A 57,333-nucleotide genomic window follows, 5' to 3' on the forward strand; every position below is an offset into this window, starting at 1 on the left:
AACTTCCTTCGGAAGTATCCTACCAATCCCGAACATCGCTTATTCAAAGGTTGATGGCTAATCAATGTGAATGGTGTAAGGCTGAAGAAGGCTCAATGGAAGTTCATCATGTTCGAAAGTTAAAGAACCTTAAAGGGAAAAAGAAATGGGAAAGACAGATGATAGCAAGGAACCGTAAAACAATGATACTTTGTCGAAAGTGTCATCGTGACCTGCATAACGGGAAGCTAGACTGAAGAGACGGAGAGCCGTATACCTTGAGAGGGGTACGTACGGTTCGGGGGGGAGTTCTCGGAAACCTAAGACCGAGAGGTCTTAAGGCGCTGGGTTCTTACCCTACATCATCTATAAGGAAAAAGATAATTTTTATAACGTTGTTGTATATTATAACGGTGAATTCGTTGAAGTAAATGTAAAACGTATTACTTTAGAAGTAGCAGCGAAGGAGTTATATCCAGAAGGATACGATTTAAATACACTATTTGTTGATTATAAAGAAAGAAAAATGCAACACGATATTGAGCGCGGATCGAAAAAAGCACTACGTAAAATTCAAAAAGAAATAAGAAAGAATAGAGGATAAGTTAAAATGGTAACGATTAGACAAGAACAAAAAAATGATTATAGAAAAACAGAAGAAGTCATAAAAGAAGCATTTTTAAAGGAAGAATTTAGTGATAAAACAGAACATGAACTTGTAAAACGTATTAGAGAATGTGACGCGTTTGTTCCAGAGTTATCAATTGTTGCGGTAGATGAAGATATAGTTGGTCACATTATGTTATCGAAAATTACAATAGAACAAGATGGAACTTCTGTAGAATCGTTAGCACTTGCACCAGTTTCAGTTGCTAGGGGTCATCAGAAAAAAGGAATTGGTGGAAAACTGATTGTAGCTGCATTAGAAAAAGCGAAAGAACGTGGATACGGATCAGTTGTAGTATTGGGACATCCAGAGTACTACCCGAAATTTGGTTTTAAGAAAGCAAGTGAGTGGAATATAAAAGCACCGTTTGAAGTGCCTGAAGAGGTATTTATGATAATGGAATTAACAGAAAATTCTCTTCGAGGTGTAGAAGGAATTGTACAATATTCGAGTGCTTTTGCTGAGTAGGAGTAACGGTTAAGAAATGTAATCATAAAAGATGCTATCTTTTTGTATGGATATACAGAAAGATAGCTTTTTTTATTAAGCGGATCTACTGACGTATATTTTGCTCAATGAATAATTGAGGTGGTAAAATTGATATAGAAACGTAAAGGGAGAGAATGAAATGAATAAGCGAGAAACAGATAGCAATGAGAATGCAGTTACGTTATATGTTACAAGACACGGTAAAACAATATTAAATACGAATCATCGCGCGCAAGGTTGGGCTGATTCTCCATTAGTAGAAAAAGGTGTTGAAGTTGCCACAAATTTAGGAACAGGATTAAAAGATATTCATTTTATGAATGCGTATAGTAGTGATAGCGGCCGAGCGATTGAAACTGCTAATTTAGTATTAAAATATAGTGAGCAATCAAAATTAAAACTTGAGCAAAGAAAAGATTTGCGAGAATTAAATTTCGGTATTTTTGAAGGTGAAAAACTTGAGAATATGTGGGAGGTGGTTGGAAAAGCTGCAGGCGTTGCATCACCAGAAGAACTTATGAAGTTTTCTATTCAAGAAGTGATTAATCTTATTAGAGTAGCAGATCCTACAAAACAGGCGGAAGATTGGGAATTATTTTCTACTCGTATAAAAGCTGAGATAGATAAAATTAGTGAAGAAGCTGCTGGAAATGGTGGCGGTAACGTTTTAGTTGTCGTTCATGGGCTTTTGATTACTACCTTAATAGAAATGTTAGACAGTAGCAAAACAAAACTTGGGGTGGAAAATGCTAGTGTGACGAAGATTGTATATCAAGATGGAACATATACAGTCGAGTCGGTTGGAGATATGAGTTATGTTGCAAAAGGGAAAGAAAGTGTGGAAATATAATTAAATCTCAAATAGAAATAAGAAAAGGAAGGTAGAGAAATCTAGCTTCCTTTTCATTTTGTGAATTATGGGATTAATAAAATCTTCCCTGTGCTTTTACGACTCTCTAATAATTCATGAGCAAGAGCACCGTCTTGTAAAGAGAATGTAGTAGGATTTGAAATGTTTAATTTTCCAGTTGCGATCCAATCGAATAATTGAGTAGATCGTTTTTTACGTTCTTCATAAGTGGTAAGAACGTTCCAAAGGTCTCCGCCAGTTAAAGTTTTTGAAGTATCCATAAGCATACGTGGATCAACTGGAGCAGGATTACCACCAGCCATTCCGTAAAATACGACAGTACCGCCAATTTTAGTAGCGTTAAAACTTTCCTCTAATGTAGAACCTACTGATTCATATACAAGATTTACTCCAGTTCCATTAGTCATTTCAAGTACTTTCGTATGCCATTCTTCGTTATATAAAAATACGTGATCGGCACCAGCTAATGTAGCTATCTTTGCTTTTTCTTTTGATGATGTAAGACCAATTACTGTTCCGCCCTGTAGTTTAATCATTTGAATAAGAAGTTGACCGACGCCACCAGCTGCAGCGTGTACTAAAGCTATATCACCTTGTTTTAGTTGATAGCTATCGTGCGTTAAATAATGTGCAGTTAATCCTTGTAATAAGACAGAAGCGGCTGTTTCAAAAGAAATAGAATCTGGTAGTGGGATTACTTTTTCAGATGGAACGGCAACTAGTTCTGCATTTGCAAATGGGACGTCCGCAAATGCAATACGGTCTCCTAGGTTGATAGTAGTAACGTCAGCTCCTACTTTTTCAACAATTCCAGCTCCTTCATAACCTAATACATAAGGCGGATTGCCAGCAAGATGATAATCGCCGCGGCGTCTATAAATATCAGCGAAGTTTAATCCGATTGCTTTCGTGCGGACAAGAATTTCATTTGGACTTATGATTGGATCGTGTATTTCTTTATAGTGTAGAACATTAGCGTCTCCGAATGTTTCGAAACAAAGTGCTTTCATATGGAATACCTCCATTTATATTGTTTATAGATGTTCTTTATCATACAATACAAATATCAATAGACAAAGAGGATTATTTCGATGGAATCAATCGAAAATATCGATTGAAAAGAGGGATGATAAATGGAAATAAAACAGTTAATTACATTTAAAGTAGCGGCACATACTTTGAACTTTACACAAACTGCGAAGAAATTAAACTTTGCCCAATCGAGCGTTACAGCACAAATTAAAACATTAGAGGCTGAGCTCGGTACACCACTATTTGAGAGATTAGGGAAACGTCTTTTCTTAACTGAAGCAGGTAGGAAGTTTCAACTATATGCCGACAAGATGATTGCACTCAGTAACGAAGCGAAAATGGCTGTGAAAGATGATGAAGAAATAGCAGGTACGTTAATAATTGGTGCACAAGAAAGTCAATGTACATACAGACTGCCTTCTATATTAAAGAAGTTTAAAGCACAATTTCCTCAAATAAAACTTATATTTAAACCAGCACACTCCAATAAAGATGCGAAGGAACAATTGATGGAGGGGAAAGTAGATCTTGCATTTATTTTGGACGAATGTAAAACAGAAGATGTTTTACATGTGGAACCACTTATGAAAGAAGAATTAAAAGTAGTAGCTGCTCCTACGCATCGTTTACTTGAACAACCTTCAGTTTCTATAAAAGATTTAGAGAGTGAAACACTTTTACTAACAGAATTAGGCTGCTCGTATCGGACTTTATTTGAAGAGCTATTTCGCTGGGAAGATGTATATCCAGCAAATAAAATTGAATTTGTTAGTGTTGAAGCAATTAAACAATGTGTTATTGCAGATTTAGGTATAGCCGTTTTACCAGCGATAGTAGTAGAAAAAGATATACGGGAAGGGACGTTAAAGGAGTTGATGTTAAACGAAACAATCTCTCCGATTTATACGCAAATCGCTTGGCATAAAGACAAATGGATGACAGTGCCACTGCGACAATTTATTGATGTAACGAGGGAGTTTTTTACAACAGATTAAGTGGAGAAATATTTATTTTATATAAAAGAAAAAATAGCAATTTTGTATAAAGAACCGATGCTTGAATATAACAAGTATCGGTTCTTTTATGTTTTAAATATAGAATGCTATAAAATGTGTATTTCTCAACTTTTTTTCTTACAAGGATAAGTAAAATTCTTCGTATATTCCAATAATCATAAGGGAATTTACAACGTTTATTCGTTTCTGTAAGATGCCTCTAGGAAGTGTGAAAGGAGGACTTACATAGCGGTATAGCTTGTCTTTAGTATACGTACTTATTGTGAGGAGGAATTTAAAATGTTTAAAAAGTTAATGAAAGTATGCGTGTTAAGTGCGGCAAGTATAGGTGTATTATTTAGTTTTCAAGGAAGTACATTTGCAGCTACTGATTTAAGTAGTTATTATGACGGGAAAAATCCAGCAACAACGAAAGTATACGGGGGAAGTACGACGTGTGATGCAGATGGATTTAATGCAAAATCTACAGCTGTATATGAAGGTAGTAAAAAAGTAGGGACAGTGTATTTACGTTACAGTAATAAATGTCATGCAGCATGGGCTAAGTTTGTTTTAGATCAACCAGCACCAGCTGTTTCGGGAGGAGTGTACGCGTACGCTGTTGTGAATAAATACAAAAATGGTGTATTCCAAAAATCAGTTACTTCTAATCAGGGGAACGGCACAATAAAAACAGGTCAAACGAGCACTTATACAGGAATGGTATTTGATTTAACTGCTGATTTCGGATACACAGCAGATGCTGAAGCAGTTACGTTTAATAACGGTTACGGGAAAACAGCACGTTATTAATAAAGGAGTGAAATGATATGAAACTTTTAAAAAAGACGAGTGCATATTTATTGCTATCTTTACTCGTTGTAACTAGTATGTTTAGCACGACTAATAGCGATAAAGCATACGCAGAAGACCATTCATATGATGGGAAAAGTCCTTATTATAACAGCTGTGATCAATCTGCAGTAACGAAAGAAAAGAAGTGGATCGATTCAAATTCTTATGTGGAATTAAAATTTAGCACGACGTGTAAGACAGCGTGGGCAAAAGTTACTGTAACTCGCCTGGCAGTTTATAATAACGAAGCTGATGCAAGGATTGTTAGAAAAACAGATGGAAAGGCATACACTTGTGGAAGTGCTGGAGGAAATGGTGTTGTAAATAAAGGGCAAACATCATGCTATACGCCAATGGTATATGACTTAGATCCAAGAAAGGCGCAAGCACAGGGGAAGCATGCCATTCCGAATAGTGATGCATATAATTATGCGGAGACTATTTGGTATTGATACGATTATACATGTTTTAAGAGCTGTTATTTGATATAAAAAAAGAAAGAGCCTTACTGCATTTTATTGTGGTAAGGTTCTTTAAAATTGTTTAATAGATTAAGTGCATCCATTTACAAAGGTCTGTCTATATAATCGCTTTTAAGTATGGCCATAATAATTTCATCTGAGTATGTATCGTTATAAAATAAAGATTGACGTAAGGTTCCTTCTTTTACAAAACCAACTTTTTCATAAGCTTTAATTCCGCGTAAATTATGGCTAAATACTTCTAACTGTAAACGATTTAATGATAGTTGTTCAAAAGCAAAACTTAAAACTATTTTAATAGCTTCAGTTCCATAGTCTTGTCCTGTTAATGCTATTGAAATCATTGATATTCTGAATCCTGCTCTTTTGTTCTCCTCATCGATATCTAAAATCGACAACTCTCCAAACATCTCGTCAGTACTTTGTAAACAAATAGCGAAATCATAGCGACTTGAATCATTATTTATATGATCTATATGTTTCGTAATTTGCCCCAATGAAAAAGTGGACTTAGTTCCAGTCATATATCTTATTTCATCATCCATTGTACTTTCTAATATAATAGGAGCATCTAGCTGACAAAGAGGCCTTAAATAAATTCTTTCGCTCTCTAATCTCATTATAATTTTCTCCTTTAGTTAGTAATTGAATGTATAAATACTTAAACTTTCTTCAATGAGTTACATAAAAAATATGAATCTTAATTCGATGTTACATGAATTTTATAATGGCATGGTATACCTAAAACAAATAATAAATGTTTTATACACAACAAAATGTATCAACGAGTTTTTAATAGATATTTTAAGCAGAAAAATAAGCATGTATCACTAAACTGCATCGTAGTTCAACAAAAATTAAATTATTTTATCGTTACTTTAAAAGCGCATGTTTTGATCGCTTTTCAAAACAAGCCCTTTCTTTTTATTTATTTATCCCCCCTTAACGGATAGTAAGATTCCACATTCGAATTGCGAATGAAACAAAGTAGGTAGGTGGAAGTGGGCTCACTCATAAAAGCCTGATTTAGTATGGATGATCCTTTAATGTTTTTGGGATAATTTAACATTAAATATTTTCTTTTATCCAAATTTATGCTGTAATTAAAACAAAGGAGGCAAATAAATGGGGAATGAGATTAAACGATATGTAATATGTACTTTAATATTTACATGGACACTTTGGGGGTTATTAATTAGCTTGATAAGATTAAACATTACGACATTTGGTACACCGCTAGCGATGATACTATTTATTTTCGGTGGGATTATGCCGGCAATCATTGCGATTAGTCTAAAGAAAAAATATGGATCACAAGAGGAGTTTAGAAGTTTTATTAAAAATATTGTAAATCCTAAACATCACTTTGCATGGTATATTCTAATCATTATTCTAGCTTTTATTAGCTGTTATCTTCCGACAATATTTGGTGGAGCAAAGATGCAAACACCATTATACGTGGCATTACTTAGTTTTCCAATAATGATCGTTGGTGGTGGTCTTGAAGAAATTGGATGGAGAGGATTCTTACAACCTGCCCTTCAGAAAAGGTTTTCGGTATTTTTAAGTACGGTTATTGTGAGTGGTATATGGGCTATTTGGCACTGGCCGTTATGGTTTATTCCAGGCACGAATCAAACTCAAAGGGATTTTATAGCCTTTATAATTACGACATTTGCCGTATCTTTCTTATTAACTACAATTATCAACGCAACTAAAAGTATTTTTATGTGTCTAATTTTTCATGCGCTTCTTAATTCTTTTTGGAGTGTGTACGTGCCAAATGATAAAGTGTTACCAGCGTTTTCAACTTGTATTTTCGGAATTTTCGTGTTTATTTTGTATACATTCATAATAAAAAGAAAGAACCTCTTATTGATTAGGTAACTGAAATAATAAAAGGAAACATATTAATATATTATTTATGGATATGAAACTAGTTAATAAGAACACGACACAAACATAATTAAAATATATTACAAGTTTGTGCCGCAAAAAAATTGCAAGACTATAAACAACATCAAAAAGAATGAAGAGCCTTTCCATATATATAAACACTGCTAACGATAGTTATAGGAGTTCATTTGTTTGAACAATTGAATTAACTAAGGTCTGTATCAGGAGGAGTATATCCAAGGTGCCTAGCCATAGATACAATTTGTCCTTTATGGTGAAATTCATGCGTCTCCGTATGAGTTAAAAGCCATAGCGGAGTTGTGCTCCAAGGTTCTTTTTGCCATTTCACTTCATTTGCTATATTTTCGAGCCAACGGTCATTGTATTCATCTAAAAAACGTTGTACAGTTTCGTCTACTAACTTAAATCTAGCACGGACTTTTTCCACATCTGCATGCTCAATTTCGTAATCGCTAGCAAATGAAAAATCTGCTCTTTTTTGCTTGAATGCGAATGATCCAAGCCAGTATTGATAGCAATCGGCTACATGAATATGAGTCTTTATAATGCTACCGCTTCCGAAATTAGGAACTGTGCTATGTAATTTTTCTACTGGGATTTCTTCCAAAAACGAAAATAGAGTTTTTCTTGTAGAGCTAATAAGATTATATTGTTGTTTTAAAATATGTAACATGCAAGTACACTCCTCTTTTATTTACATAGTAAGTAATTCTATATTTACGAGGAGTGAACCTTTTTATTATTTTTAATAAGCATATTAGATGTATTTCTTATTTGTTTCTGATAGATTAAACAAGGTGAAACTTTAATAAGTTGAACATTATTAGTTCATAATAAATTGTACATCAAGAAGGGGAACGATAAAATGAATAGACTAGTGGGTTTAAAACAATTTGAAATAACGCGCGGGGCGTTACTTAAATTTATGGAAACGTTAGATGATAAAACTGCGGATACGCAGCCAGAGGGTTTTAACAATACAATTCGTTGGCATATCGGTCACGTGTTAACAGCAGCAGAAGTTTTCATGTTTGGAAAAGAATTCAAACAATTACCAACTGAATATCCAGGTATGTTTGGGTATGGATCACGACCATCTAAATGGAAAACAGAAGGACCATCGTTAGAAGTGTTAACGGCTCAATTAAAAGAACAAGCAAAACGTATTAACGAAATTCCAGCAGAAGCATTTGAAAATAAACTGCCAGAGCCATTCCTAGGATTGGAAACAGTAGGGGAGCTTTACGGTATGATGCTTTATCATGAAGCTGATCATATTGGGCAAATGAAAGCGATGGAACGTATTATTAAAGCTCTCTAGTCTTAATTGCATATAACAAGGGATACAGTTGTAATGTTAAATAATATATACAAAAAAGGTAGATAAATTATTATCTACCTTTTTTGTATAACTTCTTGAAGGATTAGGGATTATCATCGTGGTGCTGATGAAGAAGGATAAGAGAATTTTATAATTTTTATGGTGTGATTATTAATTGTAGTATTCCTAAATATGGAATATATGTATAATGATAGAGAAGAACTAGGAATAGGGGTGAATACTATGATTACATTAGAGCAAAAGTTGGAGCAATATAAACATACATATGTACAGTTAAAGGGAGAACTAAAATGGAAAACGAGTGATTCTCGAACAGGAATGATGATTGCTGCTATGTATGCAGGTAGTGATAAATTGTTTGATCTCGGACGTTTTTTAGAAATTAGTAGTTATATTAAGAATCAGGTAGGGATGTTTTCATACTTAAAGTCTTATCATCGTTTTGTAGTGGCCGCAACATTAGATATTCACTTTACAGATTACAAGGAAGCTTTTCGGACGTTTTTAGATTTATATGAACAATTGGTCACTGGTGGCTTTAGCCGGAGTATATTTACTTATCTCGCAGCAGCTGTGCTTTTAACAGAAGAAAATGAACAGCATGGCACACATATTCAGCGTTCGATGCAAGTATATAAACGCATGAAAAAGGATCACCTCTTTCTTACAAGTACAAATGATTATCCACTCGCAGTTTTATTAGCAGGACAATCAGAGCATGTAGAAACACTTATGGACCGAGTGGAACGTCTTTATCAGAAACTAGCGACAGCTGGTTTGCGTAAAGGGAATGATCTTCAATTTTTGAGTCATATTCTTTCACTAAAGAAGGATGTCAGGGAAGAACTATTAGTTGCAAAATGTACAAATATATGGAATTTGTTAAAGCAAGAAAAGGTAAAAGTAAAACAGATGCATTACCCAGCTATCGGGCTACTAGCGTTACTCGAGGACGGAGAAAAAGAGATTCATTCTATTCGAGCATTTATTGAAAAATTGCAGGGGGATAAATTGTTCCGTTGGCATACAGATACAACTATTCTTATTGCTATTCAACTGTTCGTAAGTCAGAAAGGTGAGGAAAGTAAAGCTACTAACACAGGTTTACAAACAATGATAGAAGTCCTCATACAAGCACAACAGGCAGCCATGATGGCAACGATTGCCGCTTCATCTGTAGCAACATCTTCTGCTAGTAGCAGTTCATAATGTGTAATTGCTTATACTCTTGTAAATTATAACTCCCTTGATAAGGACGGTTTAAAAAATATTACTAAAAACAGTTAGCTCATCACTCTCTAATGAGTGATGGGCTAACTGTTTTTACATAATCAGCATTATCTTTTTGATTCCTTCAAATGTTTGAGCTGCGTGACAATCATAATGCTAATAACAACGAGTAAAAACCATGAACTAATTTTGCTTAAGTGAACGAGACTCCATGCTTCCCGTTGATTTGGATATTGCCATGCTCCGAAAAATGTTGCGATGTTCTCTGCAATCCAAATGAAAAATCCGATAAGGAAAAAGGAGAGAACGAGTGGCATTTTATATGTAACGCCTTGTAATGAAAACTGTACAAATGTGCAAGAGAAAACAATGAATAGTAGTAAAGTTAATATCCATCTAAAATCGTATGTAAAGTGGTGTGTGAAAAAATTGAAGTAAATCATAGCTCCTAACGGCACGGCAAAAATAGCTTTCGGCCAATGATGCATTTTTAAATGCAACCTTCTCCACGCTTGACATATGTAACTCGCGACACTCGCATACATAAAACCGCTGTAAAGCGGAACTCCAAAAACCTTCGAATATGCCTCTTCGGGATAACTCCATGAACCGAAATGTACTTTATATATTTCTAGTAAAAGGCCGATGAGGTGGAAGATGGTAATTACTTTTAGTTCGTCTTTTGTTTCAAGACCCGTCTTGTACATAATCCACTGCATAAGAAGGCATACGATGAGTATGAAATCATAGCGGTATAACCCTGGGATTGAAACAATTTTTGAAAGGGCTAGTGTTAAGAAAATAATGACTGGGAATAAGCAAGATAATGCTTGTTCGTAAGTGAAATGTAGTAGTTGTTTTATATAGAACATTGTGTCACCTTCGATGTTTTTATTGGGAAAATCAAAATAATCAATAAGTATACTACAATTTTAAAAATAATCCAGTAGTCTATTTTGCATGTATTTGTAAGTTTTAGAAGGGAATTGTAATGAGTATTTTAATATTGTAGAAAAGTGAAAAAATAGTTTGCTATTTAAAAAAAGTGGGGATATAATATCTAAATGAAAATGATAATTATTATCAATAATAATTATAAATAAAAAATAATTACAAAAAACAACTGAATATAAAGGATGAAATGAAACATGTTACATAAGTCTACTGTACATGCTGGTAATAACCGCTGGATACATATTAAGTTCATATGTTTCATGAGCTTAACAATTTTATGTTTAATTGGATCTATATTTTTAGCCATTTCATTTGGTGCAAAGGATATTCATTTACAAACGGTGTGGACTGCGGTTTTGGATTACAATCCGAAATTAACGCAGCACCAAATTATTTATGAATTAAGGCTCCCGAGAGTAATTGGAGCAGCAGTTGTAGGGGCAGCTTTTGCGGTCGCTGGAGCGGTTATGCAAGGAGTAACACGAAATCCTTTAGCTGATGCAGGTGTACTTGGCATAAATGCCGGAGCGATGTTTGTAGTAGCACTTAGTTTTGCTTTTTTTCCGCATATGCCGTATTCCTATTTAATGATTGTTTCCTTTATTGGAGCAGTCTTAAGTACAGTACTTATTTTTGTTATTGGATCAGCAACATCAGGTGGGTTAACACCAATGAAGTTAACGATTGCTGGAGCTGTTATGGCAGCGCTTTTACATTCATTAAGTTCAGGTGTTGCGATTTATTATGATTTAAGCCAAGATTTAGCGTTTTGGTATGCTGGTGGTGTTGCAGGGGTTAAGTGGGAACACTTGAAATTTTTAGTCCCTATTATTCTTATAACGATTATTTTTGCAATAGTGTTAGGGAGATCTATTTCACTCATATCAATGGGGGATGATGTTGCTACAAATTTAGGAGTGAAAACGAACCGAACGAGAATACTAGGGATGATTATAGTAGTTATTCTAGCAGGTGTTTCTGTTTCAGCTGTTGGTTCTATTGGATTTGTAGGACTAGTTATCCCGCACATTGCTAGAAAATTAGTTGGTGTGAATTATAGACTCATTATTCCTATGTCAGCATTATTAGGAGCTATGTTATTAGTTGTAGCTGACCTAGGAGCTAGAACAGTAAATCCTCCTAAGGAACTTGCGATAGGGATTATGGTAGCTCTTGTTGGAGTTCCGTTCTTCCTCTATATAGCACGTAAAGTTGGGAGGGAGTTATAAGTGAAAGATCTTTTTAACACGGATAAAAAGAGAGCTATTACTGTAACTACAATATTCGGATGTGTAAGTATCGCTGTAATTTTAATCAGTCTAAATACAGGGACACTGAGTATAGAGCCACTTAAAGTAATTGAAACACTTTTTGGTTATGGTGATTTTGAGAGCGCAACCGTGTTATATGATTATCGTATGCCAAGAATTATAATCACAATGTTAGCCGGTATTGGCCTTGGGATTTCCGGTGCGATTTTGCAAGGATTATCCCGTAATGCACTTGCAGACCCTGGTATTCTTGGACTGCATTCAGGTGCATCTTTCGGGCTAATTATATTCGTTACATTCTTTCATTCTATTAATGAAAGTGCATCTATTTTAATACCGTTATTTACATTTGGCGGAGGAGTATTAGCTGCATTTCTTATTATTTTACTTGCGAGTGATCGGTCAAATGGTTTACTTCCCATTAGACTTATTCTCGTTGGTATTGCAGTTTCAGCTGGTTTTAGTGCAATTTCGTTATTTTTCTCTCTCAAGTTAAATGATGAGACGTATACATTCGCTTCTAGATGGCTAGTTGGTAACGTGTGGGGAAGGGATTGGATTCATGTCCTTGCATTATTACCTTGGATTTTCATACTAACCCCTTATGCGTGGCTAAAATCTAAAACGTTAAATGCATTGTCACTAGGTGATAGTATAGCGGCAGGACTTGGTGTTTCTGTTCAAAAAGAACGGTTATTACTTTTAGCTACAGCGGTTGGATTATCTTGCGCAAGTGTATCGATGGCAGGAGGGATTGGTTTTATCGGTTTAGTTGCTCCGCATATCGCAAGGAAGTTAGTAGGTACTACATATCAACACTTTCTTCCTTTAGCTGGCATTATCGGAATGATTATTTTAGTGCTAGCAGATACGATAGGTCGTTCTATATTTGAGCCAAACTCTATTCCAGCTGGTGTAGTAGTGGCGGCATTAGGAGCACCGTATTTTCTTTATTTACTTACAAAAACAAAATAAATACTTCAAAGAGGAGAACATATGAAAAAGAAACTTACTATTTTATTTAGCATGATGTGTATTTTAGTATTAGCAGCATGTGGTCAAACGAAAGCTAATGAAGAGGCAACGAAAAAAACGGAAAAAAGTAATGATCTAAAAATCGCCTCTATGTCCATTCATTTAACAAATAATTTACTTGCATTAGGAATTACACCAGTAGGTTCTGTTATTGGCGGAGATTTAAAAGATTTCTTACCGCACGCAAAAGAGCAGTTGAAAGATACGAAGAAACTTGGTGTTGTAACAGATCCGAATATGGAAGCGTTACTTCAATTGAAGCCAACTGACATTTATGTGGATGAAAAATACGCGGGCAAAGATTTAGCGAAATACGAAAAAATTGCAAAAACACATTCTTTCAACTTAGATGAAGGCACGTGGAGAGATCAGTTAAAACAAGTTGGTAAACTTGTAAACCGTGAGAAAGAAGCGGATAAATATATTCAAGATTACGAAGAGCAATCAAAACGAGTAAAAAGTTTAATAGATAAAGAATTAGGTAATAACGAAAAAGTAATGGCAATTCGTGTTACTGCAAAAGAATTACGAGTATTTAGTACGAAAAGACCGATGGGACCAATTTTATTCCAAGACTTAGGATTACAACCTGCAAATGGTGTAGAGAAAATTGATGGAAACCGTCCTTTCGAAGTCATTTCACAAGAAGTATTACCTGACTTTGATGCAGATGCTATTTTCGTTGTCGTTAACAGAGATGATAAAGCGAAAGCTGCATTTAAACAACTTCAAGAAACACCAATTTGGAAAGACTTAAAAGCTGTTAAAGGTAAGCACGTATACATTATTAATGACCAACCATGGCTTGACTATTCTGCTTTAGGTAACAAAATGGCAATGGATGAAGCGGAGAAAATGTTTACGAAATAATATAGTTTCGCTATTAGGAAAGGTCCTCTAAATTTGGAGGGCTTTTTATTATTGTTTGAATAAACGAAAAATTATACAATGAAGTTAATTTCGTGTAGAGGAGATGTGCCAATGTCAGCGCTTATTGTAAGTATCCCGTGTATAAAGCAGTTTATAGAATAAGGGGATAAATAGGCTAATAATTATCCCTGTTATTAAAAAAGGGGGAGTTTGAAATGACAATGAATCTTTTTCAAAATAAAACGATTAAATTATCAGCTATTAGAGAAGCAGATGCTGAAGTAATGGCTATGTGGCAAGAAGATAGTGAGTATTTAAGGAATGTAGATACAGATGTAGCATTCCCGCAATCGATACAAGAAATAGCAAGTGATGGGCTATTAAAGGGACGGAGATCGAATAGTGTTTCTTTCATGTTAAGGACAGTTCAAGATGATCGCTTAATTGCTTTTGTTGCAATTCATGGCATAGAGTGGAATAACAGAACGGGTTTATTAGCTATTGGTATAGGAGATGCGAATGATAGGGGGAAGGGATATGGAAGAGAAGCGATCTATCTTATCTTAAAATATGCTTTTTATGAATTGAATTTACACCGCGTCGGTCTTGATGTTATTTCTTATAATAAAGCTGCTATTGAGTTGTATAAAAAGATGGGTTTTCGGATGGAAGGCTGTATGAGAGAAGCGGTTCAAAGAGATGGGAAGTATTTTGATCGTATCATTATGGGGATATTGCGGGATGAATGGATAGAGCTGCAAGATTAGCGAATACATTCAATATTATATATGTAGTATGCAGGAGATATAATGATAATTGGCGAAAATTTACAATGAACTGATTGAATTTATAAGGAGTTATGTAAAATGAATTTAGAAAAAGCAAAACCAGTAAATGAAGAGGTCGCTGAATTAAAGGAACTAATTAAAGAGTTACACGGAAGTGTACATCAACTGCAAAGCGAAGTGCAGCAACTAAGGCACGAAAGACCAGTTGTTGAAGTGAGAAAAGGTGTTCAATTATCACCAACAATTGTCGGACAAATTGGTGGTATGATTTTAGGTGGGTTAGCAATTATAGGTATATTTTGGTGATGAAAAAAGGTTTGCAGCACGATGCTGCAAACCTTTTGGATTTGACGATATAATTTCATGCAATACAACTTTTACATTAAATAACGTAAATATATATAAGCATGTGATAACAAGAGTGCAACAATAGTTAATGGTAAACCAATTTTTAAGAAGTCCATATAAGAGAAAGCATGTCCTTCACGTTTTGCAATACCAGCAACGACTACGTTTGCAGATGCTCCGATTAGCGTTCCATTTCCTCCTAAGCAAGCTCCAAGAGATAACGCCCACCATAGTACTTCGATTTGCGGAGAATCGACAGATAGTCCGAGTCCTGTAGCTAAGTCTTGAATAAGAGGAATCATCGTAGCGACAAATGGGATGTTGTCGATTGTCGCAGATGCGATGCCAGATACCCATAAAATAAGTATAGCTGCGAATCCGATGTCACCGTTTGTTACGCCGATTACTTCTTTTGCAAGTGAAGAGATAAGTCCGATATCAATTAACCCGCCAACGAGAACAAATAGTCCGGCGAAGAAGAAAATGGTTACCCATTCAACGTGGGCAAATACATCTTCAATATCATGTTCTTTCACGCCGATTAACATAAGAAGTGTAGCGCCTGTCATCGCGATAACAGCAGCGTCTACATGAATAATCGAATGAAGTACGAAGCCTAAAATAGTTAGTCCTAAAATCGAAATAGATTTTAAAAGGAGGCTTTGATCTTTAATGTAATCTTTTTCGTTTAATGCCATTAGTTTTTCGATTTGTTCAGGTGTTGTTTTTAGTTTGTTACGATACATAAAGTAAATAATGCCAAGTGTCACGATAGAAATAATAATTACGATTGGAGCTAAGTTAAGTAAAAAGGCGTTAAAGTCTAAATGCTTGTTTGCTGATCCAATCATAATATTAGGTGGATCACCGATTAATGTTGCTGTTCCGCCTATATTTGAAAACAGCACTTCTGAAATCAAATAAGGCACAGGATTTACTTTTAAAATACGTGTAATGGATAATGTAACAGGAACGATTAATAAAACAGTCGTTACATTGTCCAAAAATGCTGATCCGACAGCAGTTAATAGGGATAGTAATAATAAAATGCGAATCGGTTTTCCGCCAGCTGCTTTTGCCGCTTTAATGGCCACAAATTCAAAGACGCCTGATTGACTCGTAATATGTACGAGAATCATCATCCCAATTAAAAGGGTAATCGTTTCCCATTGAATATGTGATGTGAAAGCAGTATGTAAATCTACAACTCCAAAAATAATCATAATAGCAGCACCGAATAGTGCGATTACAGCACGATTCAATTTCTCAGAAATAATAAATCCGTACGTGATTAAAAATACGGCAATTGCAAAATAATATTGCCAATTTGCTACTTCATGTGCTGATTGTTCCAATCATGTCACCTTCTTTAAATTATGTATTCAATTGTCGAAATGTATCTCGCTGCAATAATGCGGGATAAAATATATTGTAGCAAATTCAAAAAAGAAAGAAAACTATTTAACAAAGTGAAGGAAAAAATGTATTTTTTACATATCATATAAAAAATATAAAAAACACAGTGCAAATTATTAGGAAAAGTGAGCGTTGTCCTCTAATATAGAGATAGCAATTTACATTATTTTTGCGTAAAATGGTTTAAAGAGGTGAATTCCGATGGAAATAGTAAAAGATAGTTCTCTTATTCAAAATGAAATTGAACGTTTTGTAAATAAAGATGTATATATTCATTTAGAAACGACAAACGGAGCGTATGCATCACACATAAATGAAAAGATGATGACAGTTGGTGCTTTCATTCGAAATGCAATTATCCGTTTTGAACGCGGGAAGATAACTGGAACAAATCCATACCGAGTTGGTCTAAAAATGGATCATGGTTGGGTATATGCTGAAGGTATTACGCACTGGGAAGTAGATGGTCAAGAGCGTTTATTACTAGCTGGACATGATAATTTAGGTCGTCTAGCAGTTGCACTTGAGTTAAGCTTAACACCATTTAAGTAAGAAGGAGGGAAACTTATGGAGAGACATGTACTTGTTGTATTTCCGCATCCAGATGATGAAGCATATGCTGCGGGAGGAACAATTCGCTTATTAACAGATCAAGGAGTACCTGTAACATATGCATGTGGTACTCTAGGACAAATGGGACGTAACATGGGTAAGAACGTATTTGCTAACCGTGAAACGATCCCAAATATCCGTGAGAAAGAATTGAAAGATGCTTGTGAAGCGATGGGCATTAAAGATTTAAGAATGCTTGGCTTCCATGATAAAACGTTAGAATTTGAAGATGTTGATTTCGTTGCTGACAAAATTGAAGCAATCATTCAAGAAGTAAATCCATCTCGAATTATTACATTTTATCCAGAGCACGGTGTACATCCAGATCATAATGCATTTGGCCGCGCTGTCGTTCGCGCTGTATCACGTATGCCAAAAGAAGAGCGCCCAGTTATCCATGCTGTTGCGATTACGAAAAATCGTGAAGCAGTATTAGGAGAACCGGATGTTGTAAATAACATTAGTGAAGTATTTGATCATAAATTAACTGCATTAGGTGCGCACCGTTCACAAACAGAAGCAATGCTTGAAGACACGCATGCAAAAATAAAAAACAAAGATGCAGCAACATTAAAATGGCTGCAACTTGAACAGTTTTGGACTTATAAATGGGAGTAGGCTAGAAGGATACCTTCTAGTTGCTCTTACATAGAAAAAGCGCCGTCACTTGTGATGGTGCTTTTTCTTGTTGAAGACTATATATTTCTTAGGGTGCTTCAAAAATTTTAAATTAACGTGCAGTATAGCCTCCATCAACAAGAAGTGTTGTACCGTTAACAAAACTAGCATCATCACTTGCTAAAAACAAGACAGCTTTAGCGACTTCTTCTGGTGTTCCAAGTCTGCCTTGTGGATGAAGTGAAGCTAAATATTCTTTTTGTTGAGGATTAACACTACCTAGTAAAGGGGTGTCAATATAACCAGGGCACACCGCATTAATACGTATTCCATATTTAGCGTAGGCAGTACATAAATTTTGAGTTAATAGTTTCACACCACCTTTTGCAGAGGAGTATGCTGTTGGGGTAGGTAATGAAACAAAACTATGAATCGAACCAGCGTTAACGATGACACCACCTGTACCTTGTTTAAGAAATTGTTCAATCGAATATTTATCAGAAAGGAATACCCCAGACAAATTAATATCAATAGTTCTTTTCCACTTTTCATAGGATAATTCGTTTGCCGGTGCATCATCAGCAACGCCGGCATTTGCATACATAATATCTAATTTACCGTATGTACTTACTGTCTCATGAATGAGCTGTTTAATATCTGCCTCATTTGTTACATCGGTTTTAATAAATAACGTATTGTATCCATGTGCATTCAATTCATCTGATAGTTCTTTTCCACGTTCAGAAAAATCAGCAATAACTACTTTTGCACCTTCTTCGATAAAAAGACGAACAGTAGATTCGCCAATTCCACTTGCACCACCAGTTATGATTGCTACTTTGTCTTTTAATTTCATATAAACCTCTCCATTCATCAATGAATTTAAGTCGAATTTTTAAATCAGGTTATATCATTATTAACCTTAAATAGTAAGTAGATAGAAGAAACAGTTTGCGTTTACTTAATTGTGAGAGTGCTATTTTTTTATTGTAATTTTTTATACAGTGATGGAAGAAAATATTAATTAGGTCAATTTTATCATCAGATTGAATATTCAGTAAAGTATTCTTGAATAGAGTGAGTGCTGAAGTTAAACTACTAATCTACATAGATAGAACGAGAGAGACTACATATAGTTGCTCTTTTTATTTTATTAATTAACAAATTTTCAAACTTGCTGATGATGTAGTGGACTTAAATAAGTCACTTGTTTTTAAATTGAATCAAAAATAAAAAACAGTAAAAATAAAACGCTTAATAATAATTATTTATTGGAAAACAATAAATAAAATGATATTATCAAATTGAAAATTAGTAAGAGAGGTGCTTTTTATAAAATGTAAAACGAATGTTATGTATTAAAAAGAAATTGATGTAAATTAGAGAAAATATATATTAATAGAGAAATAAGAAAAGGGAGTTAGAGCATGATTAATAAAACAGTAAAGAAAGTTATCTTGATTGCAGGTGGTTTGTATATTACATATTTAGTAGGTGTAGTTATTTTAGCGGAATCTATACCGTATCCTACATCTCAACAACTTAAAGAAGCCGAAAGAGTAGTTGAACGCTATGTAGGTGAAAATAATGGAGTAAAAATGATAAATACATCTAGCAGCTTCACGGCTGAGATGTTCAATCATACAATTCATATTGAAGGAAATTCAAAAGAAAATCCGGAACAATTATATCGAATGAATTTAGATCAAGTTTCTAATGAAAGTGAAAAAATAACCGAAAAATCGATAAATACAGTTTGTAAATCAAATGATGGAGGAAAGAATTTTACGTGTGCTGATACTGAATAGCTAAAAGTAGGATCCGTAGCAGCATAGTAACAGTTGATAACCATTACTCTAGTTAAATAGGAAAAAGCCTCGCAGGGGGGTGAGGCTTTAAACAGGGTATTAAAAATTATCGATTCATTAAGAATAACTTCTTTTGAATAAGCTAATTTTAGCATGATAACTCATCTATATGTGTTACGAATTTATGCACAAAAAATCAATGATAAAAATACAGAAAAGACAATAATTTATTTGGAATCTGTATCATTACATAAAGTTTGAGTGAAAAAGAAAGTATACTTTTGTATTGAGGAATAAAGATATAGTCTGCCAACGGAAATAGGCAGGCTATTTTTTTATAAAGAAAAGACAACTTGAGGTAGAGTCCGTGTTAAGAAATAAGATCGTTCAAAAGATAAAGATATTGTATTGAAACACGTCATTATTAGTGGAATAAGTTATATTTTTGATAAAAAATCTTTAAAAAGCATTATAATCCCTAGAAGAGATAAGACTTCAATTGAAAACCAAAATACACTTTTTTGAGGTTTTTTAAACTCCATTAGTATGGAGAAAAATAAAAAGATAGCAATGAGAAATATAATTAAGAGACGAAGTATATCAAACATAAATAGCACTCCTAATAGTTAATTTGTTTTACTATATAGTTATTTCCAATATTACAGAATGTAAGAAGCGACTTATCAATATTAAAGCAAAAAGTTCTCAGAAGCTATGAATTAAAAATAAAAATTTTTTTGAATCACTGAGCACAGGGGGATTATCTATTAATTAGCTTGGTGATTGAAAGAGTAATTTTTTAATCTCTTAAATGTCCGATTGGTTTAACTAAATAATCAGCGGGGAATGGACAAACCACCTACTGATTAGAATTTCACTTTATTTGTTTTCTTTTTTATCTAAATCCTTAGAATTGATATTTAGTAGTGATTTATAAGAAACATATATTTTGAATTATTTAATAGAATAATATATATTTATATTGATTTAGTGATTTTAGTTTGTTAAAAATGGGGAAATCGATATGAAAGTTAAATTTGCCGTAATAAAAGATGAGAATTTTGATTGTAGTATATTGGAAACAAAATTATTGAAAACTTTTAAAGAAGTAGATTGTGAAGCAGATATTGTAAAGGTTGAGGATGAAATTTTTGAAAACAATGATATACAAACGCATTTATCAGAAATAACCATTCATGTTACTGGAAAAAATATTGGATATAGATCCGTTTCAGCCAGTATATTTATTGTTCTAGAGAGTTTATCAATACAGCTATTTCGTATTCATATTAGTATACTTTAAGCAGTTCAAAAAGTGGATTCTTCAGAAAATCATACTGATTATATTGAGTTGTAAATATGAAAACAATAGAAATTATCGTAGGTGCTCCCGAATGTTGGATTGCACCTTGTTTGTTGTTAAATAAACAAGGGATTCCTTTTTAAATTTTAATCTATCTTAACGCTAATTTATAAATAGAAGAATGGAAACATGTGAGTAATTCAATTAGATTGTACAAATAATTTGGTACGCGGATATACGCAATGTATTCACAGGTAAGAGGGTTGTCTCATAATATATATAGATTTTTCTATTAAGATGAACAGAGGGTGTGAATATATGGAAGATGTTTACGCTAAAATTGACAGTCTCAAGGCGGAGCAAAAAGAAATGATGAGAGACATTCGAAATTTAGAAACGCGTACTACTATTAATGAGAAAGACATAGCAACAATCAATAAGCAATTAGAAAAAATAAGTACAAACACTACTTGGATTTTGCGAATTATTATTAGCGCGATAATAATGTCAGTTTTAGGATTGATATTAAAAGGGATGATTTAAAAGAAAGAGGGGAGCTCCCTCTTTCTTTTATGTAAATGAGAAACTATAAATTTTCCGTTTCCTTTTCGTCTGCATACTTATCCTCTAAGGAAATTAATAGAGGGATTGATATAGTTACAAGAATGATTAAAGTGGTGATAAAAGATTTAGAAAGAGAAAAAGAACCTTGAATTAAAGGTGATAAAAACTTGAATGAAAGTATACTTGTTATGAAGGAAATTACTAAAAAGCTCAAAAGAGATATATTTTTATTCTTTATAGATGTCTCTATAAAGTCTTTAACACAGGTTATTACGACAAATATAGTTAATATGATAAGAGAAACAAAATAATGTGTTAAATTCGTCATATTAATAGTAGGATCGTCTATTATGTAAGCAAGTAACTTAGATACTAATATTCCTCCAAACAATAAAATAATAAAAGAAAGTAATCCTTCCAATATATAAGTGCTGAAATTGTCTTTCTTGTTAAAGAGTTTATAGTTTAGAGTAGATTGGGTTATTTGAATTAGGAATAGGGTAATAATCCATACATAATATACAAATGGTAATTCTCCTGAGAATAGAGAAATTAGAAAGTTTACTACTGTCCTTAAAATTTCAATCATTACGAAAGTCCTCCTACTTGTTCAGCTTTATGACATTAGTAATATATGAGTATATCATTTTATAATTAGGTTTATAGATTCAAACTATTTCTAATTATTCCATAATAAGGTGGTTATATCAAGTAGTTATCTTCTATGGCGTGTATTAGTTGTTCACTAATATAAAAAGAACATTTGAACGTTAATACTAGAAAAATAAAAGTAATATGTAATATAATTGAAAAAGTATATTTAAAAATCGATGTTAATATTACCCTCCTATAAGTATTAACATACGTAATTGAGGTGTTTTCTTTGTTGTTTTATGACCGGATTTCTATAATGGCCCCTCCTGTTCCGTAGCTAAGGAAAGTCTTTTTATTTCTGGGATTTTCAAAGTTATAGGAGGGTATGAAAAATGAAAAAAGTCTCAGTACCATCACTTTTGTTAATGATTGTTCTTGTCGCATTTCCGCAAATTAGTGAAACGATTTACACACCGTCTTTACCTGATATTTCAAAGGCGTTACATGTAAGTAATAATGAGGTGCAGTTAACGCTTAGTGTGTATTTTGCTGGATTTGCTTTAGGTGTATTTTTTATTGGATGGCTATCAGATATAATTGGCCGTCGCCCAGCAATGTTATTTGGAATTGTAATATATGGCGCTGGGAGTTTCTTATGCTATATTGCAAATTCCATTGAATTTTTATTGGTAAGTCGTTTTATTCAAGCGTTTGGAGCAAGTGCAGGATCAGTTGTGACCCAAACGATTCTTCGTGAAAGTGTAGAAGGGCATAAGAGGCATGTTATGTTTGCTCAAATCTCGGCAGTCATTGCTTTTACACCAGCGATAGGACCGTTAATTGGTGGCTTTCTTGATCAAATGTTTGGATTTAAAATAGTATTTTTAAGTTTAGTAGTTATGAGTATCGGTATTTTTCTGTATACGTTTGTTTCTCTTCCTGAAACAAAAACGGGCTCAGTAACGAATAAAATAAATGTGTTTTCAGTCTTGAAGAGGCTAATTACAAATCCGAAAGTAGTAACATATGGGCTATTAATTGGAGGAGCAAATGGTGTTTTATTTAGCTATTATGCAGAAGCGCCGTTTATCTTTATTGAATACTTTCAATTATCGCCTAGTATGTATGGATTTCTAGGAATTGTTGTAGCGTCTGCTTCTATTGTTGGAGCGAAAGTTTCGAAACGTTTACTTGCTACTTATAAACCAGAGAAAATTATATATATCGGTTGTCTCGTAATGACAGGAGGAGCTATCCTTTTATCTGTTATTACGTTTGTTGGATCAAATTCAAACATAATATATATGATTGGATTTTTAGTAGCGATGTTTATATTGCTATTAGGAATTGGAGTAGCGTTGCCTAACTGTTTAAGTTTAGCATTAGTAGATTTTCAAGATGTTATTGGTACAGCAGGTGCATTGTTTAGCTTAGGGTACTATGTAATTGTAACGATGACAATTTGGGGAATGAGTCAACTGCATACGGGCTCGTTACTAGTGATGCCACTTTATTTTCTAGTTATTGTAGTTATAATGGCAGTGTTTACTAGGGTGTTTATCTTTGGTAAGCAAACTTTGAAATCGGTTTAAATATGAAATCGTAAAAGAGTCTCATTTTTAAATGAGGCTCTTTTATATTTTGGCTGGGGTAAAGAAGTTAGTAGTTTATTAATATATTAAATTTCTCATTGGTATATAAATCGAATGTGTGGGAAATTACGTTATCAACTATAAAGGTTGAAGTATTTGACATATGAAACCGAGAAAGAAATGCTCTCCTCTGTTATTTATATTGTAATAATATACATGCCGGAATCATATTGAATAGATGTATTTTATTGTTAATTTAGTTAAAAATTAATCAGACTTATGTATAATAATTTATTGAAAAAATAATTGAATTTTTCAGATTAATGAATTAATATAAGGTAAGTAATTTTAAGATTTATAGAATATTGGAAGATGAAAGGTTTTGAGAATTTTATTAGGAGCACAAAACGATTTTAGGATAGCTTTAAAGCTAGTGTAAAATGACGTTTGCTTCATCATTTTCAGGGCCGAAAGGAATTAGGGGAAAGCATCTTGTGTTAAAATGCGGTTATGAATCATCTAAGAGGGGGAAGTGAAGTGGCAAACAAAGAATTGAAAAGAGGTTTAGAAGCACGTCATATTCAAATGATTGCTTTAGGCGGAACGATTGGTGTTGGTTTGTTTATGGGGTCAGCCAGCACAATTAAATGGACAGGTCCGTCAGTAATGCTTGCTTATGCAATTGCAGGTATTTTCATCTTCTTCATCATGCGTGCCATGGGAGAAATGTTGTATATGGAGCCAAGTACAGGCTCATTTGCGACATTCGGTCATAAGTATATTCATCCACTAGCTGGTTATATGACAGCGTGGAGTAACTGGTTCCAGTGGGTTATCGTTGGGATGTCAGAAATTATCGCGGTTGGAGCGTATATGCAATATTGGTTCCCGGATTTACCAGCTTGGATACCAGGTATAATTGCAATGGTTATTCTTGGTGCAGCTAACTTAATTTCTGTTAAGTCATTTGGTGAATTTGAATTTTGGTTTGCGATGATTAAAATCGTTACGATTCTATTAATGATTATTGCAGGATTTGGCCTTATTTTCTTCGGAATTGGTAACGGCGGAGAAGCGATTGGCATATCTAATCTTTGGTCAAATGGCGGTTTCTTTACAGGTGGTTTTTCAGGATTCTTCTTTGCATTATCACTTGTAGTTGGAGCGTATCAAGGTGTGGAATTAATCGGTATTACTGCTGGTGAAGCGAAGGATCCGAAGAAGACACTTACAAGAGCGATTCAAAGTACAATTTGGCGTATTTTAATTTTCTACATCGGTGCTATTTTCGTTATTGTAACTGTGTATCCGTGGGATCAATTAAGTACAATTGGTAGCCCGTTCGTAGCAACTTTTGCGAAGGTTGGTATTACGGCTGCTGCGGGATTAATTAACTTTGTTGTTATCACAGCAGCAATGTCTGGTTGTAATAGTGGTATTTATAGTGCTAGTCGTATGCTGTATACGTTAGGTGTAAATGGACAAGCACCGAAATATTTCACGAAACTTTCTGGAAATGGTGTACCTTTATTCGGTACAGTTGGCGTAATTATCGGTCTGGCGGTTGGTGTTGTTTTAAGTTACATCGCACCGAAAAATTTATTCGTATATGTATATAGCGCGAGTGTACTTCCTGGTATGGTACCATGGTTTGTTATTTTAATTAGTCAAATTAATTTTAGAAAAGAAAAGGGAGCAGAGATGAAAGATCATCCGTTCAAAATGCCGTTTGCTCCTGTTACAAACTATTTAACAATTGCCTTTTTAATTATGGTATTAATCGGAATGTGGTTTAACGATGATACGCGCATTTCATTAGTTGTAGGTATTATTTTCTTAGCTATCGTTACAATTAGTTTCTATGCTTTTGGAATAGGAAAGCGAGCTCCGTTAGACGTTCAAAATAATAAAGAGATTTCAAGTAAATAAAGAAAAGGCTGTTCATCTGGAACAGCCTTTTCATATTGTTGCTATTTGTCGATAAATCGATATAATTTGATTTGTGATAGATATATTTGAAAAATCGTTGATATATTGTACGTTATGATAGATATATTCGAAAAATCGTTAATATAATTTCACATACTATCTGTCACTATCATGATTAAAATTTCTCTAATACGATTTTCCCAATGGTGTGCCCGCTTTCAAGTAGTGCATGTGCTTTCTTTAAGTTTTCAGCGTTAATCGGTGTTAATGTTTCATTTAAGGTAGTCTTTAAAATGCCTTCATCTAGTAGTTCGCTTACTTTATTTAATAGTTCGTGCTGCGTAATCATATCGCCAGTTTCATACATCGCTTTTGTAAACATAAACTCCCAAACGAGTGTAGCACTTTTACTTTTTAAAATACTCATTTCAAGAGGGTGTTCATTTTCTACGATAGAGCAAATTTTGCCTTGTGGTTTAATGAGGTCACATATTGCTTGCCAATGTTGATCTGTATTGTTTAAGCAGAAAATATAATCTACATCGCTGAATCCAAGGCTTTGTAATTGCTCTTTTAAAGGGGTATGATGGTCAATTGTATGGTCAGCTCCAAGCTTTTTAACCCAGTCTATCGTTTCGCCGCGGGAAGCAGTTGCGATTACATTTAGTCCAGCCCATTTTGCAAGTTGAATTGCGATTGAACCGACACCACCAGCTCCGCCGATAATTAAAATGTTTTTAAATGAATTCGTATCTTTTTTAGTATGATCAATGCCTAAACGCTCGAATAAACCTTCCCATGCTGTAATCGCTGTTAAAGGAATTGCGGCAGATTCAGCATCATTTAACGTTTTTGGTTTCTTACCGACAATTCTTTCATCAACTAAATGATATTCACTATATGTACCTTGTCTCGTAATGCTTTCAGCGTAAAATACTTCGTCGCCTTCTTTAAATAATGTACAACCTTCGCCGGTTTGTACAACAACACCACTAGCATCCCAGCCAAGTATTTTCGCTACATCTTCTTTTTTCTCTTTTGGAGATCGAACTTTTGTATCAACTGGATTAACGGAAATAGCGTTAATTTTTACGAGTATATCTCTTCCTGTGGTAACAGGTTTTTCAATTTCCAGATCAATTAAACTGTTTTCTTCTTCAATAGGTAAGTATTCATGTAAACCAATTGCTTTCATTTGTAATCCCTCCATTAAAGTAAGAATCCTTTATTTCTATATTATAGTTGGTGGAATACTGCTATGTAAAAAAATACCCTCTTTTTTATGCAAGCTGTACTGATAGTCTAGAAGGAGTTTATTTCTAAAAAGAAGAATTTTTTAATGTATTACTTTATCCAAAACTAAATGTAAAGGTGGATACATAATGACAGTAAAGAAACTTTATTTCATCCCAGCAGGTCGTTGCATGTTGGATCATTCGTCTGTTAACAGTACGTTAACACCGGGGAAACTATTAAACTTGCCGGTTTGGTGTTATCTTTTGGAGACGGAAGAAGGTCCTATTTTAGTAGACACAGGTATGCCAGAAAGTGCAGTTAATAATGAAGGGCTTTTTAACGGTACATTTGTTGAAGGACAGATTTTACCGAAAATGACTGAAGAAGATAGAATCGTGAATATATTAAAGCGTGTAGGGTATGAGCCGGACGACCTTTTATATATTATTAGTTCTCACTTACATTTTGATCATGCAGGAGGAAACGGTGCTTTTACAAATACACCGATTATTGTACAACGAACGGAATATGAGGCAGCACTTCATAGAGAAGAATATATGGACGAATGTATATTACTGCATTTGAACTACAAAATTATTGAAGGGGATTATGAAGTGGTACCCGGTGTTCAATTATTGTATACGCCAGGTCATTCTCCAGGCCATCAGTCGCTATTAATTGAGACAGAAAAATCCGGTCCTGTATTATTAACGATTGATGCATCTTATACGAAAGAAAATTTTGAAGATGAAGTGCCGTTCGCGGGATTTGATTCGGAATTAGCTTTATCTTCAATTAAACGTTTAAAAGAAGTTGTTATGAAAGAGAAGCCAATTATTTTCTTTGGTCATGATATAGAACAGGAAAAGGGATGTAAAGTGTTCCCTGAATATATATAATGCAAAAAGTCATGAGCTTACGTGCTCATGACTTTTTCGTTTAAATAATTTTTTTGAATAAGTTATAAACCTTTTTTGAGCTATCTTCATTTAATTGATAGTACGTAAGGTTTACATCATCAGGAGTATCTTGCTGAGCAATCATCACTTCGCTGCTGTGATGATCAACTACCCATATGAAATATTTTTTATAAGTTCCATCCTCGAAAGTAATCCACATATCACAATCTATTAAGTCTGATCCTTCTTCATCTAATGTTAATTTACCTTTTTTTGCGGTATTCATACTGTTAATAAACGTTTTTAATTCATCTGTTTTTGTGAGAAAGATATCCTGTTTTGTTTTAATTGATTCTACATGTATATCTTTTATTTCCTGTTTTCCTAAAAAAGCAGGGGGCTCATTTGGATCTCGCGAGCTTGAAATAATAGTAGCTTTCTTTTTCGGTTTATTTGCAGTATAGAGATCTTGAATAGATTTTCCCGAGTTTATAAACCATGCAATTCCAGAAATAATTAATACGCTACCTAGCAATAAAATAATTTTTTTAATAGGATTTTCTCCTCTCTATTACTTCGTGTGAAGAGCTTTTCTATTAATATATGATAGGTAAGCGTAAAGTATTATAGTTGAACTTGGTTATGCTTCACAGTTTTTATCGGGCGATCTATGAGTAAATTGTAAGTGAGCCCAATTAATACGAAAATGCCACCGATAACTTTACCAATTGAGAGTTCATTTGTCAGGAAGAAATCAATAATAGTCCCCGCAAATAATTGTCCGATAAAGATGAGTAATGTTAAATAAAAGGCTGATATTTTAGGAGTAATATAGTTGGATAATGAAATAACGATAACGCCTACTAATCCACCTAAGTATACGGCGATAGGAATAGATTGCAACTTATGAATAGGGATATACAATGAATCTGAACTGAAAATTAAAAATAACATAGAGAAAAATAATCCAGTAATATAATTGAAAAACGTGCCTTCCCAGTTTCCAATTTCCTTTGCTAAATTCGCGTTAATAATTCTAGCAACAACGATAGAAACACCAGCTAAAATAGCGATCGTAATATATAACATTTTCTTGCCCCCATTAATAAATTGTCATGATTATAATTCCAGAAGAGATGAAACATAATCCAATTAGTTTTTTCTTTTCAAACTTTGCAACTTTCATTCCTAATAAGCCGAAATGATCAATAATAATGGAAGCAATGGATTGGCCGAGTAAACTTAATGCGATCGTAATAGAGGCACCAAGGACGGAGAAACTTATATTGTTAAAAAGAACAGTGAATACTCCAATCGCTCCAGCGCTATATAAAAAAAGCGGAATACTTTTATCGAAATGAATTTTATGTTTGTTTAAGATTAAAATGAAAATAACTGCAATTAAACCGACAAGGTGAATGACAACGCTTGCTGTGTACTTGCCAATTAACTCAGATAAAATCCCATTCAATGGAAGCATAACGGCGATGAGCACACCAATAAAGACAGAAAGAAAGTTATACAATGTAATATCCCCTTTGTATTTCATATTTGTAATGACTGTATCATGCTGAAATTGTGTATTGTTATGACATATGTCATAGTGGAAGAAGAAAATTTTGATTACAATGGGGATGAGTTGTAAAGGTGGGGAACTATGAAGAAAGTATGTAATTCTATTAAATTAGCAGAGTATATGAAGAAAAATAATATTGATTCATTTTTTAGTCATGATATGAAGCCATATATGGAACTTATATTTTTTAAAAAGAATGAGTTTATTTGTAGAGAAAATGAAGAGATAGATTATTTATATTTCTTTGTTGAAGGAAAAGCGAAAGCGTTTAACACATTAAGTAACGGGAAATCCGTATTACTGTGTTTTTATGATAGTTTGCAGTTACTTGGAGATGTGGAGTTAATTCATTCCCAAAGGATTACTTCAAATGTACAAGTAATGGCAGATTCATATTGTGTTGGTTTACCATTAGGAAAAGTGAGAAATCAGCTATTTCATGATGCGAAATTTTTAAGATGTATTTGTGGATCGTTAGCACATAAGTTAAATCGACTTTCAAAAAATAGTACAATTAATTTATTGTATCCGCTTGAAAATAGACTTGCGAGTTACATGTTAGCAGCAGGGGAACGAGCAGTTCAGCATGAAAATAGAATTGTATTTAGTGGGAATTTAACGGAAATAGCGGAATTGTTAGGAACGAGCTATCGGCATTTGTTGCGAACATTAAATATTTTTTGTGATAAAGAGATAATAAAGAAGAACGATGGATGCTATGAAGTAGTAAACGTGGATGTTTTGAGAGAATTGGCAGCAGATGTTTATAAATAGGAGGAGAGTATAAATGATAACACCTATATTTAGAATTTTTGATATTGAAAAAGCAAAACTATTTTACTTAGGTTTTTTAGGATTTAAACTGGATTGGGAACATCGGTATGAGGAAAATATGCCATTATATTTGCAAATTTCGTTACAGGATGCTGTGATACATTTATCAGAACATCATGGTGATGCCTCACCAGGTGGTGCGATTCGGATTAAAATAGATGATGTAAAGGATTATCATTCTGTATTATTAAGTAAAGAATATGCTTATTCGAAGCCGAATATAGAAAAAACACCTTGGGGTACAATTGAATTAACTGTAATTGATCCGTTTTCAAATAGAATTACACTATACGAGGAAAAATTGTAGAAATGGAATGAAGAGTAGTTCATAGAGCAGTGAACTGCTCTTTTTTATTTTGAGTAGATATTGAATTATATAAAAATAAAATGTTATGATTATGGAAACGTATGAATATATGAACAAGTATTCATACGTTTAAGAGAAGGAGGGATTAGAATGATAGACCTAATTATTATTGGAGCGGGTCAAGCTGGATTAACAATGGGATATTACTTGAAGCAAGAAGGGTATAATTTTTTATTACTTGAGGCAGGAAAACAAGTTGGTGATTCATGGAGAAATCGATATGATTCTTTGCAGCTTTTTACCCCAAGGTCTTACAGTAGCTTGCCGGGTATGGCGTTAATAGGTGAAAAAAATGAATTTCCATATAAAGATGAAATTGCAACTTATTTAGAAGAATATGCAAGACATTTTCAATTACCGGTACAATTACAAACGGAAGTTCTAAAAATAAAGAAAGAAAAAGAAATATTTGAATTACATACTCCTACAGAAGTTTTACAAACGAAAAAAGTTATTATCGCATCAGGTGCTTTTCAGCAACCGTTTATTCCCTCAGTTTCAGCAAATCTATCATCACATATTTTTCAAATACATTCATCACAATATAAATCACCATCACAAATTCCTAAGGGAAAAGTACTAGTAGTAGGTGGTGGGAATTCAGGAATGCAAATTGCAGTAGAACTGGCAAAGACTCATGAAGTTACGGTGTCTATTAGTCATCCTTTAACGTTTTTACCGTTACAACTTTTTGGAAAAAGTATTTTTAATCTGCTAGAAAAAGTGGGTTTATTGTACGCTGAAATAAATACAAAGAGGGGAAGATGGTTCCAGAAGAGAAAGGACCCTATTTTCGGTTTTGAAGGTAAGAAACTTATTCGTAATGGAGCAATCAAACTGCAAGAAAAAGTAGTAAGTGCATCAGGAAATAACATTATGTTTCAGAATGGTGATACTTATAGTGCAGAAAGCATTATATGGTCAACTGGTTTTGTTCAAAATTATAATTGGATTGAAATTGAACAGGCAGTGAATGAGAAAGGATTTCCTAATCATATAAAGGGAATCAGTCCAGTAAAAGGATTGTATTATATCGGTTTACCATGGCAATCTCAAAGGGGTTCCGCACTTATTTGTGGTGTAGGAAAGGATGCAGAGTATGTACTTTCTGAAATCAAAAAAATAGATCAGTAGCAATAACTACTGATCATCCATATGTACATGAATTAGGAGAGGTCAAACATTTATTAACTTTATTATAATAGATTTTTATAGAATTAAAAACTGAAAATTCAAATTTAATGTTGAGAAAGTTTTTTGTATCGAAATATATGAAAAAATAGGGATTTTTATTAAAACAGAAAAAGATATTTCTATTTTAGTAAATTATGATATAGTCTAAATAAGTGTGTTTTTCCATAAATGTAATTATTTTCATTGTAATTTTGTTTATATGAGGGAAGGAGAAGTAATTATGAAGTTTGATGATCAACGCTTACTAGGAGTCCGATTAGGTTCTGTACTTGTGACAGAGGAAAATCAATATTTAGTAATTAAGAAAAAAGATCATTATGCACTGTTAAATATACATAATTTAGAATGCACTCATGTTGAAGTGCAGTTAGAACATTTGGAAGAAATGTTGCGGGAAGATTTCCAAGAAAGTATAACGGAGATTATCGCACCAGAACATATAAAAATTGTTGCGAAAAATGTTATATAGATAAAGAAGCTGGAAGGAACAGCTTCTTTATTTTCATTATAAGGATAACGTTTTTACAACCTCACCAATGATCCCTTCCATTTGATGAACACCTAAATCGGAATTAGTCATAATAACAGCACCATTCCCGCAGTATGGATAACAAACCATCATACATTGAAATCCAACGCCCCATCCGAGTGAATAAATCTGTAATTCTTCATTAGAATCATCTAGAAAAACACCTAATCCAGTCCATTTTGAGCAACCTTGAGGAGAAATCATGTCTATTACTAATTTTTGAGAAAGTTTTAGTTTGCCCTTTCCTTGTAAGGAATGAATGATTTCAATAACTAAAGCTGATAAGTCAGTTGGTGTTGTCCAAATACCTGAAGCAGCTGCGAATGGATAAAATGGATACTTCTCATTTGTTACAGTTCTATCTTTATTATGTCCGCAAGCAAAAACATCGGTTTTATCTATGTCTTTTGGAGAAAAAAGTGTACTATTTTTCATTTGTAATGGCTGGAAGATGTGTTCTTCTAATAACTGACTAAATAATCTTCCTGTAATATCTTCTAGTAGTAGTTCGATTATACAAAAGTTTGCGTCTGAGTAGTGAAATTCACTTTCTGGTTTATAAGTTACCTCTATAGGTACGGGGCAATATAGTGTTTTACCGGAAAGGAGCTCAGACATATTAGGTAAGCCTTTTGCAGGTGTATAATGTTCAAAACTATTAGGTGGATCAATGAGTCCAGATTGATGGCTTAATAAGTTTCTCAAAGTGATGCTTTTTTGTGAAGTAAATAGATTAGTAGGAATGTTCCAAGATGTGAGTTTATCATTTACGTCTTCGTCTAAATGCAAGATTTCTTGATCTGATAACATTAGTACGAGCATTGTAGTGATGAATTTGCTGATAGAACAAGAATTAAAGAGAGAATTTGTAGTAACAGCTCTAGTTGTTCCAGCTTCAAGTGTTCCAAAGGCAGTCGCTTCATCTAGTTTGCCATTACATATAACAGCGAGGCTTAAACCTGCAATGGAATATTGGTTCATTTTCTCGTATATATTGCTACTTTTTAAGTTCATGGTGACTCCTTTCTTTAAAGACAGAATAGTATTTTTATTATACAGTAGTAAAAAAAAGAAAACACTTCGTCATTCACCAATGAAGTGTTTTCTTTTTTAGTTAGTTTGAAGTGAACTTTTGAAAAAATTTGTCTCGGTACATGTACATAACCCATGAGATTGTTATTAAAGAAATGATGATTTGTTTGTTTTTAATTGGTGCATTGAAAACAAGCCAACCAACTATATCAAATAACGAATGTAGCACGATTGAAAGAACTACAAATTGAAGTAACGTATTTAAAAATCTTTTCATAAAGTGTCCCCCTAAAATAATAGGTTTTATTAACAGTTTGATATAGTGATATTATACATTAAATGTTTATTGTGGTAAAATTTACATAAGTTAGTGGAATAAAGCAAATGAAAGTTAGTAAGGGGGAACATTCATGGAATTCTGGATGGTTATACTGATAGTAGCTGTTGGTTTCATTTATATCGCTGAAAAATTAACTACAATTGAAAAGAAAAATGATGCGCGTTTAAAGAGAATTGAAGATAGATTACAATTAATTACGAAAGAAATGGGAATTATAGAAAGAGAACCTGAAATTAATAAAGAACTACGCCAGCTTGTAGAAGAAGGCAAAAAAATTACAGCAGTTAAGAGAGTAAGAGAAGCTTTTGGTTTTTCCTTACTAGAAGCGAAGCAATATGTTGATAAATTATAAAAAAGATCATCCATTTGGGTGATCTTTTTTACTGCACCATGCGTGTATTTACATAAGCCGCGATTATAAAGTGTCCAATTAGAGTGATAGGAATAACGATTGTGACATTAGGCGTAGTGAAGACACTACCGATTGTCGCAATGACACCAGCAATTAAATTATAAAGACCTACTATTTTTGATAGTTTCACTTTATCAGGCACGCGGCGTTCGTTGAATCCTGATAAGAGCCAAGTGTACTGCTTTACTCCGATGAAATAAGCTAGTGCAAATGAAATGATTGCTACTATAAATAATGTTGGTGAAGCGAAGAGAGTCATTGCAAACACCTCCGTTAATGGGCTATAAATAAATTATAGTCCGAATGTTATAATTTAACAAAATATAATTTTGGTTTTAAGTGTAATAGAAAAATAGAAAAGAAAAGTATATTGATTTAAACGTATTTTATGGGAATGAGGAAGAGTTTGAGAATTATGGAATGAAAGATTAAGTTTTAAAGTGTACAAAATTTTGTACGCTTTTTTTGTTAATTACATAAAAGTATGCAAATGAAGATGGAACAAACATTTGAGATGAATTGTCTAATATAGGTAATAACTATTTGGCTTGAAAGAAAGGGTTGATGACATGAAAAAGAATACGTTGTTAAAAGTAGGATTATGTGTAGGTTTACTAGGAACAATTCAATTTGTTAGCACAATTTCTTCTGTACAAGCATCACAAAAGGTAGAGAAAACAGTAATAAAAAATGAGACGGGAACCATTTCAATATCTCAGTTAAACAAGAATGTATGGGTTCATACGGAGTTAGGTTCTTTTAATGGAGAAGCAGTTCCTTCGAACGGTCTAGTTCTTAATACTTCTAAAGGGTTAGTACTTGTGAATTCTTCTTGGGATGACAAATTAACGAAGGAACTAATAGAAATGGTAGAAAAGAAATTTCAGAAGCGCGTAACGGATGTCATTATTACACATGCGCACGCTGATCGAATTGGCGGAATAAAAACGTTGAAAGAAAGAGGCATTAAAGCGCATAGTACAGCATTAACCGCAGAACTAGCAAAGAACAGTGGATATGAAGAGCCGCTTGGAGATTTACAAACAATTACGAGTTTGAAGTTTGGCAATACAAAAGTAGAAACGTTCTATCCAGGGAAAGGACATACAGAAGATAATATTGTTGTTTGGTTGCCACAATATCAAATTTTAGCTGGAGGCTGTTTAGTAAAATCTGCGGAAGCTAAAGATTTAGGGAATGTTGCGGATGCGTATGTAAATGAATGGTCTACATCGATTGAGAATGTGCTGAAGCGATATGGAAATATAAATTCGGTAGTACCTGGTCATGGAGAAGTAGGAGACAAGGGATTACTTTTACATACATTGGATTTATTAAAATAAGAAATTGTAGAAATACAAAAGAGAGGAGAAATAATTTTCTCCTCTCTTTCTTCTAACTATATTTAAATGCTGAATCTGTCGATTACGTCAGCATATATTACTGAGATTTTAATTCCAAGTATACAAATACTAGTACTGTCATAATTGCAATAACAACGTAAGTAGCATCAAGCATTATAAGTGTTTTTAAAGTTTCAGTCATCGTAATTCACCCCTGTTATAAAAATATAACATGATCTTTTTATTGATTAGATTAGAGATCATAAAGATAAAATGTATATGAAATTTCTTAAGTAGCTTCTATATAAATATATCATATAAATAATGTAAGTAATGTTAAGATAGTGTAAATGTATTGTAAATAAAGAGGTTTACAATGAAGGCTTTAATAAAAAAATGATAGTTCCTTAAAATAAAAAATACGCTATTTTCATATGAGATGAATTGCAATTATTTGTATAAGGGATTCAAAAAATTTTTTTCGTTGTATATATTTCTCCAAATTAATTATTTAGCTATTTAAAAGTATCGAAAGATGTGTGCACACTAATGTATATTTTTTGGATGTCAATAAAAGTATTATGTCAACAATATGAACTGTCACAAATCTTTATATATTATTGTGATTGATATCACATCACTTTTTTTCAATGGGTATTATGCTTAAGATGTAATGAATGATTGGGAGAGGGTGGGATGATATGTTTTGTTATCAATGTGAACAAACGCCAACAGGCGGATGTAAAGTAATGGGTGTTTGTGGCAAGAATGAAACGATTGCGAGTTTACAAGATACGATTGTGTTTGGGCTAAAAGGAATTGCAGCTTATCGCACACATGCTGCTCAGCTAGGGTATACGGATGCATTTGTAGATGCTACAACACAAGAAGCTTTATATATGACATTAACAAATTCTAACTTTAACGAACAAGAGCATATTGATATGGCTATGAAAGTCGGGAAATCAGCTTTACGGGTGATGGAGTTATTGGATGAGGCACATACGAATCATTTTGGTGTGCCAGAGCCTGTACAAATTACACAAAATCGTGTAGAAGGTAAAGCAATTGTAGTTACGGGCCATAATTTATTTGCACTAGAAGAACTATTAAAGCAAACAGAAGGAAAAGACATTAATATTTATACACATTCTGAAATGCTACCAGCACACGGATATCCGCAGCTGAAAAAATATAAACATTTAAAAGGAAACATCGGCAAGGCATGGTATGATCAAAGACGCCTTTTTGAAAAATTTACTGGTGCCATATTAGCGACAACGAACTGTGTTATGCCAATTAAAGGATCATACTCTGATCGATTCTTTTCATATGATATTGCAGGTTTAGAAGGTGTACAAAAAATTGAAAATGATGATTTTATACCATTGATTCAAAAAGCACTAGAACTTCCAGAAGTACATATGGAGTCGGATGAACAGTTAGTGACAGGGTTTCATCATAATACAGTATTATCATTAGCTCCAGAAATTATTGATGCAGTAAAAGAGGGGAAAATAAAGCGTTTCTTTGTTATCGCCGGTTGTGATGCACCGGGAAAAGGCGGAGAATATTATCGTGAATTAGCAACGTCACTTCCGCCAGAAACGGTTATTTTAACAACTTCTTGCGGGAAATTCCGCTTTAATGATGTGGATTACGGTGTTGTACCTGGTACAGAAATTCCGCGTTACATTGATTTAGGACAGTGCAATAATTCAATTTCTACAGTGAAAATAGCGGCTGCTTTAGCTGATGCTTTTCAATGTGAAGTGAATGAATTGCCAGTAAGTATTGTACTATCATGGTTTGAACAAAAAGCAGTTGCCATTTTACTAGGGCTATTTAGTCTTGGGATTCAAGATATTCGCATCGGTCCAAAGGCTCCTGAATTTATTTCACCTGGCGTGCTTGATGTATTACAAGAAACATTTGGTTTAAAACTAATTACAAATGCAGCAGAAGATATGACTATGATGTTATCGTAATAAAAAATGATCTGTCTTATTAATAAGAAGAGCTAGCCATATTCATTAACTTTGGTATAGTATAGCGCCCCAAAATAAAAATGTAGAATTTTTGTTTTGGGGTAGTTTCTTTTCTTAGTGGGATAGGTATGGGGCAAAATAAAAAAAGAAAATAGGCTGGTATTGAATAGGTAATAGTTGATTTTAGAAAAAATATAAAAATCGAGTTGACATTCATCGCTACTTAGTCATACAATGTACTTGTAATAAGCAATACTGAGTAGTGTTGTTTCTCAAAATATTTTCAGTAGACAATAGGTAATAGCGGATTTTAGAAAAAATTTGAAAATCAGTTGACATCCATAACTACTTAGTCATACAATGTAGATGTAATAATTGATACTGAATAGTTCGGATTCACAAAACTGTTCAGTAAAAAATTCGCCTTAGTACTCTGTGATACTGAATATAAGTCAGACAGAATAGGGGTAAAGGAGGATCAGGACATGGAAAATTTAACTGAAATGCTGAAAGGTTCACTGGAAGGGTGTGTACTGGAAATCATTAGTCGCCGTGAAACGTATGGCTATGAGATTACCCGCCACCTGAATGATCTTGGGTTTACCGAAGTTGTGGAAGGTACGGTGTATACCATCCTCGTACGATTAGAGAAGAAAAAGCTTGTGAATATTGAAAAGAAACCATCAGATATGGGACCGCCTCGTAAGTTTTATTCATTAAATGAAGAAGGCCGCCAGGAGCTTGAATTGTTTTGGAAAAAATGGGATTTTGTATCGTCAAAAATTAACGTCTTGAAGTCAAAATAGGTTCATAAGATAAAATGTTCCGGCCGATATTTTGAGAATTTCTTGTTCGGTTTTATAAAAAAGGAGGAAAATAAGATGTTAGAAATGTTCAAAAAGTTAATTGGTGATAAAAAAGAGTACAAAATGATGATGGCACGAGTTGAGGCTCTGCCAGAGGACTACCAATTTGTATTTAAGAAAATTCAAAACTACATGTGGAATTTTTCAGCGGGTAACGGGATGGATATGTTACACATACAGTATGAATTAATCGATTTGTTCGAAGCGGGTGCAGCGGAAGGAAGACAAGTGCTTGACATTACTGGGGATGACGTGGCTTCCTTTGCTGACGAACTAGTGGCAAATGCTAAAACTTACGTCTCCAAGTATCGTGAAGATTTGAATGAAAGTATTATGAAGAAATTGAGAAAAAAATAAATGGAATAAGTAGTACCGACTGATTAGCTGGTTACACATATGAATTGCCATCATAGCTATTCAGTTATATTTTTAACTTGGTACTAAGTAATACAGAATATCAGTGATACTAAATAGATAGAGGTAAATAAATAGTCTTCGCAAAACATTTTTATAGGGAGGAAAAAAGTATGAGTCATGCAGCGATTTCTGTAAAAGGCTTGAAAAAATTCTTTAAAGACAAGGAAGTTTTAAAAGGGGTAGATTTTGAGGTGCAGCGTGGAGAAATTTTCGCGCTGCTAGGCTCAAATGGAGCTGGAAAGACGACAACGGTTAACATCCTTTCGACGCTAATGAAGCAAGATAGCGGTGAAGTAAGTATTTGCGGATTTGATGTACAGCGTCAACCAGACCATGTTCGTCAAAGTATCAGTTTGACAGGGCAGTTCGCAGCTTTAGACGGTATGCTGACAGGGAGGGAAAACTTGATAATGATCGCCAAATTACGTGGTGTTTCCAATCCCGCTCAAGTTGCTGACAATCTACTTGCAAGATTTAGCCTGACTGATGCGGCAAACCAAAGGGCAGATCAGTATTCAGGCGGGATGAAGCGCCGGCTTGATATCGCGATGAGTTTGATTGGGGCGCCAGCAGTTATTTTTCTTGACGAACCAACCACTGGACTTGATCCTGAAGCGCGAATCGAAGTGTGGGATACAGTCAAGGAACTTGCTGGTAGCGGTACAACTATTTTGCTTACGACTCAGTACTTGGAGGAAGCAGAACAACTGGCAGACCGTATCGCTATTTTGCATGGCGGAAAAATTATTACGACAGGTACTCTTGCTGAACTAAAAGAGATGTTCCCGCCAGCAAAAGTGGAGTATATCGAGAAGCAACCGACATTGGAAGAAATATTCCTTGCGATCATTGGCAAAAAGGAGGAGATGTAAATGAAAAGTAAAACAGGTGTATTACTAGGTCGTTTAATGCGTAACATTATGCGCAGTCCGGATACAATTATTACAGTAGCGATTACACCGATTATGATGATGCTATTATTTGTCTACGTGTTTGGCGGCGCAATAAAAACTGGAACGGAAAACTACGTTAATTATTTATTGCCGGGAATTTTGCTAATGGCTATCGCATCCAGTGTAGCTTACACTTCCGTGCGACTCTTTACGGATGTAAAGAGTGGGCTGATGGCACGTTTCATTACGATGCCTATTAAGCGCTCATCGATATTGTGGGCTCACGTTCTAACCTCTCTGGTTGCTAATGTACTTACTATCGTGGTGGTTATTCTTGTTGCACTCTTAATGGGTTTCCGTTCCAGTGCTAATATTCTAGATTGGCTCGCGGTAGCTGGAATACTTGGGATGTTTACGCTGGCGCTAACATGGCTAGCTATCATTCCAGGATTGAAAGCGAGGTCTATGGAAGGGGCGACTGCTTACTCGTACCCGCTAGTTTTTCTTCCATTTATTAGTTCGGCCTTTGTGCCTACCGAAACGATGCCAAAAATTGTTCGTGTGTTTGCAGAGAATCAGCCTGTAACTTCAATCGTGAATGCGATTCGTGCTCTTTTATATGAAGGAACTGTTGGAAACGATATTTGGATTGCGCTCGCTTGGTGCGTAGGTATAATGGTCATCTCTTACTTTTTCGCCAGTAAAGCATTTAAACGTCAGTTAGGGTAAGAAACGTGATAAACGAAACCTTCAGGAATAATATATATTTAGAAAAGCACGGGAGATTTTCCGTGCTTTTATTATTTATCATGCTCTCATTGTAGTAAATGAAATGGTATTTAAAAATAGGATAATTATCCAGTGATAAAGCTTAATATTTGAGGCTCACTGCTTATGGAATGTATAAGCACACTCGTTTTTGTAAATCTGCTAATACTTCATCGGGTATTTCTTTGATTTTAATATCCTTCCCTAGAAAAAGCAGCCAATTTATTATTTCCGTCACTTCATCGGGATTGTTAACATTGATAAAAGTTTTTAAAATGGCTGTGGATTGGTAAGGATTAGTATAAGATATTGAAAATTTTTAAAGGATGGTATTTTTTGAACTGGGCAATTGCTGTTGGACCAAGTTCAAGTACAAGGTTAATTGCTTCAGCCTTCTTACTTAGTTTTTCTAAAATCTTTTTCTTATTGAGCCTTTTATTCGTCGTGTATGGTTCGATATTGATGAGATCATCGACAGGAAACATTAACTTCTTTTCTTCTTTTAAGTCAAATCCTTCAATAATCCAATGGCTTTTTTCTTGATAAAGGTGTAATAGATAAATTGGATAAGACTTAATTTCTTCATCTTTTTTAATGGTAATCAATAAATGGTTATCCAAAAGAAGGATTTGAATGAGTTTTTCTAACATAGGATGGGGGAGATCAGAAAGCTCAAGTAGATCGGGATTATGAGGATTAGTTCCTTGGAACAGCAAGAGTTGATTTAAAAGAACAAGGTCATCCTGCTGGGTTTCTGAGATGAGTCCTAGTAGTTTTTCGGCTAAAGATTGACGACTCTTTAGGTAGGGAAGTTGTTGATTCCTCGTAGCCATAAAGGCAATAAAAAGAGCTTTCACTTCATTATCAGTAAAGCGAACAACGGGCAGGATAGAATTATGCATAACAAAATATCCACCCGTTCTCCCAACTTCAGCGACCAGTGGCATTCCCATAGCTTCAATTTCTCTAATGTCTCTGATAGCTGTCGACCGTGATATGTTAAATTCTTGTATAATTTCAGAAATTGTAAAGTGAGAGCGGTTGTTGATATACCGCATAATTGTATTAATCCGTTCAACTTTTTTCATTTTGGTCTCCTAAACAGTATCATTTTTTGACATGGTTTAAAGGTATTATAAACGTATCAGATGAAAAGATAAATCGTTTGATTAATAAAAAAAGAGGCAGGTTTTGAATATGAAAAATTATACTATAGAAGAAAAAGATAGCTTTATTGTGTTAGGTATTGGAACTGAAATTAAGAGTGAATACACAAACTTTGCTGGAATAAATAAAGAAAAGGAAGACTTTTGGTCGGCTGTTAAAGAAGATGGAAGGCTGGACACTTTAAAAGCTTTAGCTACAAATGAATACATTTTTTCCGTGAGCGAAGCGGTGAATAACAAAATGATGTATTATGCGGGTGTCATGACAGAAGCACAAATAGAAGAAGAATCTAGAGTGATTCAGTTTCCGAGGGGAGAATACTTAGTAGTGAAAGGGGAAGACAAAACGGCTAAAGAGCTAAGTAATAAGCTTACTGGCATCGCCTTCGGTCAAGCTTTACCAGAAGCAAAGGATTTTGCCTATGTTGGTGGACCGAATACAACGGTTGAGATGGGACAGAGAAATGGCCTAGTATTTGGTGAAATGTGGATTCCGGTTGTTAGGAAGTAAAGTGATAAAAGGTGCGAATATGGAAAGTAGAGGCTAACGATCTTGTATTGTTGGCCTTTTTGAAATGAATATAATATTCATATACTGCTACACAGTATGTTCTGATAAAATGGAATAAAAAGGAATTGTTGTAAGGTGGTGGCAGATTGAATAAAAAAAGATTATTTGAGCTATTCATAGTAACGTTTGTTTTTCTATTCCTTCATGTAAGTATATTTACTAATGAAAAATTTAACGATAAATTGGGATCTTTTACTTTCATTGTGCTACTTCTTATGCTTTCTATTTACACTGCATTTATAGAAAAGTATTTTGATGATATACAAAATTGGATTCGAAATATTACATGTTGCTTTGCTTTATTCGTAGTGGTTTTAGTAGCTCTATGGATAGGTTATTTTTAGTCCTTACTTAAGAGAATGAGAAATATGTGATTACACTACATTCGATCCGATACTATTACTTAGCTGCATCGGTTTATATTAATTTTTTCTCTCCTCAATCATGATAAAATGTACAATAGGAAATTTTATGTAACATAAAGAAGGAAGGTTTATGGTGAGCCTGAGTACTTTGCTAGCTTTTGCGCTTGTTTCACTTAGTATGGTTTGTTCACCTGAGCCTATTTTGATTTATCTTATTTCTCATTCCATTACGTAGGGGCGTATGGCAGGATTTATTTTTTTATTGAGCATCATGCTTGAATTTGTAATTCATATAAATGAAGCAACTTTAGTATTCACTCAAAAATCCATTGTCTATGAAACAACTAGATTTGTAAACGGCTTTAATAGAAAGATGTCTATTGTATTTTTTGCGGCAAGATTAAATAGCTTTTTTGTTACTTTACAATAAAGTATACTTAATATCAGTAATTCATGTAATTAGGGGTGGTTTCTATATTTAGAGAAAATACAAAAAGGATACTTCTGTCATTAGTAACAAATCCAATACTAATAATTGTATACGGGATTTTTTGTTATGAGTTGGCCTTATACTGTAAGTACGGAAGAATGAATTATAATATTTACATTTTGTTATTATGTATAGTACTTTTTATATCCATAACTACATTTACTACAATGCGGGTGATAAAAAATAGAGAATATGAATCTAAAAAATTAACAAATTCAATAGCATGGAGATCCATTTCTATTATCATTATTGTTGCAATTACATCATTTTATGGGATGCAGATTTATAAAAGTGCAATAAATTACAATGGTAAATTGGCATGGTTTATAGAAAAGTTAAAACATGAAAGGTCAGTTAAACTTAAACATAATAATATATATAAGTCTGGAGTAGAAGGTATTTTTGAAGATATAAATAAAAAATATCCTTTGCCAAAGAAATTGTATATGGCAACTGATTTTGATCTTACATTTCATTCAGATGGAACAATCACAGCGTTTGATACATTTGTTTATGGGAAAAATGATGATGGGAAAGAAGAAACTTATTTAATCTCTTATAATAAGAAGAAGTCAGAAGATATTACTATAATACGAGACGGATACGCAAAGCCTGATTATAATGATGATAAATTAGTAGAACCTTTAATTGAAACGGTTAAGGCGATTCCAGTTAAGCAAACGGTTAGAAAATGGAATGAAAGTAAGTATGGGTTGATTTATTATGGAAAAAGAAATTGGGGATCCAATACAGAGGGAATTATTAATATTACTGAGGATGGTAAGGGGCAGAGTCTTAAAAAAGCAGCTTCTGATATCATTGGATATACTGTATCTATATTTGTCCCTGGAAAAGAGCAAGAGCTAGTCCCTGCTAGATATAATTTAATAAGTGACGCAAGTTGGAGTAAATCAAAGACGCCTCCAAAAGAAGATATGCTTAAAGAGAAGAAACAACAAGATTTAAAGAATGAAAAAGAACAGTTTTTCCTATCGAAAGAAGTTGGTTATAAACTAAATATGACAGATAAAGCATTAGGGAGCGCCTTTTATTCATTAAGCAAGACTAGTGATGAAGGGAAAACATGGGAGGTTATCAATCCAGATCCATTTAATGGGGGGATTGGTAGTGTATCAGGAATCACTTTTATAAATGATAAACTTGGGTTTTTAGGAGCAATTAGGCCTTCTGGTAATGAAGGAGAGTTATATCGCACAGATGATGGGGGAGTATCTTTCAAAAAGGTAGAATATCCGCCGCATGAAGTGAAATTAGATCATACACAGTCCACAATAAGTCCTTTTGATTCACCTAGTATGCCATATGAGAAAGATGGGGTTTTTAATATGTTAGTGGGACAAGGGGCAGATGGAGACTACAATGGCGATAGTAGTGCACTTTATCAATCAAAAGATAACGGAGAGACATGGGAATTTGTAGAAGAAGTGAAAAAGAAATAATCAGAATTTTTTTGGGGAAATAAGGTAACTACTCAGCTATACATTTTATTTAGAAGTTTGGTAAGGGGTATAATTCCAGCCATGAAGATAAAAATGGACCTATACCTCGCTGCCTTTCTTTGTTTTATTTCTTATGCTTACTATCAACGCTATATATAGAAAGGTATTTTGGTGATATACAAAAGTGGATTCGAAATATCACATGTTGTTTAGCTTTATTTGTAGTGGTTTTAGTAGCTCTATGGATAGGGTACTCTTAGATCCTTACTTAAGAGAATGAGAAGTATGTGATTACAATACATTCGATCCGATAATATTACTTAGCTGCATCGGTTTATATTAATCTTTTCTCTCCTCAATCATGATAAAATGTACAATAGGAAATTTTATGTAACATAAAGGGGGAAGGTTTATGGTCAGCTTGAGTACATTGGTAGCTTTTGCAATTGTTTCGCTTAGCATGGTTTGTTCACCTGGGCCTAATATGATTTACCTCATTTCCCGTTCCATTACGCAAGGACGTATGGCGGGATTTATTTCTTTATTGGGCATCATGCTCGGATTTGTAATCTATATAATCGCAACTATGTTTGGACTTACAGTTCTATTCGTTGCTGTTCCCGCTGTATATGAAGCGGTAAAGTGGGCAGGTGCTGCTTACTTGCTCTGGCTCGCCTGGAATTCGATTAAACCGGGTGCTACATCTATTATGGAACCTCGTATGATTTCTAATGAGCCACCAAGGAAATTATTTCTGATGGGACTCATGACGAATCTTCTGAATCCAAAGATTGCTATTTTGTATGTATCACTTCTACCTCAATTTGAAGATCCAGAGAAGGGGTCGTTGCTTTTTCAAGGTGCAGTTTTGGGGCTTACGCAAATCACTGTTAGCTTTATAGTTAACCTTGTAATTGTATGTACAGCAAGTAAAATTGCAAAATGGTTTGGCACACGCCCGACGTGGCTACGAGTACAGCGTTGGCTTATGGCAAGTGTTTTAACGGGGCTTGCTGTACGTCTTGCTTTTGAACGTCGACAGTAAGAGCCTCTTTACCGTCAGTTTCTATAATATAACCTAATAAATATTAATATAATTTATGTATAGTAGATATTTACCTTATAAAATAAGGGGGGAATATTATGACTGAGACAAACGAATCTTCAGGAGTTAATTTGAAAAAAGATGTGAAGTTTTCTATTATAATTCCTGCGCATAATGAAGAAAAGTACATTAGAAAATGTTTAGATTCAATTGCAAAGGCATCAGAGGCATATAAAGAGCAAACGGAAGTTATAGTTGTTTTAAATCGTTGTACAGATAAAACAGAGGAAATAGCAAAATCTTATAATTGTGTTACATTGAAAAATAACGATAAAAACTTATCTAAAATTCGAAATGCAGGGGCTAAAATAGCTAGTGGAGAAATAATCGTTACTATAGACGCTGATACCATAATGACAGAGTCTATGTTGTTTAATGTAGATAAATATTTAGCTTCAGGTACATACATTGGTGGTGGGGTGAATGGTAAGTTTGAAAGAATATCTTTAGGAATATTTCTCTCCGCAATGTTAATCATAATCCCCTTACTTTTTAAGTACGGAGCTATATCTGTAGGGATTTTTTGGTGCTATAGAAAAGACTTTATGGCAATCAACGGATTTAATGAAAACATGCTTATGGCAGAAGATGCAGATTTCGCTAAACGTTTAAAAGAGTGGGGAAAGAAAAATAATAAGAAATTCGGTACTATTAAAAATGGAATGATAACTTCATGCAGAAGATTTGATACATATGGAGACTGGACTTTACTTAAAAATCCAAAAGTAATTTTAGCTTATCTAAAAGGAAATGATAGAAAATACGCAGATAAGACATATTATGATAACCAAGAAAGATGAAAATAGAGAAAATCGGCAGAGGATAGCTAGTACTTTTTTAGATATAATGAGAATCCAACTTAATTTAATAGATATTATAAGAAAACCATCAATTTGATTATCTTTTTTCAAATTGATGGTTTTTATTTTTGAAATAAATATGTATTTTTTTATGAAAATATTTTTTGACCCCCATAAAACTATGTATTCCTCCGAATATGTATAGTGAAGAAAATAAATAGAAGAAAAATGACTATGAAAGAATATAGAAGCATTAATAAAATTACTAGATTAAGTGGGCATCCAAAATGGAAGGATGAAATTACCAATTATATAAAGAAGAGTTATTCAAGGATTGCAGATAAAATAGAAAGAGAATAAGCAAAACGAACGGTAGAAAATAAGAAAGTAGATAAAAATACAAACTTAACTGTAGTGCCGAGAGAAAAGGAAAAATCATTAAGAAAACGTTAGACTCTAAAAATATAACTAACAGCAAGAAAACAAGACCGAAGAAAAGTACCAAGAAAATCTGGTTAAATGGTCACTTGTGTAGTGGCCATTTTGCTATTTGAAGGAGGCTGGGAGATTACAAGTGTTGAGTTTAGTAATGAAGATCTTAAGAAAACCGAAAATAGAAGATATCGTATGTAACATACAAAACAACGAAGAAGATAAAGAAGCATTTATCGTACAGTATCAACCTTTTATTAGAAAATCAATCTCATCTGTCTGCCGCCGGTATATTACAGAACAGGATGATGAATATAGCATTGGATTGTTTGCGTTTAACGAAGCAATTGAACAGTATTCATATACAAAAGGAAAATCCTTTTTAGCGTTTGCTGATCTTCTTATAAAAAGAGATGTAATTGACTATATACGTAAGGAGTCTAAACATAACTTTGTCTTTTTAAAAGAAGATGAGCAAGAGGAAATGTTAGAAATGCAAGTGTCGCTTACAGAGTATATGAAAGAGATGGAAAATAGTAACCGTAAGGAGGAAATTCTTCATTTTCAAAGTGTGCTAGCTGAGTTTAAAATCACATTCTCAGAGCTTGCTAAAGAATCTCCTAAGCATCGTGATACGCGTGAGCACTTAATAGAAATTGTAAAAGTTATTATAAAAGAAGAGGAAATGATGGAAGAGCTGTTCCGAAAGAAAAAGTTACCGCTTAAACATATTGAACCGCGTGTTAGGGTAAGTCGTAAAACGTTGGAACGACATAGAAAATACATTATTGCAATGTGTATTATTTTTGCAAACAACTATACATATATTCTGGATTACATAAGAGGGGAAAAGCATGATGAATAAAGGAATTGTGATGGATATAAAAAAGCATAGCGTAGTTGTTTTAACACCAAATGGAGAGTTTATTACGTGTAAAAGAAAAGGGGATTCTTGCATGATTGGGGAGGAAATCTCATTTGATGAGCAAGAACAAAAAGCATCGCATTTTTCGATCCCTTCCTTTTTAAAACCTGCATCAATACTTGTTGCTTGTTTTCTATTTGCAGTGCTGTTTTTCTACAACCAACCAGAAGAAAAAGTATTTGCTTACGTCTCAGTTGATATAAATCCAAGTTTAGAGGTGAGCGTAACGAAGGATTTTCGTGTTATAGATTTACAGGCTTGTAATGATGATGGAAGGCGTATTTTAAAAGAATTGAAGCAATGGGAAAATAAACAATTGCAAGAAGTAGTACGTACTATTATACAGCAAAGCCAAGAGGATAAGTATTTAACGAATGATAAGCAAGTTATGCTAACAGCAGTTGCAAAGGACAAGGCGCTAGAACCACAGTTAGAAAAGGCAATGAAAGAATTGAAGAAAGAATATGAGTTAAAACATATTACAGTTGAATATCAAAGTAGCACGATGCAAGTACGAGAGAATGCTAGAAAAGCTGGAATTGGCACAGGTGTCTATATAAAGCAAGAGAATGAGAAAAACAAATCGCTTACGCCTCCTGCCACGCCGCCTAATCAGGTGGAAAATGAAGAAGAGGTGCAATCACAGCCGGAGTCATCTCCTGATGCATCAATGGATTTATCTCCTGTAGACGAAAAAAAATATGAAAAGCAAGAGCAGAAAGAACAAAAGAAAACAGAGGAACAGTCATCGAAGCAAATAAAAGAAAACAATGGAAGAGGATCTCAGCAAGAAAATAGAGGGAATCAACAGGAGAATAAAAGTAGAGAAGCTCAACAAGGAAATAATGGGAATCAGCAAGGGAACAACGGAAGAGGATCACAACAAGGGAATAATGGAAATGGGCAAGGAAGCAACGGAAGAGGATCACAACAAGGGAATAATGGAAATGGGCAAGGGAACAACGGAAGAGGATCACAACAAGGAAATAATGGAAATGGGCAAGGGAACAACGGAAGAGGATCACAACAAGGAAATAATGGAAATGGACAAGGGAACAACGGAAGAGAATCACAACAAGGAAATAATGGGAACGAGCAAGGAAACAACGGAAGAGGGTCTCAACAAGGGAATAATGGAAATGGGCAAGGGAACAATGGAAGAGGATCCCAGAAAGAAAATGGTGGAAACGAGCAAGGGAACAATGGTAGGGGGTCTCAACAAGAAAATAGAGGCCACCAGCAAGGGAATGAAAAGAAGAATCAATAGAATATGGAAGTGAGAGATTCATTTCAAAGCTAAAAGGATTTCTCTCGCTATTGTGGGAGTTGGGCTGATAATCCGTGGGGGATGAACAAAGCCCTCACTGATTAAAGTTGCACTTTATTATTCTATAGTTCTATTAAGAAGGAGTATGTGAAAAATATAATGGAGAAAAACATTCAACAAGAGAAAGATAAAGAAAAACCTGTTTTTTATGATCCGAAAGGAAGGAGAAACATAGCCTTTATTTGGTTTCTATGTATCTCAATAGTTAGTGTAGGTGTTGTATTTTATTTTTTCTTTCAAAGTATTTTTTCAACACCAGAAATTCCAAATATGAATACCGCTGTACAACAAGATACTAAACTTGTACCAATTAATCAAAAACTTAGTGATCAGCAGTTAAAGAAGGAAGAATTTAACCTAAATACCGAAACGAAGGATAATAAAAATTTGGTGAATCCGCCGAAGGATAGTAAACATCCTAAAGAAGTGTATGGTTTTTATGTAAACTGGGATGAAAATAGTACCGCTTCTCTAAAAGAAAATATCGATTCATTAACTACGTTAGTACCAGAGTGGTATCATTTAAAAGCAGATTTAACGATTAGAAGTGAGATAAAACCTGAGATAGTAAAGTTGGCAGAAAAGAATCAAGTGAAGATTATGCCTTTGCTTACTAACTATACTGAGGAAGCTTCTGGTCCTGATAGTGGGCTAATTCATAAGTTACTGAATTCCTCAAATGATGTAAAGACAAAGTTTATTAATGATTTAGTAAGCCAAGTTAAAAAGAATCATTTTTCAGGAATCAATATTGACTTTGAGGCCGTACCTGAAAGTGATAGAGAAAACTTAACAAATTTTATGAAAGAACTTACTACGAAATTTCATGAACATGATTTGCTCGTTACACAAGATGTTCCAGCTAATGATAAGGCTTTTGATTATAGTGCGTTAGCAAAAATAATAGATCGAATGATTGTAATGATGTACGATGAGCACTATGGAGCCGGGGAACCAGGACCAATTGCTTCAAATAAATGGTTCCAACATACATTGAAAGAACTGAATATTCCGTCTAATAAGCTTATAGTTGCTTTCGGTAACTATGGATATGATTGGCAAGTAAATAGTAAAGAAGCTGCGAAGTCTTTAACTTTCTCAGAAATTATGGCAATGGCTCATGATTCAAATATGAAAATTCAATGGGATAAAATGAGTGGAAACCCTTATTTTAGGTATAAAACAGAAGGGAAAGAACATACTGCTTGGTTCTTAGACGGTGTAACTCTTTATAATCAAGTGAAAATCGCAATGGACAATAATGCAAAGGGATTTGCGTTATGGAGACTAGGAGCAGAAGACCCTACAATATGGAAAGTTTTAAAAAATCCGATTGAGGCACAAAAAAATCCTAATGTATTACATAAAATCAATAGTTTAGATGAAGTAAATTATTCTGGACAAGGTGAAATTTTACAGATTGAGAATGAAAGAAAAAATGGATTGAGAGATTTTAAAGTAGGCAAAGATGGTTACCTTACAGATGAAGTATATCAATCCTTACCATCTGCATATGAAGTGCAACGATATGGAAAACCAAATGGGAAACAAGTAGTATTAACATTTGATGATGGACCAGACCCGAAATATACGCCAGAAATTTTAGATATATTAAAAGAGAATCAAATAAAAGCTGCTTTTTTTGTACTTGGTGAAAACGCACAACTAAATACTAGTATTGTAAAAAAAATATACGATGAAGGGCATGAAATTGGCAATCATACTTTCAAGCATCCTAACATAGCTGATACGTCTTTACTACGAACGAAAGTAGAACTTAATACGACGCAACGTTTAATTCAGGAAGTAACTGGACATTCTACGGTTTTATTTAGACCGCCATATGAAGCGGATGCTAACCCGGATTCATCAAATGAAATATTGCCTATTTTACGTGCACAAAATATGAACTATACAATGGTAGCGGAAAAGGTTGATCCCGAAGACTGGGCAACACCATCAACAAATGAATTAGTAAAGCGTGCTCTTAATCCCATTTATAAGGGAGAGGGAAATATTATTCTTCTCCATGATGCGGGAGGGAATCGTACACATACAGTAGAGGCGCTCCCAATCATTATTAAAGACCTAAAAAAGCATGGATATAGTTTTGTAACAATTTCAGATTTAATGAATAAAGAACGAGATGAAATTATGCCTCCTGTTTCTTCTGAGGGGAAGCAATATTTACTTTACAATAAAGCTGTCTTTTCAGGAGCTGGATATTTTAAGCATATATTAACAACTATTTTTTATATTGCTATTGGATTAGGGATTTTTCGATTTTTATTCTTAATTTATTTTGCATGGAAGCAGAAAAGACAGACGTTATCTCGCTATATTAATTCGTCTTATCAACCTTTTGTTAGTGTTGTCATAGCGGCATATAATGAAGAAAAGGTGATAGCCAAGACGATTCACTCAATTTTGGATAGTAATTATAGAGAATTTGAAGTTATTGTTGTGGATGACGGATCGACAGATGGTACGTCAAAAGTAATGAAAGAAACATTTTATAAACACCCTAAAGTTCGTTTCATTCAGAAAGAAAACGGCGGGAAATCATCGGCAATGAACCTAGGGTTTCAACAATCGCGAGGAGAAATCATTGTCACTTTAGATGCGGATACTATTATTGCGCAAGACGCTATTTCTTTAATGGTTAGACACTTTGAAGATCAGAATGTAGCTGCAGTTTCAGGTAATGTCAAAGTGGGGAATAGACGGAATTTGTTAACTACTTGGCAACATGTTGAGTATATTACAGGGTTTAATTTAGAACGTAGAGCTTTTGATGAGTTAAATTGTATTACAGTCGTTCCAGGAGCTATTGGGGCGTGGCGCAAGAAGAATGTAGTTGAATCTGGATATTTAAGCGAAGATACATTAGCAGAAGATACCGATCTTACTATTACATTTTTACGTCAAGGGCATAGAATTGTATATGAAGAAAAAGCGCATGCTTTTACGGAATCACCTGAGGATGTGAAAAGTCTCATTAAACAGCGATATCGTTGGTCATATGGTACACTTCAATGTCTTTGGAAACATCGAAAAGCGTTGTGTAATTCAAAACATAAAACATTAGGATTTATTGCACTTCCTAATATGTGGTTATTTCAATATGTTTTGCAATTCATTGCTCCTTTTGCAGATATATTAATGATTATAGGACTATTTAGTAGTAATCCGCTAAAAGTTTTAGGATTTTATTTTGTATTCTTTTTAATGGATCTTCTCGCTTCTCTGTTCGCATTTAAATTAGAGGAAGAAAATCCGAAACCATTAGTATGGTTAATTTTACAACGTTTTATTTATCGTCAATTTATGACTTATGTTGTCATTAAATCTATATTCTCATCGCTTCGAGGAGTAGCGGTAGGGTGGAATAAACTAAAGAGACTGGGGAGTGTTAAACATTCCACGGAACATAAGGAGGCATCATAAAAGAGCGGACTATCTGCTCTTTTTTTCATTGATTTTAGTTAGTTGAATGTAGAGTTGTAGCATAAAAACTGCTGCTTCTATAACGAGATTCCTATTCATTATGAATAGTGAGACATTATGTTAAGCTAATCCTTTAGTTTCGGATTAAAGTTTTTTTATATTTTTTTAAAATGACGGACACAAAAACGCATATACCTTCGAATTATATATATGGATAACATAAATATGTATATAAAAGGGGAGAAATAAGATGAAAGAAAAAAAAGAAATGTTTCAAGAAATCGCTGAGGTGTTAAAGGTATTGGCGCATCCAGTTTGTCTATCTTTAGTAAAAATAATGCTTGCAAAAGGTCCTACTAATGTAACAACAATGTATGGGGATTTACAAATGCCTCAAAGTACAATTAGTCAACATTTATCTAAACTAAAAGCTGCTAAAATGGTTACAGGTACTCGGAAAGGATTAGAAATTTATTATGAGGTAACTGACAATCGCACAAAATCAATATTAGCATGTTTAGTTTAAATGATGATTTCTATTTCAAAATAAAAAGCGCTATTCTTTTCTATGATTTTAAAGAGAGAATAGCGTTTTTTATTTTTAAGGAGTATCTTTTTATATGCCTATAGAATGGAGTGAAAGGTTTATGGGTTTAAATGTACCTACTATTACCTTAAGGTTCTAATGCGTCTAATAATGAAAAAATTCTCGTTTTAGGGGTGCTTCTTTATAGCTTACGTACAATTGAGATTAGAAAAAGTAGAGCGAGCGTTTAATGAGGCTGAAGTAGTGTTTATATGCGAAACTTTATAGAAATCTCATTTTTCTAATTGTATCTTTTTAGATTGATGGATGTGGGGTCACGTCCATCAATCTAAGAAAACAAGTTAGCTAAAAAATGATGAAAATAAACTTTATAGAAATAAAAAATATGAACGTAGAGGATTAAACAAAGTATATAGTGCTTTTTTAGTCATGTAATCTTTTAATCTGATGATCTTTTCCCCATTCAAACAGATTATTCATTATTTGCATTAAAGATTTTCCGTATTCACTTAGTGTGTACTCAACCTTTGGTGGAACTTCTTGATATACGGTACGATAGATAATCCCATCAGCTTCAAGTTGCCGAAGTTGTTGTGTAAGAACCTTTTGTGTAATGTTTGGGATTTCTCGTTTAATTTCATTTGTTCGCATTTTTCCATCCGACAAAATACATAAAATATGAACTTTCCATTTTCCACCGATTACATCGAGTGTTGTGGCAATTGGGCAATTATCATTTTGATTCATATAACACCTCCACAGGTACTTTAAGGTTCCTATAGCACTTTAAAGTACGTACTTTTCAATTATATGTAACTCATTCATACTAATACGTAAAGGATTGATTAATTTATAAAGGGGCTGGAAAATGATGAGAACACTTGTAATTGTAGCACACCCTCATATTGAAAAATCAAAAATTAATAAAAGATGGATAGAAGAACTTGAGAAACATTCAGATGAAATTACGGTGCATGAATTGTATAAAGTGGCACCGAATTGGGAGTTTAATATTGAAGAAGAGCAAAAGTTATTAGTAGAACATGACAGATATATATTCCAATTTCCACTTTACTGGTACAGCACACCACCATTATTAAAAAAATGGTTTGATGATGTATTAACATATGGATTTGCGTACGGATCACAAGGAGATAAAGTGAAGGGGAAAGAATTTGGTGTAGCTATTTCTATAGGTGGATTAGAAAAAGACTATGAAAATAGTGGGATTACAATGGATGAGTTGACGAAACCATTCCAAGCTACATGCTTATATACAGGTATGGAATTTATACCTTCCTTTTATTTATATGGTGCAGAATATAAACTAAGTGATGAAGAGATTGATAAAAGTGCACCTGAGTATGTGCAATATGTGATGAACAAGAAGTATTCTAATATATAATGAAAAATAGCCATTTACTTGTGAAGTAAATGGCTATTTTATATTCTTCTTATATTCACTAAGTGTAATCTTTAGTAAATTAATAGTTAATCTGGTAAAATAAAAAACCTAACATATATAAAGGGGAGTTTTACTTGAGAACGATGCGACAATTATTACAAAAGAGAGCAATGCAGTCACCAAATTTGGAAGCGCTTGTAGGAGGAAAGAAAAGATATTCGTTTCAGCAATATAATGAACGAGTAAATCAGCTTGCACATTATTTGTTACATAATGGTGTGCAAAGAGGAGATCGTATAGGAATACTATGCAAAAATAATCACCCATTTCCAAGCGTTATGATGGCAAGTTTAAAAATTGGAGCGGTATTTATTCCGCTAAATCATCAGCTTACTGTATATGAATTAGAAACGATTGTAAAAGAAGCGAAATTAAAAGTGTTAGTTATTGATGAAGAATTTAGTGAAGTGTTATTAAATGTTGATGCTGTTAAAGAAATTCCTTATGTAATTCAAACAACAAAAGAAGACTTTGGTTCATTTGAATTAGAGTTGCAAAAACAGCCAACGACAGAACCGAACGTAGAAGTTCATGAAGAAGACGATGCCATTTACTTGTTTACATCAGGAACGACTGGACAGGCAAAAGCATGTGTAATTGGACATAAAAACTTACATCATTATTTTGCTGAAATTGCGGGACAAAGAGAAATCCCAGCAGGTGAACGCTTTTTATCTGTGCATCCATTGTTTCATATGAGTGGCGTGCTTTCTATTTTAAATTGTATTTATCATGGCGTTACGATGATCTTCTTAGCTGATTCGAATCCTGCTCTTATTTGGGATAAGATTGAAGAAGAGAAAATTACTACGATGCTTGCTTTCCCAGCCGTTTATAGTTACATGCTTGATGAACTAAATAAAAAAGAACGTAACATTTCAACCTTTAAAGTAGCACAAAGCGGTGGTACAAAAGTGCCAGAAACACTCATTCAAAAATATATGGAAAAAGGCATATATATGGTGCAAGGCTATGGTAGTACAGAAGGTTGGGTTGTAACCTCATGGCATCCAATGATGGGAAAAGAAAAGATGTCTTCTGTAGGAAAGACCTTGAAAAATGTAGAGGTGAAAATTGTTCATCCGGAAACAGGACATGAACTAACAACAAATGAAGTTGGAGAGATTCATGTGAAAAGTCCATACATGTTTAAAGGATATTGGAATAATGAAAAGGCGACAAAGAAGGTAGTAAAAGATAACTGGTTTAACATGGGTGATGCTGGCATGATAGATGATGATGGATTCCTGCATATTATGGGAAGATATAAAGACGTTATTATACGCGGTGGTGACAACGTATATCCAGATCAAGTAGAAGATGTTATTCATGAAATACATGGTGTTTTAGAAGTTGCAGTAGTTGGAGTTCCAGATGACTTTTGGGGAGAGATTCCAAGAGCTTACATTGTGAAGGATGGCGAAACAACATTAACAGAAGAAAGTATTACTCAGTATTGTAAAGAGAAATTAGCAAGCTATAAAATACCAGAAGTAGTATTCATAGATGAGTTACCGAAAAACGCTTTAGGAAAAGTGTTAAAGAGGGAATTACGAGATGCAGTTCTTGTGAAATAGAAAATTATGAAACGATGGAGAACCCAGTTATGTATAAAGCATGACTGGGTTTTTGTTAATGTTTCTGTTAGTGGAGAGTATAAACGTTTTTGTTTTTTTGATGCAATTTTTTAGCTTGGTAACGCTCGAACGATATTCGGCTATTAGGCAATTTAAACCTCGCTACCTCCACTTGAAATTGTTATAATTAAAATGTTTTTAATATTTCAATAATTAGGAGGCTAGAGAATGAAAATTGCGATAGTCTGTTTCGATAACTTTACTGATATAGATGTTTTTTTACCATGGGATTTATTAAATCGTGTACGTTTAGTTGGCGGTATTTCTGATTGGAATGTCCAGCTATTAGGAACGGAAAAAACGCATATATCCATGTCTGGCTTACGTATCCCCATGACAGGAAGCATATCTGATATACCTTCCGCTGACGCAGTAATATTTGCAAGTGGCAAGGGGGTCCAAGGTTTATATCAAAATCAAGAATATCTTAATAGCATTCATGTAGATCTTCAAAGACAATTAATAGGCTCTATGTGCTCTGGTTCACTACTACTAGGAGCTAAAAAATTGTTAACTGGCAAAAAAGCAACTACATATCCATCTGTAGTAGAACAACTTAAAGAATTTGATGTAGACGTTATTGAACAAAGCTTCGTAAATGAAGGGAATATCTCGACTGCCGCAGGTTGTTTTGCTGCTCAAGACCTCTCAGCTTGGATTATAAGAACCTTGATTAATGAAGAAATGGTTGACACTGTGCTTGAAACTGTTCAGCCAGTGGGCAAAGGTTTATATTTTAAATAATCAAGTTAGAAATAGATAATCTGACTTGATTATTTAAAATGACGTTTTGGTACAATTTCTTCATTAGTGAATTCAAGTAATTCTCCTAAGGAGGGCGACCGTCACATCGTTATCAAGCCAAGGGTTTGGAATTACCTCAAAATGAAAAATTTCCCCTTATACAGTTAATTATAGAATTCGACTTATTTTTTTCGTATTGGGGAACTACTAATTTCTTAAGTTGATCGGCATAAGGTTTGTTACTAGATTTTGTATTTCGTGTAAGATGACAAAGAATATTCAATCAATTACTGGAGGAAGAGATGTAAATGAAGCTGCCGCTATTACAAGTAGAGACAGAGAAACTTATGATCCGTCCGTTCCAAAAAGATGATTACGAAAGTTGGTTAGATGGATTTAATAAGAGACTGCCATCGCAGTATAAATATGACGATGGCTATCAAGTTATGGCATCACGAACAAAAGAATGGTTCACGGAATGGATTAGAGGGTTTGATGAAGCAGCACATCGAGATGAGATGTATGTATTAGGTATTTTTCGTAAAGAAGACGGAGCTAATATTGGTAAGCTAGAGCTGATTAAAATTTTACGTATGG

Annotated in this window: 61 protein-coding genes and 5 pseudogenes (1 of these 66 only partly in view); 50 read left to right on the top strand and 16 right to left on the bottom strand. The window is 33.9% G+C overall.

Going from position 1 to position 57,333, the window contains the following annotated elements; genetic code table 11:
• From ATL10_RS31635 to ATL10_RS23420, 4 genes and pseudogenes are all read left to right on the top strand, one after another.
• Positions 1-236, top strand: a 236-nt coding sequence (locus ATL10_RS31635) for an HNH endonuclease (protein ID WP_481747230.1), incomplete at its 5' end; no start/stop codon positions are given.
• A gap of 104 nt (positions 237-340) precedes the next feature.
• Positions 341-583 (top strand): annotated as a pseudogene (locus ATL10_RS23410) (endonuclease MutS2); the annotation flags it as partial.
• 6 nt (positions 584-589) lie between these two features.
• Positions 590-1,114 carry a GNAT family N-acetyltransferase gene (locus ATL10_RS23415; protein WP_072939234.1) on the top strand — a complete coding sequence of 175 codons (525 nt, stop codon included), beginning with the start codon at positions 590-592 and terminating at the stop codon, positions 1,112-1,114.
• 160 nt (positions 1,115-1,274) lie between these two features.
• Positions 1,275-1,985, top strand: coding sequence for a histidine phosphatase family protein (locus tag ATL10_RS23420; RefSeq protein WP_075718567.1), 711 nt, complete (start codon positions 1,275-1,277; stop codon positions 1,983-1,985).
• A 65-nt stretch (positions 1,986-2,050) separates the two neighbouring features.
• On the opposite strand, the gene ATL10_RS23425 is transcribed toward ATL10_RS23420, so the two are convergent.
• On the bottom strand, positions 2,051-3,016 hold the full coding sequence (locus tag ATL10_RS23425) for a quinone oxidoreductase family protein (protein WP_000645266.1): 966 nt from the start codon (positions 3,014-3,016) through the stop codon (positions 2,051-2,053).
• Between the two features lie 123 nt (positions 3,017-3,139).
• Between ATL10_RS23425 and ATL10_RS23430 the strand changes: the two genes are divergently transcribed.
• From ATL10_RS23430 to ATL10_RS23440, 3 genes are all read left to right on the top strand, one after another.
• Entirely contained in the window at positions 3,140-4,033 is an 894-nt protein-coding gene (locus ATL10_RS23430; protein WP_072939218.1) for a LysR family transcriptional regulator, read from the top strand.
• 300 nt (positions 4,034-4,333) lie between these two features.
• Complete coding sequence (locus ATL10_RS23435; RefSeq protein WP_000473732.1) at positions 4,334-4,846, top strand: YjfA family protein; 513 nt, start codon at positions 4,334-4,336, stop codon at positions 4,844-4,846.
• A 17-nt stretch (positions 4,847-4,863) separates the two neighbouring features.
• The gene (locus ATL10_RS23440) at positions 4,864-5,340 is read left to right on the top strand and encodes a DUF2690 domain-containing protein (RefSeq protein ID WP_075718563.1); all 477 of its coding nucleotides are present in this window, start codon (positions 4,864-4,866) and stop codon (positions 5,338-5,340) included.
• Positions 5,341-5,453: 113 nt separating this feature from the next.
• Here ATL10_RS23440 and ATL10_RS23445 read toward each other — a convergent pair whose 3' ends face one another.
• Positions 5,454-5,990 carry a GNAT family N-acetyltransferase gene (locus ATL10_RS23445; protein ID WP_075718561.1) on the bottom strand — a complete coding sequence of 179 codons (537 nt, stop codon included), beginning with the start codon at positions 5,988-5,990 and terminating at the stop codon, positions 5,454-5,456.
• Positions 5,991-6,495: 505 nt separating this feature from the next.
• On the opposite strand from ATL10_RS23445, the gene ATL10_RS23450 reads away from it, so the two are divergent.
• Positions 6,496-7,257 carry a CPBP family intramembrane glutamic endopeptidase gene (locus ATL10_RS23450; protein ID WP_075718559.1) on the top strand — a complete coding sequence of 254 codons (762 nt, stop codon included), beginning with the start codon at positions 6,496-6,498 and terminating at the stop codon, positions 7,255-7,257.
• Between the two features lie 214 nt (positions 7,258-7,471).
• On the opposite strand, the gene ATL10_RS23455 is transcribed toward ATL10_RS23450, so the two are convergent.
• Entirely contained in the window at positions 7,472-7,960 is a 489-nt protein-coding gene (locus ATL10_RS23455) for a DinB family protein (RefSeq protein WP_097924148.1), read from the bottom strand.
• A gap of 192 nt (positions 7,961-8,152) precedes the next feature.
• On the opposite strand from ATL10_RS23455, the gene ATL10_RS23460 reads away from it, so the two are divergent.
• Complete coding sequence (locus ATL10_RS23460; RefSeq protein WP_001081119.1) at positions 8,153-8,608, top strand: DinB family protein; 456 nt, start codon at positions 8,153-8,155, stop codon at positions 8,606-8,608.
• Between the two features lie 192 nt (positions 8,609-8,800).
• Positions 8,801-9,838, top strand: coding sequence for a DUF4003 domain-containing protein (locus ATL10_RS23465; RefSeq protein WP_142669992.1), 1,038 nt, complete (start codon positions 8,801-8,803; stop codon positions 9,836-9,838).
• A gap of 128 nt (positions 9,839-9,966) precedes the next feature.
• Here the strand turns inward: ATL10_RS23465 and ATL10_RS23470 are convergent, their stop codons facing one another.
• Entirely contained in the window at positions 9,967-10,731 is a 765-nt protein-coding gene (locus ATL10_RS23470) for a DUF817 domain-containing protein (protein ID WP_000499376.1), read from the bottom strand.
• Between the two features lie 276 nt (positions 10,732-11,007).
• On the opposite strand from ATL10_RS23470, the gene ATL10_RS23475 reads away from it, so the two are divergent.
• From ATL10_RS23475 to ATL10_RS23495, 5 genes are all read left to right on the top strand, one after another.
• A complete protein-coding gene (locus ATL10_RS23475) occupies positions 11,008-12,042 on the top strand; it encodes a FecCD family ABC transporter permease (RefSeq protein WP_000902725.1) in 1,035 nt (344 codons plus the stop codon).
• On the top strand, positions 12,043-13,059 hold the full coding sequence (locus tag ATL10_RS23480) for a FecCD family ABC transporter permease (protein ID WP_110497600.1): 1,017 nt from the start codon (positions 12,043-12,045) through the stop codon (positions 13,057-13,059). It begins immediately after the preceding gene.
• A 21-nt stretch (positions 13,060-13,080) separates the two neighbouring features.
• A complete protein-coding gene (locus tag ATL10_RS23485; RefSeq protein ID WP_000728212.1) occupies positions 13,081-13,989 on the top strand; it encodes an iron-hydroxamate ABC transporter substrate-binding protein in 909 nt (302 codons plus the stop codon).
• A gap of 215 nt (positions 13,990-14,204) precedes the next feature.
• On the top strand, positions 14,205-14,756 hold the full coding sequence (locus tag ATL10_RS23490) for a GNAT family N-acetyltransferase (protein ID WP_098835872.1): 552 nt from the start codon (positions 14,205-14,207) through the stop codon (positions 14,754-14,756).
• Positions 14,757-14,855: 99 nt separating this feature from the next.
• Entirely contained in the window at positions 14,856-15,083 is a 228-nt protein-coding gene (locus tag ATL10_RS23495) for a coiled-coil domain-containing protein (RefSeq protein WP_001047304.1), read from the top strand.
• A 71-nt stretch (positions 15,084-15,154) separates the two neighbouring features.
• On the opposite strand, the gene ATL10_RS23500 is transcribed toward ATL10_RS23495, so the two are convergent.
• Positions 15,155-16,480 (bottom strand): ArsB/NhaD family transporter, encoded by a 1,326-nt coding sequence (locus ATL10_RS23500; RefSeq protein WP_000437988.1) that lies wholly within the window; start codon positions 16,478-16,480, stop codon positions 15,155-15,157.
• 262 nt (positions 16,481-16,742) lie between these two features.
• Between ATL10_RS23500 and ATL10_RS23505 the strand changes: the two genes are divergently transcribed.
• Positions 16,743-17,093, top strand: coding sequence for a YojF family protein (locus ATL10_RS23505; protein ID WP_000407046.1), 351 nt, complete (start codon positions 16,743-16,745; stop codon positions 17,091-17,093).
• A gap of 15 nt (positions 17,094-17,108) precedes the next feature.
• Positions 17,109-17,771 (top strand): bacillithiol biosynthesis deacetylase BshB2, encoded by a 663-nt coding sequence (gene bshB2, locus ATL10_RS23510; protein WP_000439487.1) that lies wholly within the window; start codon positions 17,109-17,111, stop codon positions 17,769-17,771.
• A gap of 112 nt (positions 17,772-17,883) precedes the next feature.
• On the opposite strand, the gene ATL10_RS23515 is transcribed toward bshB2, so the two are convergent.
• Complete coding sequence (locus ATL10_RS23515; protein WP_000768022.1) at positions 17,884-18,627, bottom strand: SDR family NAD(P)-dependent oxidoreductase; 744 nt, start codon at positions 18,625-18,627, stop codon at positions 17,884-17,886.
• A 571-nt stretch (positions 18,628-19,198) separates the two neighbouring features.
• On the opposite strand from ATL10_RS23515, the gene ATL10_RS23520 reads away from it, so the two are divergent.
• From ATL10_RS23520 to ATL10_RS23535, 3 genes are all read left to right on the top strand, one after another.
• Entirely contained in the window at positions 19,199-19,579 is a 381-nt protein-coding gene (locus ATL10_RS23520; RefSeq protein ID WP_000608950.1) for a hypothetical protein, read from the top strand.
• 1,024 nt (positions 19,580-20,603) lie between these two features.
• Positions 20,604-20,882 (top strand): hypothetical protein, encoded by a 279-nt coding sequence (locus ATL10_RS23530; protein ID WP_000865000.1) that lies wholly within the window; start codon positions 20,604-20,606, stop codon positions 20,880-20,882.
• Positions 20,883-21,200: 318 nt separating this feature from the next.
• Entirely contained in the window at positions 21,201-21,425 is a 225-nt protein-coding gene (locus ATL10_RS23535) for a hemolysin XhlA family protein (RefSeq protein WP_000390469.1), read from the top strand.
• Between the two features lie 43 nt (positions 21,426-21,468).
• Here ATL10_RS23535 and ATL10_RS23540 read toward each other — a convergent pair whose 3' ends face one another.
• Positions 21,469-22,035, bottom strand: a complete 567-nt coding sequence (locus ATL10_RS23540) for a DUF5823 family protein (RefSeq protein WP_000570042.1) — start codon at positions 22,033-22,035, stop codon at positions 21,469-21,471.
• Positions 22,036-22,432: 397 nt separating this feature from the next.
• Here ATL10_RS23540 and ATL10_RS23545 point away from each other — a divergent pair, with 397 nt between their 5' ends.
• Positions 22,433-23,632 (top strand): multidrug effflux MFS transporter, encoded by a 1,200-nt coding sequence (locus ATL10_RS23545; RefSeq protein ID WP_110497602.1) that lies wholly within the window; start codon positions 22,433-22,435, stop codon positions 23,630-23,632.
• A gap of 537 nt (positions 23,633-24,169) precedes the next feature.
• Positions 24,170-25,561 carry an amino acid permease gene (locus tag ATL10_RS23550; RefSeq protein ID WP_142669993.1) on the top strand — a complete coding sequence of 464 codons (1,392 nt, stop codon included), beginning with the start codon at positions 24,170-24,172 and terminating at the stop codon, positions 25,559-25,561.
• A 175-nt stretch (positions 25,562-25,736) separates the two neighbouring features.
• Here the strand turns inward: ATL10_RS23550 and ATL10_RS23560 are convergent, their stop codons facing one another.
• Entirely contained in the window at positions 25,737-26,756 is a 1,020-nt protein-coding gene (locus tag ATL10_RS23560; protein WP_110497606.1) for a zinc-binding alcohol dehydrogenase family protein, read from the bottom strand.
• A gap of 187 nt (positions 26,757-26,943) precedes the next feature.
• Here ATL10_RS23560 and aiiA point away from each other — a divergent pair, with 187 nt between their 5' ends.
• Positions 26,944-27,696, top strand: coding sequence for a quorum-quenching N-acyl homoserine lactonase AiiA (gene aiiA / locus ATL10_RS23565; protein WP_097924161.1), 753 nt, complete (start codon positions 26,944-26,946; stop codon positions 27,694-27,696).
• A 40-nt stretch (positions 27,697-27,736) separates the two neighbouring features.
• On the opposite strand, the gene ATL10_RS23570 is transcribed toward aiiA, so the two are convergent.
• The 3 genes from ATL10_RS23570 to ATL10_RS23580 form a co-directional block, all read right to left on the bottom strand.
• Complete coding sequence (locus ATL10_RS23570) at positions 27,737-28,231, bottom strand: hypothetical protein (protein ID WP_110497608.1); 495 nt, start codon at positions 28,229-28,231, stop codon at positions 27,737-27,739.
• 89 nt (positions 28,232-28,320) lie between these two features.
• On the bottom strand, positions 28,321-28,785 hold the full coding sequence (locus ATL10_RS23575; RefSeq protein ID WP_000965811.1) for a DMT family transporter: 465 nt from the start codon (positions 28,783-28,785) through the stop codon (positions 28,321-28,323).
• Between the two features lie 13 nt (positions 28,786-28,798).
• Positions 28,799-29,245, bottom strand: a complete 447-nt coding sequence (locus tag ATL10_RS23580; protein ID WP_009326661.1) for a DMT family transporter — start codon at positions 29,243-29,245, stop codon at positions 28,799-28,801.
• 108 nt (positions 29,246-29,353) lie between these two features.
• Here ATL10_RS23580 and yeiL point away from each other — a divergent pair, with 108 nt between their 5' ends.
• From yeiL to ATL10_RS23600, 4 genes are all read left to right on the top strand, one after another.
• Positions 29,354-30,046, top strand: coding sequence for a transcriptional regulator YeiL (gene yeiL / locus ATL10_RS23585; RefSeq protein ID WP_000754830.1), 693 nt, complete (start codon positions 29,354-29,356; stop codon positions 30,044-30,046).
• A 13-nt stretch (positions 30,047-30,059) separates the two neighbouring features.
• A complete protein-coding gene (locus tag ATL10_RS23590) occupies positions 30,060-30,413 on the top strand; it encodes a glyoxalase superfamily protein (protein ID WP_000632403.1) in 354 nt (117 codons plus the stop codon).
• Between the two features lie 150 nt (positions 30,414-30,563).
• Positions 30,564-31,607, top strand: coding sequence for a flavin-containing monooxygenase (locus tag ATL10_RS23595; RefSeq protein ID WP_090977502.1), 1,044 nt, complete (start codon positions 30,564-30,566; stop codon positions 31,605-31,607).
• 280 nt (positions 31,608-31,887) lie between these two features.
• Positions 31,888-32,136: a hypothetical protein gene (locus tag ATL10_RS23600; protein ID WP_000666948.1), complete on the top strand. Its 249-nt coding sequence runs from the start codon at positions 31,888-31,890 to the stop codon at positions 32,134-32,136.
• Between the two features lie 36 nt (positions 32,137-32,172).
• Here the strand turns inward: ATL10_RS23600 and ATL10_RS23605 are convergent, their stop codons facing one another.
• Both ATL10_RS23605 and ATL10_RS23610 read right to left on the bottom strand, forming a co-directional pair.
• Positions 32,173-33,210: a serine hydrolase domain-containing protein gene (locus ATL10_RS23605; protein ID WP_110497610.1), complete on the bottom strand. Its 1,038-nt coding sequence runs from the start codon at positions 33,208-33,210 to the stop codon at positions 32,173-32,175.
• Between the two features lie 100 nt (positions 33,211-33,310).
• Positions 33,311-33,505 (bottom strand): hypothetical protein, encoded by a 195-nt coding sequence (locus tag ATL10_RS23610; protein ID WP_000819665.1) that lies wholly within the window; start codon positions 33,503-33,505, stop codon positions 33,311-33,313.
• A gap of 133 nt (positions 33,506-33,638) precedes the next feature.
• Here ATL10_RS23610 and ATL10_RS23615 point away from each other — a divergent pair, with 133 nt between their 5' ends.
• The gene (locus tag ATL10_RS23615; protein WP_000397724.1) at positions 33,639-33,920 is read left to right on the top strand and encodes a hypothetical protein; all 282 of its coding nucleotides are present in this window, start codon (positions 33,639-33,641) and stop codon (positions 33,918-33,920) included.
• Positions 33,921-33,948: 28 nt separating this feature from the next.
• Here ATL10_RS23615 and ATL10_RS23620 read toward each other — a convergent pair whose 3' ends face one another.
• The gene (locus ATL10_RS23620; protein ID WP_000171773.1) at positions 33,949-34,239 is read right to left on the bottom strand and encodes a DUF3784 domain-containing protein; all 291 of its coding nucleotides are present in this window, start codon (positions 34,237-34,239) and stop codon (positions 33,949-33,951) included.
• Between the two features lie 92 nt (positions 34,240-34,331).
• Here ATL10_RS23620 and ATL10_RS23625 point away from each other — a divergent pair.
• The 7 genes and pseudogenes from ATL10_RS23625 to ATL10_RS23660 form a co-directional block, all read left to right on the top strand.
• Positions 34,332-34,412 (top strand): annotated as a pseudogene (locus ATL10_RS23625) (GH25 family lysozyme); the annotation flags it as partial.
• Positions 34,413-34,549: 137 nt separating this feature from the next.
• Complete coding sequence (bla2, locus tag ATL10_RS23630; RefSeq protein ID WP_110497612.1) at positions 34,550-35,323, top strand: BcII family subclass B1 metallo-beta-lactamase; 774 nt, start codon at positions 34,550-34,552, stop codon at positions 35,321-35,323.
• Positions 35,324-36,024: 701 nt separating this feature from the next.
• A complete protein-coding gene (hcp, locus tag ATL10_RS23640) occupies positions 36,025-37,311 on the top strand; it encodes a hydroxylamine reductase (RefSeq protein WP_097924232.1) in 1,287 nt (428 codons plus the stop codon).
• A 485-nt stretch (positions 37,312-37,796) separates the two neighbouring features.
• Positions 37,797-38,117, top strand: coding sequence for a PadR family transcriptional regulator (locus ATL10_RS23645; RefSeq protein ID WP_000429488.1), 321 nt, complete (start codon positions 37,797-37,799; stop codon positions 38,115-38,117).
• Between the two features lie 75 nt (positions 38,118-38,192).
• Complete coding sequence (locus ATL10_RS23650; RefSeq protein ID WP_000891986.1) at positions 38,193-38,534, top strand: DUF1048 domain-containing protein; 342 nt, start codon at positions 38,193-38,195, stop codon at positions 38,532-38,534.
• A gap of 170 nt (positions 38,535-38,704) precedes the next feature.
• Positions 38,705-39,466, top strand: coding sequence for an ABC transporter ATP-binding protein (locus ATL10_RS23655; RefSeq protein ID WP_097924165.1), 762 nt, complete (start codon positions 38,705-38,707; stop codon positions 39,464-39,466).
• A complete protein-coding gene (locus ATL10_RS23660; protein WP_110497614.1) occupies positions 39,467-40,216 on the top strand; it encodes an ABC transporter permease in 750 nt (249 codons plus the stop codon).
• A gap of 163 nt (positions 40,217-40,379) precedes the next feature.
• On the opposite strand, the pseudogene ATL10_RS23665 reads toward ATL10_RS23660, so the two are convergent.
• Positions 40,380-41,343, bottom strand: a pseudogene (locus tag ATL10_RS23665) (helix-turn-helix transcriptional regulator).
• A 109-nt stretch (positions 41,344-41,452) separates the two neighbouring features.
• Between ATL10_RS23665 and ATL10_RS23670 the strand changes: the two are divergent.
• The 11 genes and pseudogenes from ATL10_RS23670 to ATL10_RS23720 all read left to right on the top strand — a co-directional run bounded on the left by ATL10_RS23670 (position 41,453) and on the right by ATL10_RS23720 (position 52,869).
• Positions 41,453-41,932, top strand: a complete 480-nt coding sequence (locus ATL10_RS23670; protein ID WP_000801052.1) for a GyrI-like domain-containing protein — start codon at positions 41,453-41,455, stop codon at positions 41,930-41,932.
• Positions 41,933-42,078: 146 nt separating this feature from the next.
• Positions 42,079-42,336, top strand: coding sequence for a DUF3963 domain-containing protein (locus tag ATL10_RS23675; RefSeq protein ID WP_110497616.1), 258 nt, complete (start codon positions 42,079-42,081; stop codon positions 42,334-42,336).
• Between the two features lie 151 nt (positions 42,337-42,487).
• Positions 42,488-42,653 (top strand): annotated as a pseudogene (locus ATL10_RS31965) (LysE family translocator); the annotation flags it as partial.
• Between the two features lie 169 nt (positions 42,654-42,822).
• Positions 42,823-44,307 (top strand): WD40/YVTN/BNR-like repeat-containing protein, encoded by a 1,485-nt coding sequence (locus ATL10_RS23685; RefSeq protein ID WP_074048016.1) that lies wholly within the window; start codon positions 42,823-42,825, stop codon positions 44,305-44,307.
• A gap of 106 nt (positions 44,308-44,413) precedes the next feature.
• A pseudogene (locus tag ATL10_RS23690) lies at positions 44,414-44,567 on the top strand (DUF3963 domain-containing protein); the annotation flags it as partial.
• 152 nt (positions 44,568-44,719) lie between these two features.
• Complete coding sequence (locus tag ATL10_RS23695; RefSeq protein WP_023522590.1) at positions 44,720-45,352, top strand: LysE family translocator; 633 nt, start codon at positions 44,720-44,722, stop codon at positions 45,350-45,352.
• A gap of 98 nt (positions 45,353-45,450) precedes the next feature.
• A complete protein-coding gene (locus ATL10_RS23700; protein ID WP_000141007.1) occupies positions 45,451-46,212 on the top strand; it encodes a glycosyltransferase family 2 protein in 762 nt (253 codons plus the stop codon).
• A 574-nt stretch (positions 46,213-46,786) separates the two neighbouring features.
• On the top strand, positions 46,787-47,509 hold the full coding sequence (gene sigI / locus ATL10_RS23705; protein WP_002094101.1) for an RNA polymerase sigma factor SigI: 723 nt from the start codon (positions 46,787-46,789) through the stop codon (positions 47,507-47,509).
• Positions 47,499-48,836, top strand: a complete 1,338-nt coding sequence (locus ATL10_RS23710) for an anti-sigma factor domain-containing protein (RefSeq protein WP_097924167.1) — start codon at positions 47,499-47,501, stop codon at positions 48,834-48,836. Before sigI ends, ATL10_RS23710 begins: the two co-directional genes overlap by 11 nt.
• Positions 48,837-48,995: 159 nt before the next feature.
• The gene (locus ATL10_RS23715; RefSeq protein WP_090977508.1) at positions 48,996-52,343 is read left to right on the top strand and encodes a trifunctional glycoside hydrolase family 18/polysaccharide deacetylase/glycosyltransferase family 2 protein; all 3,348 of its coding nucleotides are present in this window, start codon (positions 48,996-48,998) and stop codon (positions 52,341-52,343) included.
• Positions 52,344-52,593: 250 nt separating this feature from the next.
• Positions 52,594-52,869, top strand: coding sequence for an ArsR/SmtB family transcription factor (locus ATL10_RS23720; RefSeq protein WP_110497618.1), 276 nt, complete (start codon positions 52,594-52,596; stop codon positions 52,867-52,869).
• A gap of 444 nt (positions 52,870-53,313) precedes the next feature.
• Here the strand turns inward: ATL10_RS23720 and ATL10_RS23730 are convergent, their stop codons facing one another.
• Positions 53,314-53,637: a winged helix-turn-helix transcriptional regulator gene (locus ATL10_RS23730; RefSeq protein ID WP_001072982.1), complete on the bottom strand. Its 324-nt coding sequence runs from the start codon at positions 53,635-53,637 to the stop codon at positions 53,314-53,316.
• A gap of 124 nt (positions 53,638-53,761) precedes the next feature.
• Between ATL10_RS23730 and ATL10_RS23735 the strand changes: the two genes are divergently transcribed.
• From ATL10_RS23735 to ATL10_RS23750, 4 genes are all read left to right on the top strand, one after another.
• The gene (locus ATL10_RS23735; protein ID WP_025921899.1) at positions 53,762-54,295 is read left to right on the top strand and encodes an NAD(P)H-dependent oxidoreductase; all 534 of its coding nucleotides are present in this window, start codon (positions 53,762-53,764) and stop codon (positions 54,293-54,295) included.
• Between the two features lie 143 nt (positions 54,296-54,438).
• Positions 54,439-55,932, top strand: a complete 1,494-nt coding sequence (locus ATL10_RS23740) for a class I adenylate-forming enzyme family protein (RefSeq protein WP_110497628.1) — start codon at positions 54,439-54,441, stop codon at positions 55,930-55,932.
• Between the two features lie 228 nt (positions 55,933-56,160).
• Positions 56,161-56,736 (top strand): DJ-1/PfpI family protein, encoded by a 576-nt coding sequence (locus tag ATL10_RS23745; RefSeq protein ID WP_053563915.1) that lies wholly within the window; start codon positions 56,161-56,163, stop codon positions 56,734-56,736.
• Between the two features lie 308 nt (positions 56,737-57,044).
• Positions 57,045-57,333 carry the 5' portion of a GNAT family N-acetyltransferase gene (locus tag ATL10_RS23750; protein WP_090977510.1) on the top strand. The gene runs 275 nt beyond the window's last position, so the window shows 289 of its 564 coding nt (coding positions 1-289); it begins with the start codon at positions 57,045-57,047; its stop codon lies off the right edge, out of view.

This window comes from Bacillus sp. 196mf, from assembly GCF_003217275.1.
Taxonomy (GTDB): domain Bacteria; phylum Bacillota; class Bacilli; order Bacillales; family Bacillaceae_G; genus Bacillus_A; species Bacillus_A thuringiensis_S.

Coding starts and splice junctions, on each gene's coding strand:
- ATL10_RS23735 (WP_025921899.1), top strand. CDS start 53,762: ATGAGAACACTTGTAATTGTAGCACACCCTCATATTGAAAAATCAAAA.
- ATL10_RS23615 (WP_000397724.1), top strand. CDS start 33,639: ATGGAATTCTGGATGGTTATACTGATAGTAGCTGTTGGTTTCATTTAT.
- bla2 (WP_110497612.1), top strand. CDS start 34,550: ATGAAAAAGAATACGTTGTTAAAAGTAGGATTATGTGTAGGTTTACTA.
- ATL10_RS23520 (WP_000608950.1), top strand. CDS start 19,199: ATGATTAATAAAACAGTAAAGAAAGTTATCTTGATTGCAGGTGGTTTG.
- ATL10_RS23445 (WP_075718561.1), bottom strand. CDS start 5,990: ATGAGATTAGAGAGCGAAAGAATTTATTTAAGGCCTCTTTGTCAGCTA.
- ATL10_RS23425 (WP_000645266.1), bottom strand. CDS start 3,016: ATGAAAGCACTTTGTTTCGAAACATTCGGAGACGCTAATGTTCTACAC.
- ATL10_RS23620 (WP_000171773.1), bottom strand. CDS start 34,239: ATGACTCTCTTCGCTTCACCAACATTATTTATAGTAGCAATCATTTCA.
- ATL10_RS23580 (WP_009326661.1), bottom strand. CDS start 29,245: ATGAAATACAAAGGGGATATTACATTGTATAACTTTCTTTCTGTCTTT.
- ATL10_RS23440 (WP_075718563.1), top strand. CDS start 4,864: ATGAAACTTTTAAAAAAGACGAGTGCATATTTATTGCTATCTTTACTC.
- ATL10_RS23460 (WP_001081119.1), top strand. CDS start 8,153: ATGAATAGACTAGTGGGTTTAAAACAATTTGAAATAACGCGCGGGGCG.
- ATL10_RS23695 (WP_023522590.1), top strand. CDS start 44,720: ATGGTCAGCTTGAGTACATTGGTAGCTTTTGCAATTGTTTCGCTTAGC.
- ATL10_RS23490 (WP_098835872.1), top strand. CDS start 14,205: ATGACAATGAATCTTTTTCAAAATAAAACGATTAAATTATCAGCTATT.
- yeiL (WP_000754830.1), top strand. CDS start 29,354: ATGAAGAAAGTATGTAATTCTATTAAATTAGCAGAGTATATGAAGAAA.
- ATL10_RS23495 (WP_001047304.1), top strand. CDS start 14,856: ATGAATTTAGAAAAAGCAAAACCAGTAAATGAAGAGGTCGCTGAATTA.
- ATL10_RS23595 (WP_090977502.1), top strand. CDS start 30,564: ATGATAGACCTAATTATTATTGGAGCGGGTCAAGCTGGATTAACAATG.
- ATL10_RS23645 (WP_000429488.1), top strand. CDS start 37,797: ATGGAAAATTTAACTGAAATGCTGAAAGGTTCACTGGAAGGGTGTGTA.
- ATL10_RS23715 (WP_090977508.1), top strand. CDS start 48,996: ATGGAGAAAAACATTCAACAAGAGAAAGATAAAGAAAAACCTGTTTTT.
- ATL10_RS23700 (WP_000141007.1), top strand. CDS start 45,451: ATGACTGAGACAAACGAATCTTCAGGAGTTAATTTGAAAAAAGATGTG.
- ATL10_RS23535 (WP_000390469.1), top strand. CDS start 21,201: ATGGAAGATGTTTACGCTAAAATTGACAGTCTCAAGGCGGAGCAAAAA.
- ATL10_RS23530 (WP_000865000.1), top strand. CDS start 20,604: ATGAAAGTTAAATTTGCCGTAATAAAAGATGAGAATTTTGATTGTAGT.
- ATL10_RS23435 (WP_000473732.1), top strand. CDS start 4,334: ATGTTTAAAAAGTTAATGAAAGTATGCGTGTTAAGTGCGGCAAGTATA.
- ATL10_RS23610 (WP_000819665.1), bottom strand. CDS start 33,505: ATGAAAAGATTTTTAAATACGTTACTTCAATTTGTAGTTCTTTCAATC.
- ATL10_RS23655 (WP_097924165.1), top strand. CDS start 38,705: ATGAGTCATGCAGCGATTTCTGTAAAAGGCTTGAAAAAATTCTTTAAA.
- ATL10_RS23430 (WP_072939218.1), top strand. CDS start 3,140: ATGGAAATAAAACAGTTAATTACATTTAAAGTAGCGGCACATACTTTG.
- ATL10_RS23710 (WP_097924167.1), top strand. CDS start 47,499: ATGATGAATAAAGGAATTGTGATGGATATAAAAAAGCATAGCGTAGTT.
- ATL10_RS23470 (WP_000499376.1), bottom strand. CDS start 10,731: ATGTTCTATATAAAACAACTACTACATTTCACTTACGAACAAGCATTA.
- ATL10_RS23420 (WP_075718567.1), top strand. CDS start 1,275: ATGAATAAGCGAGAAACAGATAGCAATGAGAATGCAGTTACGTTATAT.
- ATL10_RS23575 (WP_000965811.1), bottom strand. CDS start 28,785: ATGTTATATATTACGATCGCTATTTTAGCTGGTGTTTCTATCGTTGTT.
- ATL10_RS23560 (WP_110497606.1), bottom strand. CDS start 26,756: ATGAAAGCAATTGGTTTACATGAATACTTACCTATTGAAGAAGAAAAC.
- ATL10_RS23450 (WP_075718559.1), top strand. CDS start 6,496: ATGGGGAATGAGATTAAACGATATGTAATATGTACTTTAATATTTACA.
- ATL10_RS23455 (WP_097924148.1), bottom strand. CDS start 7,960: ATGTTACATATTTTAAAACAACAATATAATCTTATTAGCTCTACAAGA.
- ATL10_RS23730 (WP_001072982.1), bottom strand. CDS start 53,637: ATGAATCAAAATGATAATTGCCCAATTGCCACAACACTCGATGTAATC.
- aiiA (WP_097924161.1), top strand. CDS start 26,944: ATGACAGTAAAGAAACTTTATTTCATCCCAGCAGGTCGTTGCATGTTG.
- ATL10_RS23670 (WP_000801052.1), top strand. CDS start 41,453: ATGAAAAATTATACTATAGAAGAAAAAGATAGCTTTATTGTGTTAGGT.
- ATL10_RS23600 (WP_000666948.1), top strand. CDS start 31,888: ATGAAGTTTGATGATCAACGCTTACTAGGAGTCCGATTAGGTTCTGTA.
- ATL10_RS23740 (WP_110497628.1), top strand. CDS start 54,439: ATGCGACAATTATTACAAAAGAGAGCAATGCAGTCACCAAATTTGGAA.
- ATL10_RS23545 (WP_110497602.1), top strand. CDS start 22,433: ATGAAAAAAGTCTCAGTACCATCACTTTTGTTAATGATTGTTCTTGTC.
- ATL10_RS23720 (WP_110497618.1), top strand. CDS start 52,594: ATGAAAGAAAAAAAAGAAATGTTTCAAGAAATCGCTGAGGTGTTAAAG.
- ATL10_RS23485 (WP_000728212.1), top strand. CDS start 13,081: ATGAAAAAGAAACTTACTATTTTATTTAGCATGATGTGTATTTTAGTA.
- ATL10_RS23515 (WP_000768022.1), bottom strand. CDS start 18,627: ATGAAATTAAAAGACAAAGTAGCAATCATAACTGGTGGTGCAAGTGGA.
- ATL10_RS23475 (WP_000902725.1), top strand. CDS start 11,008: ATGTTACATAAGTCTACTGTACATGCTGGTAATAACCGCTGGATACAT.
- ATL10_RS23505 (WP_000407046.1), top strand. CDS start 16,743: ATGGAAATAGTAAAAGATAGTTCTCTTATTCAAAATGAAATTGAACGT.
- ATL10_RS23415 (WP_072939234.1), top strand. CDS start 590: ATGGTAACGATTAGACAAGAACAAAAAAATGATTATAGAAAAACAGAA.
- hcp (WP_097924232.1), top strand. CDS start 36,025: ATGTTTTGTTATCAATGTGAACAAACGCCAACAGGCGGATGTAAAGTA.
- ATL10_RS23745 (WP_053563915.1), top strand. CDS start 56,161: ATGAAAATTGCGATAGTCTGTTTCGATAACTTTACTGATATAGATGTT.
- ATL10_RS23650 (WP_000891986.1), top strand. CDS start 38,193: ATGTTAGAAATGTTCAAAAAGTTAATTGGTGATAAAAAAGAGTACAAA.
- ATL10_RS23540 (WP_000570042.1), bottom strand. CDS start 22,035: ATGATTGAAATTTTAAGGACAGTAGTAAACTTTCTAATTTCTCTATTC.
- ATL10_RS23605 (WP_110497610.1), bottom strand. CDS start 33,210: ATGAACTTAAAAAGTAGCAATATATACGAGAAAATGAACCAATATTCC.
- ATL10_RS23465 (WP_142669992.1), top strand. CDS start 8,801: ATGGAATATATGTATAATGATAGAGAAGAACTAGGAATAGGGGTGAAT.
- ATL10_RS23660 (WP_110497614.1), top strand. CDS start 39,467: ATGAAAAGTAAAACAGGTGTATTACTAGGTCGTTTAATGCGTAACATT.
- ATL10_RS23590 (WP_000632403.1), top strand. CDS start 30,060: ATGATAACACCTATATTTAGAATTTTTGATATTGAAAAAGCAAAACTA.
- bshB2 (WP_000439487.1), top strand. CDS start 17,109: ATGGAGAGACATGTACTTGTTGTATTTCCGCATCCAGATGATGAAGCA.